The 56135-nt window shown below is 60.4% G+C and carries 56 protein-coding genes (1 of these 56 running past the window's edge); 49 read left to right on the plus strand and 7 right to left on the minus strand.

Annotation, left to right across the window (positions count from 1 at the left end):
• Positions 1 to 100 precede the first annotated feature (100 nt).
• Positions 101 to 616, minus strand: coding sequence for a DUF2062 domain-containing protein (locus PMI28_RS14075; RefSeq protein ID WP_007987130.1), 516 nt, complete (start codon positions 614 to 616; stop codon positions 101 to 103).
• A gap of 135 nt (positions 617 to 751) precedes the next feature.
• Here PMI28_RS14075 and PMI28_RS14070 point away from each other — a divergent pair, with 135 nt between their 5' ends.
• From PMI28_RS14070 to PMI28_RS14015, 12 genes are all read left to right on the plus strand, one after another.
• Positions 752 to 2986 (plus strand): DNA internalization-related competence protein ComEC/Rec2, encoded by a 2235-nt coding sequence (locus PMI28_RS14070; protein ID WP_007987132.1) that lies wholly within the window; start codon positions 752 to 754, stop codon positions 2984 to 2986.
• Between the two features lie 98 nt (positions 2987 to 3084).
• On the plus strand, positions 3085 to 3720 hold the full coding sequence (locus PMI28_RS14065; protein WP_007987134.1) for a MotA/TolQ/ExbB proton channel family protein: 636 nt from the start codon (positions 3085 to 3087) through the stop codon (positions 3718 to 3720).
• Positions 3717 to 4145 carry an ExbD/TolR family protein gene (locus tag PMI28_RS14060; RefSeq protein ID WP_007987136.1) on the plus strand — a complete coding sequence of 143 codons (429 nt, stop codon included), beginning with the start codon at positions 3717 to 3719 and terminating at the stop codon, positions 4143 to 4145. Before PMI28_RS14065 ends, PMI28_RS14060 begins: the two co-directional genes overlap by 4 nt.
• The gene (gene lpxK / locus PMI28_RS14055) at positions 4145 to 5155 is read left to right on the plus strand and encodes a tetraacyldisaccharide 4'-kinase (RefSeq protein WP_007987138.1); all 1011 of its coding nucleotides are present in this window, start codon (positions 4145 to 4147) and stop codon (positions 5153 to 5155) included. Before PMI28_RS14060 ends, lpxK begins: the two co-directional genes overlap by 1 nt.
• Before the next feature lie 24 nt (positions 5156 to 5179).
• Positions 5180 to 5365, plus strand: a complete 186-nt coding sequence (locus PMI28_RS14050; protein WP_003179363.1) for a Trm112 family protein — start codon at positions 5180 to 5182, stop codon at positions 5363 to 5365.
• The gene (gene kdsB, locus PMI28_RS14045; protein ID WP_007987141.1) at positions 5362 to 6126 is read left to right on the plus strand and encodes a 3-deoxy-manno-octulosonate cytidylyltransferase; all 765 of its coding nucleotides are present in this window, start codon (positions 5362 to 5364) and stop codon (positions 6124 to 6126) included. The genes PMI28_RS14050 and kdsB overlap by 4 nt, the downstream gene beginning before the upstream one ends.
• A complete protein-coding gene (locus PMI28_RS14040; protein WP_007987143.1) occupies positions 6126 to 6590 on the plus strand; it encodes a low molecular weight protein-tyrosine-phosphatase in 465 nt (154 codons plus the stop codon). Before kdsB ends, PMI28_RS14040 begins: the two co-directional genes overlap by 1 nt.
• Positions 6587 to 7606 (plus strand): UDP-N-acetylmuramate dehydrogenase, encoded by a 1020-nt coding sequence (murB, locus tag PMI28_RS14035; protein WP_007987145.1) that lies wholly within the window; start codon positions 6587 to 6589, stop codon positions 7604 to 7606. Before PMI28_RS14040 ends, murB begins: the two co-directional genes overlap by 4 nt.
• Before the next feature lie 240 nt (positions 7607 to 7846).
• A complete protein-coding gene (locus PMI28_RS14030) occupies positions 7847 to 8317 on the plus strand; it encodes a (2Fe-2S)-binding protein (RefSeq protein WP_007987148.1) in 471 nt (156 codons plus the stop codon).
• On the plus strand, positions 8314 to 10644 hold the full coding sequence (locus PMI28_RS14025) for a xanthine dehydrogenase family protein molybdopterin-binding subunit (protein WP_007987150.1): 2331 nt from the start codon (positions 8314 to 8316) through the stop codon (positions 10642 to 10644). Before PMI28_RS14030 ends, PMI28_RS14025 begins: the two co-directional genes overlap by 4 nt.
• Positions 10644 to 11627: an XdhC family protein gene (locus tag PMI28_RS14020; protein ID WP_007987152.1), complete on the plus strand. Its 984-nt coding sequence runs from the start codon at positions 10644 to 10646 to the stop codon at positions 11625 to 11627. Before PMI28_RS14025 ends, PMI28_RS14020 begins: the two co-directional genes overlap by 1 nt.
• Positions 11624 to 12214, plus strand: coding sequence for a nucleotidyltransferase family protein (locus PMI28_RS14015; RefSeq protein ID WP_007987154.1), 591 nt, complete (start codon positions 11624 to 11626; stop codon positions 12212 to 12214). Before PMI28_RS14020 ends, PMI28_RS14015 begins: the two co-directional genes overlap by 4 nt.
• Positions 12215 to 12398: 184 nt before the next feature.
• On the opposite strand, the gene rne is transcribed toward PMI28_RS14015, so the two are convergent.
• On the minus strand, positions 12399 to 15602 hold the full coding sequence (gene rne, locus PMI28_RS14010) for a ribonuclease E (RefSeq protein WP_007987155.1): 3204 nt from the start codon (positions 15600 to 15602) through the stop codon (positions 12399 to 12401).
• A gap of 702 nt (positions 15603 to 16304) precedes the next feature.
• Here rne and rluC point away from each other — a divergent pair.
• The 3 genes from rluC to PMI28_RS13995 are packed head-to-tail and all read left to right on the plus strand — an operon-like array spanning position 16305 to position 18930.
• Positions 16305 to 17267, plus strand: coding sequence for a 23S rRNA pseudouridine(955/2504/2580) synthase RluC (gene rluC, locus PMI28_RS14005; protein WP_007987157.1), 963 nt, complete (start codon positions 16305 to 16307; stop codon positions 17265 to 17267).
• Positions 17254 to 17916 (plus strand): HAD-IA family hydrolase, encoded by a 663-nt coding sequence (locus PMI28_RS14000; RefSeq protein WP_007987159.1) that lies wholly within the window; start codon positions 17254 to 17256, stop codon positions 17914 to 17916. The genes rluC and PMI28_RS14000 overlap by 14 nt, the downstream gene beginning before the upstream one ends.
• Positions 17917 to 17940: 24 nt before the next feature.
• On the plus strand, positions 17941 to 18930 hold the full coding sequence (locus PMI28_RS13995) for a S49 family peptidase (RefSeq protein ID WP_007987160.1): 990 nt from the start codon (positions 17941 to 17943) through the stop codon (positions 18928 to 18930).
• A 398-nt stretch (positions 18931 to 19328) separates the two neighbouring features.
• On the opposite strand, the gene PMI28_RS13990 is transcribed toward PMI28_RS13995, so the two are convergent.
• Positions 19329 to 19907 carry a Maf family protein gene (locus tag PMI28_RS13990; protein WP_007987162.1) on the minus strand — a complete coding sequence of 193 codons (579 nt, stop codon included), beginning with the start codon at positions 19905 to 19907 and terminating at the stop codon, positions 19329 to 19331.
• A gap of 105 nt (positions 19908 to 20012) precedes the next feature.
• On the opposite strand from PMI28_RS13990, the gene PMI28_RS13985 reads away from it, so the two are divergent.
• The 22 genes from PMI28_RS13985 (at position 20013) to araH (ending at position 40068) form a co-directional block, all read left to right on the plus strand.
• On the plus strand, positions 20013 to 20540 hold the full coding sequence (locus tag PMI28_RS13985; RefSeq protein WP_007942001.1) for a YceD family protein: 528 nt from the start codon (positions 20013 to 20015) through the stop codon (positions 20538 to 20540).
• A 13-nt stretch (positions 20541 to 20553) separates the two neighbouring features.
• Complete coding sequence (rpmF, locus tag PMI28_RS13980; RefSeq protein ID WP_003179396.1) at positions 20554 to 20736, plus strand: 50S ribosomal protein L32; 183 nt, start codon at positions 20554 to 20556, stop codon at positions 20734 to 20736.
• Positions 20737 to 20740: 4 nt separating this feature from the next.
• The gene (gene plsX, locus PMI28_RS13975; protein ID WP_081501429.1) at positions 20741 to 21751 is read left to right on the plus strand and encodes a phosphate acyltransferase PlsX; all 1011 of its coding nucleotides are present in this window, start codon (positions 20741 to 20743) and stop codon (positions 21749 to 21751) included.
• A gap of 125 nt (positions 21752 to 21876) precedes the next feature.
• The gene (fabD, locus tag PMI28_RS13970; protein WP_007987166.1) at positions 21877 to 22815 is read left to right on the plus strand and encodes an ACP S-malonyltransferase; all 939 of its coding nucleotides are present in this window, start codon (positions 21877 to 21879) and stop codon (positions 22813 to 22815) included.
• A gap of 16 nt (positions 22816 to 22831) precedes the next feature.
• Positions 22832 to 23572 (plus strand): 3-oxoacyl-ACP reductase FabG, encoded by a 741-nt coding sequence (gene fabG / locus PMI28_RS13965; RefSeq protein WP_007987168.1) that lies wholly within the window; start codon positions 22832 to 22834, stop codon positions 23570 to 23572.
• A gap of 196 nt (positions 23573 to 23768) precedes the next feature.
• A complete protein-coding gene (acpP, locus tag PMI28_RS13960) occupies positions 23769 to 24005 on the plus strand; it encodes an acyl carrier protein (protein WP_007987170.1) in 237 nt (78 codons plus the stop codon).
• Between the two features lie 108 nt (positions 24006 to 24113).
• The gene (fabF, locus tag PMI28_RS13955; protein WP_007987172.1) at positions 24114 to 25358 is read left to right on the plus strand and encodes a beta-ketoacyl-ACP synthase II; all 1245 of its coding nucleotides are present in this window, start codon (positions 24114 to 24116) and stop codon (positions 25356 to 25358) included.
• Complete coding sequence (gene pabC / locus PMI28_RS13950; RefSeq protein ID WP_007987174.1) at positions 25358 to 26173, plus strand: aminodeoxychorismate lyase; 816 nt, start codon at positions 25358 to 25360, stop codon at positions 26171 to 26173. Before fabF ends, pabC begins: the two co-directional genes overlap by 1 nt.
• A gap of 3 nt (positions 26174 to 26176) precedes the next feature.
• Positions 26177 to 27409, plus strand: coding sequence for an endolytic transglycosylase MltG (gene mltG, locus PMI28_RS13945; RefSeq protein ID WP_007987175.1), 1233 nt, complete (start codon positions 26177 to 26179; stop codon positions 27407 to 27409).
• A 19-nt stretch (positions 27410 to 27428) separates the two neighbouring features.
• Positions 27429 to 28061 (plus strand): dTMP kinase, encoded by a 633-nt coding sequence (tmk, locus tag PMI28_RS13940; protein ID WP_007987178.1) that lies wholly within the window; start codon positions 27429 to 27431, stop codon positions 28059 to 28061.
• Positions 28054 to 29040 carry a DNA polymerase III subunit delta' gene (locus tag PMI28_RS13935; RefSeq protein WP_007987180.1) on the plus strand — a complete coding sequence of 329 codons (987 nt, stop codon included), beginning with the start codon at positions 28054 to 28056 and terminating at the stop codon, positions 29038 to 29040. The genes tmk and PMI28_RS13935 overlap by 8 nt, the downstream gene beginning before the upstream one ends.
• A gap of 72 nt (positions 29041 to 29112) precedes the next feature.
• The gene (locus PMI28_RS13930; RefSeq protein WP_007987182.1) at positions 29113 to 29898 is read left to right on the plus strand and encodes a TatD family hydrolase; all 786 of its coding nucleotides are present in this window, start codon (positions 29113 to 29115) and stop codon (positions 29896 to 29898) included.
• A 342-nt stretch (positions 29899 to 30240) separates the two neighbouring features.
• Entirely contained in the window at positions 30241 to 30879 is a 639-nt protein-coding gene (locus tag PMI28_RS13925; RefSeq protein ID WP_007987184.1) for a TetR/AcrR family transcriptional regulator, read from the plus strand.
• A gap of 138 nt (positions 30880 to 31017) precedes the next feature.
• Positions 31018 to 31986, plus strand: coding sequence for a GTP 3',8-cyclase MoaA (locus PMI28_RS13920; RefSeq protein WP_007987186.1), 969 nt, complete (start codon positions 31018 to 31020; stop codon positions 31984 to 31986).
• A gap of 165 nt (positions 31987 to 32151) precedes the next feature.
• The gene (locus PMI28_RS13915) at positions 32152 to 32760 is read left to right on the plus strand and encodes a DUF4823 domain-containing protein (protein WP_007987188.1); all 609 of its coding nucleotides are present in this window, start codon (positions 32152 to 32154) and stop codon (positions 32758 to 32760) included.
• A 16-nt stretch (positions 32761 to 32776) separates the two neighbouring features.
• Positions 32777 to 33337, plus strand: coding sequence for a DUF1285 domain-containing protein (locus PMI28_RS13910; protein WP_007987190.1), 561 nt, complete (start codon positions 32777 to 32779; stop codon positions 33335 to 33337).
• 191 nt (positions 33338 to 33528) lie between these two features.
• The gene (locus tag PMI28_RS13905) at positions 33529 to 34245 is read left to right on the plus strand and encodes a FadR/GntR family transcriptional regulator (protein ID WP_007987192.1); all 717 of its coding nucleotides are present in this window, start codon (positions 33529 to 33531) and stop codon (positions 34243 to 34245) included.
• A 127-nt stretch (positions 34246 to 34372) separates the two neighbouring features.
• Positions 34373 to 35248: an SMP-30/gluconolactonase/LRE family protein gene (locus PMI28_RS13900; RefSeq protein WP_007987194.1), complete on the plus strand. Its 876-nt coding sequence runs from the start codon at positions 34373 to 34375 to the stop codon at positions 35246 to 35248.
• Between the two features lie 272 nt (positions 35249 to 35520).
• Positions 35521 to 36339, plus strand: coding sequence for an SDR family oxidoreductase (locus PMI28_RS13895; protein WP_007987197.1), 819 nt, complete (start codon positions 35521 to 35523; stop codon positions 36337 to 36339).
• A gap of 138 nt (positions 36340 to 36477) precedes the next feature.
• Complete coding sequence (locus tag PMI28_RS13890) at positions 36478 to 37482, plus strand: substrate-binding domain-containing protein (protein ID WP_007987199.1); 1005 nt, start codon at positions 36478 to 36480, stop codon at positions 37480 to 37482.
• 66 nt (positions 37483 to 37548) lie between these two features.
• A complete protein-coding gene (gene araG, locus PMI28_RS13885; protein WP_007987201.1) occupies positions 37549 to 39087 on the plus strand; it encodes an L-arabinose ABC transporter ATP-binding protein AraG in 1539 nt (512 codons plus the stop codon).
• Between the two features lie 12 nt (positions 39088 to 39099).
• On the plus strand, positions 39100 to 40068 hold the full coding sequence (araH, locus tag PMI28_RS13880) for an L-arabinose ABC transporter permease AraH (RefSeq protein WP_033063352.1): 969 nt from the start codon (positions 39100 to 39102) through the stop codon (positions 40066 to 40068).
• A 170-nt stretch (positions 40069 to 40238) separates the two neighbouring features.
• Here araH and PMI28_RS13875 read toward each other — a convergent pair whose 3' ends face one another.
• The gene (locus tag PMI28_RS13875; protein WP_007987205.1) at positions 40239 to 40556 is read right to left on the minus strand and encodes a hypothetical protein; all 318 of its coding nucleotides are present in this window, start codon (positions 40554 to 40556) and stop codon (positions 40239 to 40241) included.
• Between the two features lie 81 nt (positions 40557 to 40637).
• Entirely contained in the window at positions 40638 to 41843 is a 1206-nt protein-coding gene (locus PMI28_RS13870) for an MFS transporter (protein ID WP_007987207.1), read from the minus strand.
• 333 nt (positions 41844 to 42176) lie between these two features.
• Here PMI28_RS13870 and PMI28_RS13865 point away from each other — a divergent pair, with 333 nt between their 5' ends.
• From PMI28_RS13865 to PMI28_RS13840, 6 genes are all read left to right on the plus strand, one after another.
• Positions 42177 to 42659, plus strand: coding sequence for a GNAT family N-acetyltransferase (locus tag PMI28_RS13865; RefSeq protein WP_007987209.1), 483 nt, complete (start codon positions 42177 to 42179; stop codon positions 42657 to 42659).
• Between the two features lie 262 nt (positions 42660 to 42921).
• Positions 42922 to 43914 carry a 2-dehydro-3-deoxygalactonokinase gene (locus PMI28_RS13860; protein ID WP_007987211.1) on the plus strand — a complete coding sequence of 331 codons (993 nt, stop codon included), beginning with the start codon at positions 42922 to 42924 and terminating at the stop codon, positions 43912 to 43914.
• A 19-nt stretch (positions 43915 to 43933) separates the two neighbouring features.
• The gene (locus tag PMI28_RS13855; RefSeq protein WP_007987213.1) at positions 43934 to 44554 is read left to right on the plus strand and encodes a 2-dehydro-3-deoxy-6-phosphogalactonate aldolase; all 621 of its coding nucleotides are present in this window, start codon (positions 43934 to 43936) and stop codon (positions 44552 to 44554) included.
• 46 nt (positions 44555 to 44600) lie between these two features.
• Positions 44601 to 45749, plus strand: a complete 1149-nt coding sequence (gene dgoD / locus PMI28_RS13850; RefSeq protein ID WP_007987215.1) for a galactonate dehydratase — start codon at positions 44601 to 44603, stop codon at positions 45747 to 45749.
• 192 nt (positions 45750 to 45941) lie between these two features.
• A complete protein-coding gene (locus PMI28_RS13845; RefSeq protein WP_007987218.1) occupies positions 45942 to 47252 on the plus strand; it encodes an MFS transporter in 1311 nt (436 codons plus the stop codon).
• Positions 47253 to 47312: 60 nt separating this feature from the next.
• Positions 47313 to 48116 (plus strand): IclR family transcriptional regulator, encoded by an 804-nt coding sequence (locus tag PMI28_RS13840; RefSeq protein WP_007987220.1) that lies wholly within the window; start codon positions 47313 to 47315, stop codon positions 48114 to 48116.
• A gap of 11 nt (positions 48117 to 48127) precedes the next feature.
• Here the strand turns inward: PMI28_RS13840 and PMI28_RS13835 are convergent, their stop codons facing one another.
• Positions 48128 to 49180, minus strand: coding sequence for an NAD(P)-dependent alcohol dehydrogenase (locus PMI28_RS13835; protein WP_007987223.1), 1053 nt, complete (start codon positions 49178 to 49180; stop codon positions 48128 to 48130).
• A 190-nt stretch (positions 49181 to 49370) separates the two neighbouring features.
• On the opposite strand from PMI28_RS13835, the gene PMI28_RS13830 reads away from it, so the two are divergent.
• Positions 49371 to 50261 carry an AraC family transcriptional regulator gene (locus PMI28_RS13830; RefSeq protein ID WP_007987225.1) on the plus strand — a complete coding sequence of 297 codons (891 nt, stop codon included), beginning with the start codon at positions 49371 to 49373 and terminating at the stop codon, positions 50259 to 50261.
• A 183-nt stretch (positions 50262 to 50444) separates the two neighbouring features.
• Here the strand turns inward: PMI28_RS13830 and PMI28_RS13825 are convergent, their stop codons facing one another.
• Positions 50445 to 52109 (minus strand): electron transfer flavoprotein-ubiquinone oxidoreductase, encoded by a 1665-nt coding sequence (locus tag PMI28_RS13825; protein ID WP_007987227.1) that lies wholly within the window; start codon positions 52107 to 52109, stop codon positions 50445 to 50447.
• 548 nt (positions 52110 to 52657) lie between these two features.
• On the opposite strand from PMI28_RS13825, the gene PMI28_RS13820 reads away from it, so the two are divergent.
• From PMI28_RS13820 to PMI28_RS13805, 5 genes are all read left to right on the plus strand, one after another.
• On the plus strand, positions 52658 to 53407 hold the full coding sequence (locus PMI28_RS13820; RefSeq protein WP_007987229.1) for an electron transfer flavoprotein subunit beta/FixA family protein: 750 nt from the start codon (positions 52658 to 52660) through the stop codon (positions 53405 to 53407).
• Complete coding sequence (locus PMI28_RS13815) at positions 53408 to 54337, plus strand: electron transfer flavoprotein subunit alpha/FixB family protein (protein ID WP_007987231.1); 930 nt, start codon at positions 53408 to 53410, stop codon at positions 54335 to 54337.
• A 193-nt stretch (positions 54338 to 54530) separates the two neighbouring features.
• Positions 54531 to 55355, plus strand: coding sequence for a substrate-binding periplasmic protein (locus PMI28_RS13810; protein WP_007987232.1), 825 nt, complete (start codon positions 54531 to 54533; stop codon positions 55353 to 55355).
• Positions 55356 to 55364: 9 nt separating this feature from the next.
• A complete protein-coding gene (locus PMI28_RS0128565; protein ID WP_033063351.1) occupies positions 55365 to 55721 on the plus strand; it encodes a DUF4398 domain-containing protein in 357 nt (118 codons plus the stop codon).
• Positions 55718 to 56135: the 5' portion of an OmpA family protein gene (locus PMI28_RS13805; RefSeq protein WP_007987234.1), read on the plus strand. It continues 395 nt past the right edge of the window; 418 of the gene's 813 nt are visible here — the first part of the coding sequence; it begins with the start codon at positions 55718 to 55720; its stop codon lies beyond the right edge, outside the window. Before PMI28_RS0128565 ends, PMI28_RS13805 begins: the two co-directional genes overlap by 4 nt.

The following is a 56135-nucleotide window of genomic DNA, read 5'->3' on the forward strand; positions in this document are numbered from 1 at the left end:
GAACGCAGCCTCGCAGGCTCGGCAGCTGCTACAAAGGGTGTCGCGGCTGAAATTGCTTAACTGACTGGCATTACTCCCAAGTGGAGGCCGTTTTGCATTCTCACATCCGGCTCTTCTTGCGTCGCTTCCATTGCCGGGCCACCCACCAGCGCCAGTACATCATCACCAGGAAGTAGGCCAGCGCCCCGAGTACCACTCCCGTCACGACTGAGCCCAGCAAGAACGGTTGCCACAACGTCGAGATTTCTCCCCTGATCCATTCCCAGGTCAGCGAGTCCGGCAACTGCCGGGCGGGAACGTCCATCAGCCAGGCGCCGGCCTGGTAGGTGCAGAAGAATACGGCGGGCATGGTGATCGGGTTGGTCAGCCAGACCAGGCTCACGGCAATCGGCATGTTGCCGCGCACGATAATGGCGAGGATGGCCGCGAGCAGCATCTGCAACGGGATCGGCAGGAACGCGGCGAACAGACCCACTGCCATTGCACGGGCAACGGAGTGGCGATTGAGGTGCCAGAGGTTCGGGTCATGCAACAGCGTGCCGAGAAAGCGTAAGGACTTGTGTTCCCTGATGCTCATCGGGTCTGGCATGTAACGTTTGAATAAGCGCCGGGGCATAAGGCTTCTCGGTCGGTCAAGGCGGCAAGTATGTCTGGATTCTATAAGCTGCCCATTCAGACTTTGTGACAATTATTGACGACGCCCATGCGACGGGCGGGCTAAGCCTTGAAGGGTACTCTCAAGGACGGGCTTATGCGCACAGGGATGATGGCGCTGGCGTTGGGTCTGCTGACCTTGCGCTTTTTACCGGCATTGCCGCCGGTCTGGTTGTGGTTGGCGATGCCGGTGGCGGGTTTGATGTTGCTGCCGTTCAGGACCTATCCGGTGGCCTTTTACCTGTTTGGTTTGAGTTGGGCCTGCGCGAATGCCCAGTCGGCACTGGATGACCGACTGTCTGCGGGGCTGGACGGCGAAACCCGCTGGGTCGAAGGACGGGTCACGGGGCTGCCCCAGCACGGCGACGCAGTGGTGCGTTTCGAACTGGCCGACACTCAGTCTCGCCGCACTCATCTGCCGAAGCATTTACGCCTGGCCTGGCATGACGGGCCGCCGGTGAACAGTGGCGAGCGCTGGCGTCTGGCAGTCAAATTGAAGCGCCCGGCCGGGCTCCTCAATCCGCAGGCCTTCGACTATCAAGCCTGGTTGCTGGCACAACGCATCGGGGCGACCGGGAGGGTCAAGGAGGGCGAACGCCTTGCACAAGCCCAATGGGCCTGGCGCGATGGAGTCCGTCAGCGTTTGCAAGCGGTGGATGCCCAAGGGCGAAGCGGCGCGTTGACGGCGTTGGTACTCGGGGACGGCGCCGGGCTGAGTCGCGAAGACTGGCAGGTATTGCAGGATACCGGCACGGTGCATCTGTTGGTTATTTCCGGGCAGCACATCGGTTTGCTGGCCGGGGTGGTGTATCTGTTGATCGCAGGACTGGCCCGCCATGGGCTGTGGCCGAACCGTCTGCCGTGGTTGCCATGGGCCTGTGGCCTGGCGTTTGCCGCTGCGCTCGGTTACGGGGTGCTGGCCGGGTTCGAGGTTCCGGTGCAGCGGGCCTGCCTGATGATTGGTCTGGTGTTGTTGTGGCGTCTACGGTTTCGTCATCTCGGCGCCTGGTGGCCGTTGTTGCTGGCGCTCAATGGCGTTTTGTTACTGGATCCGCTAGCGAGTCTGCAACCGGGGTTCTGGTTGTCTTTTGCGGCGGTGGCCATCTTGATTTTCACCTTTGGCGGCCGGTTGGGCCCCTGGCGCTGGTGGCAGACCTGGACCCGTGCGCAATGGCTGATCGCAATCGGTATGTGCCCGTTGTTGCTGGTGCTGGGGTTGCCGATCAGTGTCAGCGGCCCGTTGGCCAATCTGTGGGCGGTGCCGTGGATCAGCCTGCTGGTATTGCCGCCGGCCTTGCTCGGGACAGTGCTGATACCTGTGCCTTACGTGGGGGAGGGCTTGTTGTGGCTGGCGGGCGGTTTGATCGATGGGTTGTTCAGGGGACTGGCGTTGTTGGCGGGAGTGATACCGGCGTGGGTGCCCGGGGCGACTCCTGTGTGGGTATGGGGTCTCGGCGCGTTGGGCGCTTTTCTGCTGTTGTTGCCGCGTGGGGTGCCGCTGCGTCCATTGGGTTGGCCTCTGCTGTTGTTGCTGGTATTTCCACCCCGGTCATTGCTGCCGGAAAGCATCGCTGAAGTCTGGCAGTTGGACGTGGGACAGGGATTGGCCGTTCTGGTGCGCACTCGCCATCACACGCTGTTGTATGACACCGGACCGCGCATCGGTGATTTTGATCTGGGGGAGCGGGTCGTCCTGCCTTCTTTGCGCAAACTGGGTGTGGATGAACTGGATCTGCTGCTGATCAGCCACGCGGACGCCGATCATGCTGGGGGAGCGCGTGCGGTGGCCAATGGCATGCCGATCAAACAGGTGCTCAGTGGCGATCCCCTGGAGTTGCCACAGGAGCTGGGCGCCCAGGCTTGTGAGAGTGAGCGGCAATGGACTTGGGATGGCGTGCAGTTTCGGCTTTGGCAATGGTCTTCCGCCAGTGACCGTAACCAGAAGTCCTGCGTGTTGCAGATCGAAGCCAATGGCGAGCGCTTGCTGTTGACCGGCGATATCGACTCCGCTGCCGAGCGAGCCCTAATCGATAGCCCATTGGCGGTGCCCACCGATTGGCTGACGGCGCCCCATCACGGCAGTCGCAGTTCGTCGTCCATGGCGCTGCTCAATGGCTTGCAACCTAAAGCGGTGCTGATCTCGCGCGGCCAGGGCAATGCCTTCGGCCATCCGCATCCCACGGTTGTAGCGCGATATCAAAAGCGCGGGGTGGCGATCTACGACAGTGCTGAACAGGGTGCCATTCGTCTGCAACTGGGGCGCTTCGAACCGCCGTGGACGATGCGTCAGAAACGGCGTTTCTGGCGCGATCCGCCGCCCTTGAACCAGTAACCGAGTGTTATCAAAGCCCGACCGGATGCGCCATCACGGTCTTCGGTGCGCCCACCCCCTATGTTAGAGTGGCGCACTTTTTCGAGGGGACTGTCACTGTGTGGGAATTGGTCAAATCCGGCGGCTGGATGATGCTGCCGATCATTCTGAGTTCCATCGCGGCCATGGCCATCGTCGCCGAGCGTCTCTGGACACTGCGCGCCAGCCGCGTGACCCCGGAGCACTTGCTTGGGCAGGTCTGGGTCTGGATCAAGGACAAACAGCTCAATAAAGAAAAACTCAAGGAACTGCGCGCCAACTCGCCTCTGGGCGAGATCCTGGCGGCTGGCCTGGCTAACTCGAAACATGGTCGCGAGATCATGAAGGAGTGCATAGAAGAGGCTGCTGCCCGGGTGATCCACGAGCTGGAGCGCTACATCAACGCGCTGGGCACCATCGCCGCCATGGCGCCGTTGCTGGGTCTGCTGGGTACCGTGTTGGGCATGATCGAAATCTTCAGTTCGTTCATGGGCACAGGCATGACGACCAACGCCGCAGTGCTGGCCGGCGGTATTTCCAAAGCCTTGATTACCACGGCTTCGGGCCTGATCGTCGGTATCCCGTCGGTGTTCTTCCACCGGTTTCTGCAACGGCGCATTGATGAGCTCGTCGTGGGCATGGAGCAGGAAGCCATCAAGCTGGTTGAAGTGGTGCAGGGTGACCGTGACGTTGATCTGGCAGAGGGCAAAGCGTGAAATTCCGCCGCAAGCAACGGGAGAACGTGGACATCAACCTCGTGTCGCTGATCGACGTGGTGTTTGTCCTGCTGCTGTTTTTCGTGGTGACCACCACCTTTACCCGTGAAACCCAGTTGCGTGTCGAGCTGCCGGAAGCGGTCAGTGGCGCATCTGCCGACGACCAGACCCGGCAGCTCGATGTTGCCATCAGTGCCGACGGTGTGTTCTCGGTGAACAACCATGTATTGCCGAAAAGCGACCTGACCACGTTGATGGAAGCGCTGCAGAAAGAATCCAATGGCGATACCAACCTGCCGCTGTCCATCAGCGCCGACGGCAAGACTCAGCATCAGTCCGTCATTACCGCCATGGATGCAGCCGGCAAGCTTGGCTTCAGCCATTTGCGCATGACCACCATCGAGGCGGCGCCCCCCGCGCCCTGATGACCATGTCCGATCGATTACTGGCCGCGTGGTACGCAGGTCATCCGGCCCTGAAGCTGTTGCAGCCACTGGAGTGGCTGTACCGGCGTGTGGTCATGAACAAGCGCAAGCGCTTTCTGGCGGGGGAGGGCGAGATCTATCAACCTCCGGTGCCGTTGATCGTCGTGGGCAACATCACCGTTGGCGGTACTGGCAAGACGCCGCTGATTCTGTGGATGATCCAGCATTGTCAGCGCAGCGGCCTGCGGGTCGGCGTGGTCAGCCGTGGATACGGCGCCAAGCCGCCGCAGTTGCCGTGGCGGGTCGAGGCCCGGCAGAGCGCCGATATCGCCGGTGACGAGCCGTTGCTGATCGTTCAGCGCACGGGTGTGCCGTTGATGATCGACCCCAATCGCAGCAACGCTGTCAAAGCGTTGCTGGCCAGTGAGCCGCTGGACCTGATCTTGTCCGACGACGGCATGCAACACTACCGCCTGGCCCGTGACCTGGAACTGGTGTTGATCGACGCCGCCCGCGGCCTGGGCAACCGCCGTTGCCTGCCTGCCGGGCCGTTGCGCGAACCGGTCGAGCGCTTGCAAAGCGTCGACGCGGTTCTCTACAACGGTGCCACGGCTGACCGCGAGGATGGTTTTGCCTTTCAATTGCAACCTGTCGCGCTGTTCAATTTGCGCAGCGGCGAACGGCGTCCCCTCGACCACTTCCCCTCTGGCCAGGCCCTGCACGCGGTGGCTGGTATCGGCAATCCGCAACGTTTCTTCAAGACCCTCGAAACGTTACACTGGCAGCCAGTCCCGCATGCGTTTGCCGACCACGCCGAATACAGCGTGGAGGTTTTGAATTTCACGCCGTCATTGCCGTTGGTGATGACGGAAAAGGACGCGGTGAAATGCCGTGCCTTTGCCGCCGCCGATTGGTGGTACCTGGCGGTCGATGCTGTGCCGTCGCCGGCCTTCGTGGCCTGGTTCGACACACAATTGATGCGCCTGCTGCCGGATCGTTTGTTGCCTTAACTCCGTTTTTTCCAGGGAATGCTCATGGACACCAAATTGCTCGATATCCTCGCTTGCCCGGTCTGCAAAGGCCCGCTCAAGCTCAGCGCCGACAAGACCGAGCTGATCAGCAAGGGCGCCGGCCTGGCCTACCCGATTCGCGACGGCATCCCGGTGATGCTCGAATCCGAAGCACGCACCCTGACCACCGACGAGCGCCTGGATAAATGACTATAGCCTTTACCGTCGTCATTCCATCGCGATATGCCTCCACCCGCCTGCCGGGCAAGCCGTTGCTGCTGATCGCCGGCAAGCCGATGATCCAGCACGTCTGGGAACAGGCAAGCAAAAGCAGCGCCGAGCGGGTGGTGGTTGCCACCGACGACGCGCGCATCATCGAGGCTTGCAAAGGCTTTGGTGCCGAAGTGGTGTTGACCCGCGAAGATCACAATTCCGGCACCGATCGCCTGGCTGAAGTCGCGATGAAGCTGGGCCTGGCGCCCGACGCTATCGTGGTCAACGTCCAGGGCGACGAACCGCTGATCCCGCCGAGCGTGATCGATCAGGTCGCTGCCAACCTGGCCGCCCACACCGAAGCGCGCATGGCTACGCTGGCCGAGCCGATCGAAGACGTGGACACCCTGTTCAATCCCAACGTGGTCAAGGTCGTCAGCGACCTCAATGGCCTGGCGCTGACGTTCAGTCGTTCCACCTTGCCCTGGGCGCGGGATGCGTTCGCGGTGAACCGTGAGCAGTTGCCGGAAGGTGTGCCGTATCGCCGCCATATCGGCATCTATGCCTACCGTGCCGGTTTCCTGCAGGACTTCGTCAGCTGGGGTCCATGCTGGCTGGAAAACACCGAGTGCCTGGAACAGCTGCGAGCCCTGTGGCACGGCGTGCGGATCCATGTGGCCGACGCCCTGGTCGCGCTGCCAGCCGGCGTCGATACCATTGAAGACCTTGAGCGCGTCCGTCGCCTGCTGGAAGCGTGATGCGGGTTCTGTTTGTCTGCCTGGGCAACATCTGTCGCTCTCCCACGGCCGAAGGCGTGCTGCGGCATAAGTTGCGTGAAGCGGGGCTGGTCGACCGGGTCGAAGTCGCTTCCGCCGGCACCGGTGACTGGCATGTTGGCAAGGCGCCGGACAAGCGCAGTCAGGCCGCGGCGAAGTTGCGCGGTTATGACTTGTCCGCCCAGCGCGCCCGGCAAGTCACCCGCGCCGATTTCGCCACCTACGACCTGATCCTGGCGATGGACAACAGCAACCTGCGCAACCTCAAGGCCTTGCAACCGGCCAGGGGCAAGGCTGAGCTGGACTTGTTCCTGCGCCGTTACCAGTCGCAAATCGATGAAGTGCCGGACCCGTACTACGACGGCGAACAAGGCTTCGAGCAGGTGCTGGACCTGATCGAGCGCGCCAGCGATTTGCTGGTGATCGAATTGAAGGGACGGTTATGAGTTTGCAGGTTCAATCGCAGGTTTCGCTCAAGCCGTTCAACAGCTTTGGCGTGGATGTCCAGGCCCGGCTGTTTGCCGAGGCCCATAGCGACGCCGATGTGCGTGAAGCCTTGGCCTATGGGCTGGAATACAAGGTGCCGGTGCTGGTGATCGGCGGTGGCAGCAACCTGCTGCTGACGGCGGATATCGATTCACTGGTGCTGCGCATGGCCACCCGCGGGATTCGCGTGCTGAGCGATGACGGTAGCAAGGTGGTGATTGAAGCCGAGGCGGGTGAGCCTTGGCATCCGTTCGTGCAACACACCTTGGCCCAAGGGTTGTCCGGTCTGGAAAACCTCAGCCTGATTCCCGGCACCGTCGGCGCAGCGCCAATGCAAAACATCGGCGCTTATGGCGTCGAGATCAAAGACGTGTTTGCCGGTCTGACCGCGCTGGATCGCCAGAGCGGCGAATTGCGCGACTTCACACTGCAAGAGTGCAACTTCGCTTACCGTGACAGCTTGTTCAAGCAGGAACCGGGGCGTTGGGTGATCCTGCGCGTGCGTTTCGCTCTCGACCGTGCCGCGCACTTGCACCTCGAATATGGACCGGTACGTCAGCGCCTGACCGAACAAGGCATCGACCATCCGACCGCCACCGATGTCAGCCAGGCCATTTGCAGCATCCGCAATGAAAAGCTCCCGGACCCCGCCGTACTCGGCAATGCCGGCAGTTTCTTCAAGAATCCCTTAGTGTCGGCCGCGTTGGCCGCACGAATCAAGGGTGAGTACCCGGACCTGGTGGCCTATGCGCAACCTGATGGTCAGATGAAATTGGCTGCCGGTTGGCTGATTGAACGGGCAGGCTGGAAAGGTTTTCGCGATGCCGACGCGGGTGTTCATAAGCTGCAGGCGCTGGTGCTGGTCAACTATGGCAGCGCAACGGGCCTGCAATTGCTGAACCTGGCGCAACGCATCCAGAAAGACATTTCAGAACGTTTCCATGTCGACCTGGAAATGGAGCCGAACCGGTATTGAGCTAAGCTTTCAAGACGCATCAAAAAGCCCTGCACAACTTCATTTGTGCAGGGCTTTTTTGTTAATGCTCGGTTAACTTAGTCAGCTAACGATGCACACACTTGTTCCACCAAAGGCCTGGTGCAGATGTCTGTGTCCGCACAAGAGAGCCTATTAGCCTGAGTCGATCTGCGTGCGACCCACCGAGATCCAGCGGCAGATTGCTCGACCCCATAACTCAAGAACTATGCGGGCGTGCCCATGATTACCCTGAAACTCAACGGTCAAGACCATCAACTCGACGTCACCGAGGACATGCCGCTGCTCTGGGCGATCCGCGACGTGGCCGGTTACAACGGCACCAAATTCGGCTGCGGCTTGGGCCTGTGCGGGGCCTGCACCATTCATATCGAAGGGGCTCCGGCACGTAGTTGCATCACGCCCATCGGTTCAGTCGTCGGACAGAATGTCAGCACCATCGACAACCTGCACGCCGATCCGATCGGCAAAGTCGTGCAGCAAGCCTGGCTCGACACGGCGGTCGCCCAATGCGGTTTCTGCCAGGGCGGGCAAATCATGTCGGCGACGGCCCTGCTCAAGACCAATCCGAACCCGAGCGATGAGCAGATCGAAGAGGCGATGGTCGGCAACATCTGCCGTTGCGGTACCTATAACCGCATCAAGACGGCCATCCGCCAGGCCTCCACTCACCTGAAGGAGGCCAAGGCATGAGCCGGTTACCGAATGATTTTGCCTTGAGCAACCTGAGTCATCTCAGTCGCCGGGGCTTCCTTAAAGGGGTTGGTGCTACCAGTGCATTGGTGCTGGCGGCGAGCTGGGGCTGGCAAGACGCATTTGCTGAAGAAAAAGAGAAAAAGTTCGGTGCCGATGGTATGCCCAACGGCTGGGTTGACGATCCCAAGGTTTATGTGAGCATCGCCGCCGATGGCACGGTGACGGTGATTTGCAATCGCTCAGAGATGGGCCAGGGTGTGCGCACCAGTTTGACCATGGTGGTGGCCGATGAACTGGAAGCCGACTGGGCGATGGTCAAGGTGCAGCAGGCACCGGGCGATGAAGTGCGCTTCGGCAACCAGGACACCGACGGCTCGCGCAGCATGCGCCACTGGTACGAACCAATGCGCCGTTGCGGTGCCGCCGCGCGGACCATGCTCGAACAGGCCGCCGCCGCGCAATGGAAAGTGCCGGTCGACGAATGCCATGCGCAATTGCACAAGGTCGTCCATGAGCCTTCTGGCCGCGAGCTCGGATATGGCGCCCTGGCCTCCGCCGCAAGTGCCTTGCCGGTTCCGGCCCGCGACAGCCTGAAGCTCAAGCAACCCGCGCAATTCCGTTACATCGGCAAGGAAGGCACCAAGGCCATCGACGGTGAAGATATCGTCAACGGTCGTGCGGTGTACGGCGCCGACGTGCATTTCGACGGCATGCTCTATGCCACCATTGCGCGGCCCGCGGTGTATGGCGGCAAAGTCAAAAGCTTCGATGGCAGCGCGGCGATGAAAGTCCCTGGCGTGGTCAAAGTGGTGCAGATCGAAAGCCGGCCTTTGCCTTCGGAGTTTCAACCCCTGGGTGGCATCGCCGTGGTGGCGAGCAATACCTGGGCGGCGATCAAGGGCCGCGAGGCGCTGAAAATCGAGTGGGACGACGGCCCCAACGCCAGTTACGACTCGATCGCCTATCGCAAGGAAATTGAAGCAGCCTCGCTCAAGCCCGGCAAGGTGGTGCGCAATACCGGCAACATCGAAAAGGCCATGGCCAGCGCCGACAGCACGCTGGAAGCCTCCTACTACTTGCCGCATTTGTCACAGTCGCCGATGGAACCGATGGTCGCCATTGCGCGATTCAAGGACGGTGCGTGCGAAGCCTGGGGGCCAAGCCAGGCGCCGCAGGTCACGCGGGAACGGATCGGTGAACGCCTGGGTCTGCCGTTCGACAATGTCACTTTCAACGTGACCCTGCTGGGAGGCGGGTTCGGGCGCAAGTCCAAGCCGGACTTCATCATCGAAGCCGCCATCCTCGCCAAGGAGTTCCCCGGCAAAGCGGTGCGGGTGCAATGGACCCGCGAAGACGACATCCACTGTTCCTACTTCCACACCGTGTCGGCCGAATACCTCAAGGCCAGCCTGAACAAGGATGGCCTGCCGTCCGGCTGGTTGCACCGTACGGTGGCGCCGAGCATCACTGCATTGTTTGCGCCGGGCATGAACCATGAGGCAGCGTTCGAACTGGGCATGGGATTCACCAACATGGCGTATGCGATCCCCAACATTCGCCTGGAAAACCCCGAGGCGACAGTGCATACCCGGGTTGGCTGGTATCGCTCGGTGTCGAACATTCCCCATGGCTTCGCGATCCAGAGTTTTATCGATGAACTGGCGCACAAGGCCGGGGAGGATCCGCTGAAGTACCAGATCAGATTGCTCGGTCCGGACCGTCAGATTGATCCGCGAACCTTGAGTGAAGAGTGGAACTACGGCGAATCCCCCGAGCGTTATCCGATCGACACGGCACGCCTGCGCACGGTGCTGGAGACCGCCGCCAAAGCCGCCGGTTGGGGGCGCGAGCTGCCCAAGGGGCACGGTCTGGGCCTGGCGGTGCATTACAGCTTCGTGACGTATGTGGCGGCGGTGATCGAGGTGGAGGTCAAAGACGACGGTACGCTGGTGGTGCACAAGGCCGACATCGCCGTCGATTGCGGGCCGCAGATCAATCCCGAGCGGATTCGTGCGCAGTTCGAGGGCGCCTGCGTCATGGGCCTGGGGAATGCGGTGTTGGGGGAAATCAGCTTCAAGGATGGCAAGGTGCAGCAGGATAACTTCCACATGTACGAAGTGGCACGCATGTCCCTGGCGCCGAAAGAAGTGGCCGTGCATCTGGTGACGCCGCCGGGCGACGTCCCGTTGGGCGGTGTGGGTGAACCGGGCGTGCCACCGATTGCGCCGGCGTTGTGCAATGCGATCTTCGCCGCCACCGGCAAACGCATCCGCAGCCTGCCGGTTCGTTATCAACTGTCGGGTTGGCAGAAGGCTGAAGCCTGATGGACAGCGCCGATCTGAACGTCCTGCGCAGCGTGTTGCAATGGCATCGCGCCGGTCAGCGGGTGGTGCTGTACAGCGTGGTCGAAACCTGGGGCACTGCGCCCCGGGCACCCGGCGCCATGCTGGCCTTGCGTGAAGACGGCATGGTGATTGGTTCGGTCTCGGGCGGGTGTGTCGAGGATGACTTGATCGCCCGGCTGCACGATGGCCGCCTTGCGCTTGACGGGCCGCCGGTGCAACTGATCACGTACGGCGTGACCCGTGAGGAAGCCGCACGTTTCGGCTTGCCCTGCGGCGGTACCTTGCGCTTGACCGAGGAACGCATCGACGATGGGGATTGGGTCGAGCAATTGCTCGTTCGTTGTGAAGCTCATGAAATCGTTGCGCGTGAACTGGACCTGGCCACCGGTGAAGTGCTTTTGCAGCCGGCCAGTAAAGCTGACGTGTTGACGTTCGACGGCCAGATCTTGCGTGCTATCTATGGCCCACGCTGGCGCTTGCTGCTGATCGGCGCGGGGCAACTGTCGCGCTATGTGGCGGAAATGGCCCGGCTGCTGGATTTCGAGGTATTGATTTGCGATCCGCGTACCGAGTTCGTCTATGGCTGGGAAGAGCAGCACGGACGATTCGTTTCGGGCATGCCGGATGAGGCGGTATTGAATATCCAGACGGATGAACGCACGGCCATCGTGGCCTTGACCCATGATCCGCGTCTGGACGACATGGCGCTGCTCACGGCCCTGGACTCCAAAGCCTTTTACGTTGGAGCGCTGGGGTCGCGGGTCAACAGCCAGAAGCGCCGGGAAAACCTGGCTCAACTGGGTTTGGCGCAATCGGCGATTGACCGCTTGCATGGTCCGATCGGTTTGCACATCGGCAGTCATAATCCAGCGGAAATTGCCTTGTCGCTGATGGCGGAAATCGTGGCGGTGAAAAATGGCGTCGAACTGAAACAGAAAAAAATCCTGCAGGAGAGCGTATGAGCGAGTCCATCGGCGTCATCGTGTTGGCGGCGGGGCAGGGCAACCGGTTTCGTCAGGTGGCGGGCGCCGAAAAGGATAAATTACTGGTTGATTGCACCGGGCGTGACGGCGCGGTGCGGTCCGTCATTGAGCACACGTTGGTCAACCTGCCGGCGGCGCTGGGCAAGCGTGTACTGGTGACGACCGCCGATCGCCCACAGGTTGTTCGCATGGCTCAGGCCTATGGTTGCGAGATTGTGCTGATCGAGTCGACGGGAATGGGTGACAGCATCGCCGCCGGAGTCGCTGCCTGCAAGCAACTCGATGGCTGGCTGATGGTGCTGGGGGATATGCCGTTCATCCTGCCCTCCAGTATCGAGCAAGTGTTGGCGGGTATCAGCGATCACAGTATCAGCGTGCCTGTGCAGGACGGTGAGTATGGGCATCCGGTCGGGTTCGGGCGGGACTTCGCTGCAGGGTTGATGGCGCTATCGGGGGATCGCGGCGCCAAACCGCTGTTTGCCCAGGGGCGGGTGGTTGAAGTGACCGTGGATGATCCCGGCGTGTTGTGGGATGTGGATGTACCTGAAGCGTTGGACTTCAAGTAGTTCCGGAGGTGATCCCCCTGTGGGAGCGGGCTTGCTCGCGAAGGCGTCAGGTCAGTCAGTATCAACGTTGAATGACACACCGCTTTCGCGAGCAAGCCCGCTCCTACAAAAAAGCAGAAAGTCATGAGGCATAAAAAAGCCCCGCCCGGGATTACCGGGCGGGGCTTTTCAGTGGCCGATGGAATCAGACGAGAGGTTTAGGCTCGTGCTCTTTTTCCTGGGCTTGCTCGTGTTCCTCTACCGCTTCCTGAACGGAGCGCGGTGCTTCGTGGATCACCGACTCAGCCGGCTCGGCAGCCACTTCAGCGGCTGGGGCAGGAGCTGCCTCAACTACTTCGGCAGCGACAACCGTTTCAGCCGGAGCAGCAGCGGCAGCCAGTTCGGCTTCCTTCTGCAGACGCTCGGCTTCACGCTTGCGACGACGCACTTCACGCGGGTCGTTAGGTGCACGGCCACTTGGCGTCAGGGCGCTGACAGGAGCGGCTTCGACTACCGGAGCAGGCACTTCGGCAACGACCGGAGCTTCAACGACTGGCGCTTCAACCACCGGCGCTGGAGCCGGTTCTGCGGCGGCAACCACCGGCTCGGATACCATGGCTTCAGCGGCTGGAGCAGCTGTTTCAGCGACGGCTGGCTCGGCCACCCAATTGAACGCCGTTTGCTCTTCACGTACTTCGCGAACGGTTTCGGTCACGGTTTCGACGACGGCTTCTGCAACCTCGGCGGGTGCTTCAATCGCTGGAGCCGGTTCGGCAGCTGCTTCAACGGCAGGCTGTGCCTCGGGCGCCGGCGCCACTTCGACTTCTGGCAATGCAGTGACTTCGACCGGCGTGGTCGCTTCCACGACTGGCGCTTCGACTGGAGCAGTTTCCAGGGTGGCGGCAGTGGCGCGTTCGGCTTGCACGTTGGCTTCTGCTTCAGCCGGAGCGCTGATCACGCTGCTGGCAACGGCTGCGGTGACAGCCAGGCCGGCGGCCAGATCGGCAACGCTTGGTGCTTCGGCGTTTTCGCCGGACTCGGACTCATCCGAACCTTCGATCACGTTGCCATTGGCATCACGCTGACGCTCGCGACGGTTGCTGCGACGACGCTGGCCACGGGAGCGGCGGCGTGGACGATCGCCTTCGGCGTTTTCCTGACCGTCTTCCTGCAGTTGCTCTTCGTTGGTGGTCAGTTCTTCTTCGGCTGCGGCTGCGGCTACGACAGCTTGCTCGGCACGTGGCTGACGTTCTTCACGCGGCGGGCGTGGAGCTCGCTCTTCACGTGGCTGGCGAGCCGGACGCTCTTCAGTGGTAGCAGCGGCGGCCGGAGCGGCATCCAGAGGTTCGCGCAGTTCACGAACGCGTTCTTCGCGCTCGCCACGTGGCTTGCGATCTTCACGCGGAGCACGCGGTGCACGTTCTTCACGAGGCGCGCGTGGTGCGCGTTCTTCGCGAGCGACTGCCGGCGTTTCTTCACGGGGCTCGCGAGGTTCGCGCACTTCGCGTAGCTGACGCTCCTCACGTGGTGCGCGTTCTTCACGCGGTGCACGCTCTTCGCGAGGCTTGCGCTCTTCATCGCGGCGACCGTTACGGTTGCGGCTCTGCTGGCGACCGTTGCGACGCTCTTCGTTGCGGGCCGGGCGCTCGGTGGTTGCAGGCTTTTCGACCACGACCGGAGCAACAGGCTCTTCTTTAGTGGCGAACAGGCTGATCAGCGACTTCACCAGGCCTTTGAACAGGCTTGGTTCCGGTACGACGACCGGTGCTGGAGCCGGCGCGGCAACTTCGGTCGGAACCGGAGCGTTGGCGCGGGCCGGAGCGGTCTTGACCGCCGCCTCCTGGCGAACCAGGGTGCGGGTCGCAGCGGCTGGCTGGACTTCTTCCACTTCGGCAGCGGCTGCAGCAATTTCGTAGCTGGACTGGTTGGTGGCCGCTTCCGGACTGTCATCACGCAGACGCTGCACTTCGAAGTGCGGTGTTTCGAGGTGATCGTTCGGCAGGATGATGATACGGGCACGGGTGCGCAGTTCGATCTTGGTGATCGAGTTGCGTTTTTCGTTGAGCAGGAACGCAGCCACCGGGATCGGCACTTGTGCACGAACTTCGGCGGTACGGTCTTTCAGGGCTTCTTCTTCGATCAGGCGCAGGATCGCCAGGGACAGCGATTCAACGTCACGGATGATGCCGGTGCCGTTGCAACGCGGGCAGACGATGCCGCTGCTTTCGCCCAGGGATGGACGCAGGCGCTGACGGGACATTTCCAGCAGGCCGAAGCGCGAGATGCGACCGACTTGCACGCGAGCGCGGTCGGCTTCCAGGCATTCGCGGACTTTCTCTTCCACGGCGCGCTGGTTCTTGGCAGGGGTCATGTCGATGAAGTCGATGACGATCAGGCCGCCGATGTCGCGCAGGCGCAACTGACGGGCGATTTCTTCGGCGGCTTCAAGGTTGGTTTGCAGCGCGGTCTCTTCGATGTCGCTGCCTTTGGTGGCGCGTGCCGAGTTGATGTCGATGGACACCAGGGCTTCGGTCGGGTCGATCACGATGGAACCGCCGGAAGGCAGTTCGACAACGCGCTGGAACGCGGTTTCGATCTGGCTTTCGATCTGGAAACGGTTGAACAGCGGAACGCTGTCTTCGTACAGCTTGATCTTGCTGGCGTACTGCGGCATCACCTGGCGGATGAAGGTCAGGGCTTCGTCCTGGGCTTCAACGCTGTCGATCAGCACTTCGCCGATGTCCTGGCGCAGGTAGTCGCGGATCGCACGGATGATCACGTTGCTTTCCTGGTAGATCAGGAACGGCGCGGCGCGATCCAGCGAGGCTTCTTTGATGGCTGTCCACAGTTGCAGCAGGTAGTCGAGGTCCCACTGCATTTCTTCGCTGCTGCGGCCCAGGCCGGCAGTGCGCACGATCAGGCCCATGTCGGCCGGGGCAACCAGGCCGTTCAGGGCTTCACGCAGTTCATTGCGCTCTTCGCCTTCGATGCGACGGGAGATACCGCCGGCACGCGGGTTGTTCGGCATCAGCACCAGGTAACGGCCGGCCAGGCTGATGAAGGTGGTCAGGGCGGCGCCCTTGTTGCCACGTTCTTCTTTTTCGACCTGGACGATGACTTCCTGGCCTTCGCTCAGGACGTCCTTGATGTTGACGCGACCTTCCGGGGCTTTCTTGAAGTATTCGCGGGAGATTTCTTTGAGGGGCAGGAAGCCGTGGCGCTCAGAGCCGAAATCGACAAAGGCAGCCTCAAGGCTTGGTTCGATGCGAGTAATCCGGCCTTTATAGATGTTGGCCTTCTTCTGCTCGCGTGCACCGGATTCGATGTCCAGGTCGTAGAGGCGCTGGCCATCTACCAGTGCAACACGCAACTCTTCGGGTTGAGTTGCGTTAATCAGCATTCTTTTCATGTAGTACCGTCGGTTTCCGGGCTGCCGGAAACGGCGTTCGGCACACACGACTTCTCACGGTCGGTGTCAGGTGCGTCGGGAGTGGTTGGCCATTTCCCGTGTCCAGCGAAGTCCGGCCAATGTGGGCCTTCATCGCGACGTACGCGTCCTGCTTGCTGTGGCTACTTAAGCACTCAGTCAGGAGGAGGAATCAACCAGCGGCTGTGGACGAGATGAAGCGTCTTGAGAAAGCCTGTTGCTACACAGTCCGGCGGTTGTGCATCTCCACCCTACACGTATCCCTGATAATTCGGGTGCTGCCGCGCGCAGAATCCGCAGCGGGTTGGCATTTACCGTGAGCTCCGAAAGGGGAGGTCACGCATCATGGCTAATTTAGGCGTTGTTTCCGATGTTCTCGCTCGGGGTCATTCGCAAATGACTGCACTTTGTGAACTGGCCGTGAATATGGCTCGCAAAACGAGTGAAAAACTCTGCTTTGTGGCGTGATTCAGGCCTCATGTCACCTGCGCTCGTTACACCTGCAAATTCCACCGTTACGTAGCGAAAGCCCCGTAGGACGGCCTCGCGTCCTGGTGAATTGCGTTGGTCAGGGCCGGTTTTTGACCGTTGGTCCGCTGTCCAGGCCGCTTTTGGCGACGTTCGCGACTATAGCAGCAATGATTAAGTGCTTCAATTCCATAAAAAATTGTTATCATCCGCGCCATGACGACGACTACCCTCCCGACTCCAGGCGTACAACTGCTTGAGGTCTCGCCGGAATATGCCGGCCAACGTATTGATAACTTCCTTCTCGCCCGGCTCAAAGGCGTGCCCAAGACCTTGATTTATCGCATTTTGCGCAAGGGCGAAGTGCGCGTGAACAAAGGTCGGATCAAGCCCGAGTACAAGCTGCAGGCGGGCGATATCGTGCGCGTGCCGCCGGTTCGCGTGCCCGAGCGCGACGAGCCGGTGCCGCTGGCGCAGGGGCTGTTGCAGCGACTCGAAGCGTCGATTGTCTTCGAAGACAAGGCGCTGATCGTGATCAACAAGCCTGCCGGCATTGCGGTTCACGGCGGCAGCGGCCTGACTTTCGGGGTGATCGAAGCCTTTCGTCAGTTGCGCCCCGATTGCAAGGAGCTCGAACTGGTTCACCGCCTCGACCGTGATACGTCCGGCCTGTTGATGATCGCCAAGAAGCGCAGCATGTTGCGCCACTTGCACACCGCGTTGCGCGGTGATGGCGTCGACAAGCGCTACATGGCGCTGGTCCGCGGTAACTGGGCGAGCTCGATCAAGCAAGTCCGTGCATCGCTGGGCAAGAGCAATCTGCGCTCCGGCGAACGCATGGTCGAGGTCGACGAGGAGGAGGGGAAGGAGTCCGTGACCGTGTTCAAGGTCCTGCGCCGCTTCGGCGACTTTGCCACCCTGATCGAAGCCAAACCGATTACTGGCCGGACTCACCAGATCCGCGTCCATACCTTGCACGCCGGGCATTGCATCGCTGGCGACACCAAGTATGGCGACGAAGGATTCAGCAAGGAAATCCGCGATCTGGGCGGCAAGCGCCTGTTCCTGCATGCCTACATGCTGACCGTGCCGTTGCCTGATGGTGGCGAATTGAAGTTGCAGGCGCCGGTTGACGAGATGTGGGCCAAGACTGTGGAGCGATTGAGTGCGCCCATCTGATTACAAGCTGCTGATCTTCGATTGGGACGGCACTCTGGCCGACTCCATCGGTCGGATTGTCGAGGCGATGCACGTTGCCTCGCGGCGCTCCGGATTTGAACAGCGCGATGATTTTGCCGTGAAAGGCATCATCGGCCTGGGCTTGCCGGAAGCGATCCGCACCCTGTATCCCGAGATCGGTGACTCTGAACTGATCGCGTTCCGCGAGCACTATGCCGAACATTACATTGCGTCGGAGGCTGTGCCTTCGCCGCTGTTCGAGGGTGTGGTCGAGTCGCTCGAGGCATTTCGTGCCGAGGGTTATCATCTGGCTGTGGCGACCGGCAAGGCCCGTCGCGGGCTGGATCGGGTGTTGAAATCCCATGGCTGGGAGAATTACTTCGATATCACCCGCGCTGCTGACGAGACCGCCAGCAAGCCCCATCCGCTGATGCTCGAGCAAATTCTCGCGCATTGCGAGGTTCGCCCGGAACAGGCGTTGATGGTCGGTGATTCGTCCTTTGATTTGCAGATGGCGCGCAACGCCGGCATGGGCTCGGTGGCCGTCAGTTATGGCGCTCAATCGATTGAAGCGTTGAAGTTGTATGAGCCGCAACTGGCCATCGACCGCTTTTCTGAATTGCATGCCTGGCTGAGTCAGCGGGCTTAACCGGTTGTTTTTGGGGTGGATGGCATGACCGACGAATGGAAGGCGCCCGCCAAGGCGAATGCAGAGAGCAGTGACGACAGAAGCTGGAAGCTGCTGGAAAAGACACTGCTGGCCGGCGTGCAGGAGCAGCGTCGGTCCCGTCGCTGGGGAATATTCTTCAAGCTTCTGACTTTTGTGTATCTGTTTGGCGCAATTGTTCTGTTTTCGCCGCTGATGGATATGGAGAAAGCTGCTACCCGCAGTGCCCATTACACGGCGCTGATCGATGTGACAGGCATGATTGCCGACAAGGAACCGGCCAGCGCAGACAATATCGTTGGCAGCCTGCGTGCGGCTTTCGAGGACGAGAAGGTCAAGGGTGTCGTCCTGCGCATCAACAGCCCGGGCGGCAGTCCGGTGCAGTCGGGTTATGTCTACGACGAGATCCGTCGTCTGCGCGGCCTGCATCCGGACATCAAGCTGTACGCGGTCATTTCCGACCTGGGGGCTTCCGGTGCTTACTACATCGCCAGCGCGGCGGACCAGATCTACGCTGACAAGGCGAGCCTGGTCGGCTCTATCGGCGTGACGGCGGCAGGCTATGGCTTTGTCGGTACCATGGAGAAGCTGGGTGTCGAGCGTCGCACTTACACCTCTGGCGAGCACAAGTCGTTCCTTGATCCGTTCCAGCCAGAGAAGCCGGAAGAAACCGCTTTCTGGCAGGGCGTGCTCGATACGACCCACAAGCAGTTCATCAATAGCGTCAAGCAAGGGCGTGGCGATCGCTTGAAGGATAAGGAGCATCCGGAGCTGTTTTCCGGTCTGGTCTGGTCGGGCGAGCAGGCGCTGCCACTGGGGTTGATCGATGGGCTGGGTAATGCCAGTTCGGTCGCGCGGGATGTGATCGGCGAGAAAGAACTGGTGGACTTTACCGTTCAGGAGTCGCCATTCGACCGCTTCTCGAAAAAACTCGGTGCCAGCGTGGCTGAGCATTTGGCGATGTGGATGGGTTTTAACGGTCCATCGCTGCGCTGATTTTCAGCGTGTAGAGAAACCGGCCCAAGTGGCCGGTTTTTTTTCGTTTGAATGCAGTCCCTGTAGCAGCTGGCGAAGCCTGCGTCCGAGTGCGCAGCAGTCGTAAAATCAGAGTTCGCGGTACGTCAGGGAGATCGTGCAAGCCGGATTTACGACTGCTGCGCAGTCGGACGCAGCCTTCGGCAGCTGCTACAAGGAAGGCGTGGCGTCTGGGTTCGCCTAACTGATCAGCATTAGCCCAGGTGGCCGGTTTTTTTCGTTTGAACGCAGTCTCTGTAGCAGCTGGCGAAGCCTGCGTTCGAGTGCGCAGCGCTCGCCAAGACATCCGCCGCGACCTTACAGGCAAATCGCGCACCGAAATTGCGAGCGCTGCGCACTCGAACGCATGCTTGTCGTAATCAGGGGATTCGTACGCCTTCGGCGAGCAGCATGTCCACGAGGCGAATCAAGGGCAGGCCGACGAGGCTGGTAGCGTCCGGGCCTTCGGTGCTTTGAAACAGGCTTACCCCCAGGCCCTCGGCCTTGAAGCTGCCAGCGCAATCGTAGGGTTGTTCTGCGCGCAGGTAGCGTTCGATGCGTGCGGCGTCGAGTGTGCGCATGTGTACGGTGAACGGCACGTAATCGACCTGGCAGTGCCCGCTCTGGCTGTTGAGCAGGGCCAGGCCGGTCAGGAAGGTCACGCTGGCACCGCTGGAGGCCAGCAATTGTTCGCGGGCTTTTTCGAACGTGTGGGGCTTGCCGATAATCCGGTCTCCCAGCACGGCGACCTGGTCGGAGCCGATTATCAGATGAGCGGTATGGCTGTCGGCCAGGGCCCGCGCTTTCTCTTCGGCGAGGCGCTTGACCAGCTCGATGGCGGATTCGCCCGGGCGATGGCTTTCATCGATATCCGGCGAGCTGCAAGTGAAAGGCAGCTGCAAGCGGGTCAGCAATTCCCGGCGATAGACCGAGCCGGAAGCGAGTAATAAAGGCAGCATGCGCATCTCCAAAAGGCAGGTGCGAATTCTAGCGAGGCTTCCAAGTGGCGGACAGGGCTGAATTTCCTTTGACATGGGCGGGTGCATCCCTATAATGCTGCGCCTATGTTGAATGACCCGATTCCACCTCACGTTGACCCGCGCAAATTGGCTGATCGTGGCACCACCCTTCAAGGTGAAATGCTGCTGGCCGATTTGGAGAGACTCTGCGACCCGCTTTCCGACAATGTCGGTACGGTGCAGGCTAAATTCGTTTTTGAACGAGATGAACGTAAATCTGTGGTCATCCACAGCTTTATCGACACTGAAGTCAAAATGGTTTGCCAGCGTTGTCTTGAGCTGGTCACCCTGCCGATCCACAGCGAATGCAGTTACGCTGTGGTGAAGGAGGGTGCGAATACCCAGTCGTTGCCGAAAGGTTATGACGTGCTGGAACTGGGCGAAGATCCTTTGGATCTGCAGTCACTGATCGAGGAGGAGCTTCTGCTCGCCTTGCCCATTGTGCCTGCTCATCATCCGGAAGAATGCCAGCAGCCGGCGGGAGCAGATGAGCCCGAACCGAGCGAGGACGAGGTAACGCGGTCCAACCCGTTCAGTGTATTGGCGCAGTTAAAGCGTGACCCAAACGTTTAGGAGTTAATCAATTATGGCTGTTCAGCAGAACAAAAAATCCCGCTCTGCCCGTGACATGCGCCGTTCGCACGACGCTCTCGAGGCTAGCACCCTGTCTGTAGAAAAAACCACCGGTGAAGTTCACCTGCGTCACCACGTATCGCCAGAAGGCGTATACCGTGGCCGTAAAGTGATCGACAAGGGCGCTGACGAGTAATCACTTGTCCGCTCAAGTCATCGCGATTGACGCAATGGGCGGGGACTTCGGTCCCCGCAGCATTGTCCAGGCCAGCCTTGCTTGCCTGTCTGCTACGCCTTCGCTGTACCTGACCCTTGTCGGTCAACCCTCCCTCCTTGAAGAATTGATCGCTGGCCAATCGGCTGTGGATCGCGCGCGCCTGTCGATTGCCCCGGCGAGCGAAGTCATTACCATGGACGAAAAACCCGCCCAGGCCTTGCGTGGCAAGCCTGATTCGTCGATGCGCGTGGCGCTTGAGCTGCTGCGCGACGGTAAAGTCCAGGCCTGTGTCAGTGCCGGCAATACCGGGGCGCTGATGGCGTTGTCGCGGTTCGTGCTCAAAACCCTGCCGGGTATTGACCGTCCGGCCATGGTGGCGGCGATTCCGACACAAAAGGGTTACTGCCAATTACTCGACCTGGGTGCCAACGTCGATTGCAGTGCCGAGCATCTGCTGCAGTTTGCGCTCATGGGCTCGGTTGCGGCGGAAACCCTGGGCATAACGCGTCCACGGGTGGCGTTGCTGAATATCGGTACCGAAGACATCAAGGGCAATCAACAGGTCAAGCTGGCAGCGACGTTGTTGCAAAGCGCCCGGGGCATCAATTACATCGGCTTTATCGAAGGCGACGGTTTGTACCGTGGCGAAGCGGATGTGGTGGTGTGTGACGGTTTTGTCGGCAACATCCTGCTCAAATCCAGCGAAGGCCTGGCGACCATGATTGCCGGGCGCATCGAGGCATTGTTCAGAAAGAACGTGGCCTCTCGCGTGGTTGGCGCGCTGGCGCTGCCCTTGATGAAGCGTCTGCAGGCTGATCTGGCGCCTGCCCGACACAATGGTGCGAGCTTTCTCGGATTGCAGGGAATTGTAGTGAAAAGCCACGGTTCTGCCGGGGTTCAGGGCTTTCAAAGTGCCATTCAGCGAGCCTTGATCGAGATTCAGGAGAATCTTCCCGAGCGCCTGCACGGCCGTCTGGAGGATTTGTTGCCTTAGGCGTTTTCGTCGGACAATGCTTAAATGTGACCGCTTGGTTCGATGGGCCATCCAACTGTCAGTTTCTTGCGTCCCCCAAGCGGGACGCCAACTCTCCGACGACAAGATCATTAGGGGCTTGTTACATGTCTGCTTCCCTCGCATTCGTCTTCCCGGGACAGGGTTCGCAGTCCCTCGGCATGCTGGCCGAGTTGGGCGCACAACATCCGGTTGTCCTTGAAACATTCAAAGAAGCTTCCGATGCACTGGGTTACGACCTGTGGGCATTGACCCAGCAAGGGCCGGAAGAGCAACTCAATCAAACCGATAAAACCCAACCGGCCATTCTGACCGCCTCTATCGCCCTGTGGCGTCTTTGGTTGGCGGAAGGTGGTGCGCGTCCGGCTTACGTTGCCGGGCACAGCCTGGGCGAATACAGCGCGCTGGTTGCTGCCGGTAGCCTGACACTGGCAGACGCGGTGAAGCTCGTTGAGCGTCGCGGCCAACTGATGCAGGAAGCGGTTCCAGCCGGGCAGGGTGGCATGGCTGCCATCCTCGGTCTGGAAGATGCTGATGTGCTGGCTGCCTGTGCCGAAGCGGCACAGGGCGAAGTGGTCAGCGCCGTCAACTTCAACTCCCCGGGCCAGGTGGTGATTGCCGGCGCCAAGGCTGCCGTTGATCGCGCCATCGAAGGCTGCAAGGCCCGTGGCGCCAAGCGTGCCATGCCGCTGCCGGTCAGCGTGCCGTCCCACTGCGAGCTGATGCGTCCGGCTGCCGAGCGTTTCGCCGAATCGATCGCCGCGATCAACTGGCAGGCGCCACAGATTCCCGTGGTCCAGAACGTCAGTGCCGAAGTGCCGGCCGATCTGGAAACCCTCAAGCGTGATCTGCTCGAACAGCTGTACAAGCCAGTACGCTGGGTCGAATCGGTACAGGCGCTGGCAGCCAGGGGCGCGACCAGTCTGGTCGAGTGTGGCCCAGGCAAAGTGCTGGCCGGTCTGAACAAGCGTTGCGCCGAAGGCGTGTCGACATCCAACCTCAATACCCCAGACGCTTTCGCTGCCGCCCGTGCAGCGTTGGCCTGAATCAGGAGAAGCTTGCATGAGTCTGCAAGGTAAAGTTGCACTGGTCACCGGTGCCAGCCGTGGTATCGGCCAGGCTATCGCCCTGGAACTGGGTCGTCAGGGCGCCATCGTTGTGGGTACCGCGACCTCTGCGTCGGGTGCCGAGCGTATTGCCGCGACCCTGAAAGAAAACGGTATTCAAGGCACCGGCCTGGAACTCAATGTCACCAGCGACGAGTCCGTGGCAAGTGTTCTGGCAAGCATTCAGGAGCAGTTCGGTGCGCCGGCGATCCTGGTCAACAATGCCGGTATCACCCGCGATAACCTGATGATGCGCATGAAAGACGACGAGTGGCATGACGTTGTCGATACCAACCTGAACAGTCTGTTCCGCCTGTCCAAAGGCGTTTTGCGCGGCATGACCAAAGCGCGTTGGGGCCGAATTATCAGTATTGGCTCGGTTGTGGGTGCCATGGGCAACGCAGGCCAAGTAAACTACGCTGCCGCCAAGGCCGGCCTGGAAGGTTTCAGTCGTGCTCTGGCGCGTGAAGTCGGTTCGCGTTCGATTACGGTAAACTCGGTGGCCCCAGGGTTCATCGATACCGATATGACCCGTGAATTGCCCGAGGCACAGCGTGAAGCCTTGCAGACGCAGATTCCGCTGGGTCGTCTGGGGCAAGCTCAAGAGATCGCGTCCGTGGTCGCTTTTCTTGCGTCGGACGGTGCGGCTTACGTTACCGGAGCTACAATCCCGGTGAACGGCGGGATGTACATGTAATTCAAATGTGACGGATTGCTTCAAAAAAATGTCATACGAGCTGTCTAAAATCCGTTATAAAGCTGCAATCTATTTATAGGCATAGGGTCACCGGGTTTGAGGAGTGAAGCTTTCAGTTGAAAAGCTGAAAAGCCTTTCTATACACTTACCCACTGGCCAGCTGCCTGAATTTGTCCATTAGGAGTGAAAACAAGGTATGAGCACCATCGAAGAGCGCGTCAAGAAAATCGTTGCTGAGCAACTGGGCGTTAAAGAAGAAGAAGTGGTCAACACTGCTTCCTTCGTTGAAGACCTGGGTGCCGACTCCCTTGACACCGTTGAGCTGGTGATGGCTCTGGAAGAGGAATTCGAGACCGAAATCCCTGACGAAGAAGCTGAGAAGATCACTACAGTACAAGCTGCAATCGACTACGTTACTGCCCACCAGGCGTAATAGTTTGTAATCGTTGCTCGCTGTCATGGAAAAACCGCACTGCTATCACGGCGTGCGGTTTTTTCTTTAGGCCTGATGCAAAGTCGTCATTTGAAAAAGGAGAGTGCTGTGTCGCGTAGACGCGTCGTAGTCACCGGTATGGGTATGTTGTCGCCACTGGGCACGGATGTGCCGAGCAGCTGGCAGGGCATTCTGGCTGGCCGCAGTGGCATTGGTCTGATCGAACACACCGACCTTTCTGCCTATTCCACCCGTTTTGGCGGCTCGGTAAAGGGCTTCAATGTCGAGGAATACCTGTCGGTCAAGGAAGCCCGCAAGCTCGACCTGTTCATTCAGTACGGTCTGGCCGCAGGTTTTCAGGCGGTACGCAACGCCGGCCTGGAAGTCACCGACGCCAACCGTGAACGCATTGGCGTGGCCATGGGCTCGGGTATTGGCGGACTGACCAATATCGAAGAAACCAGCCGCACCCTGCACGAGACCGGCCCACGACGGATTTCTCCGTTTTTCGTGCCAGGTTCGATCATCAATATGATTTCCGGGTTCCTGTCGATCCATTTGGGCGCACAGGGACCTAACTACGCCATCGCCACGGCCTGTACCACCGGTACGCACTGCATTGGCATGGCAGCCCGCAACATCATGTACGACGAAGCCGACGTGATGATTGCCGGTGGCGCCGAAATGGCGGCCTGCGGTCTGGGCATGGGCGGCTTCGGTGCCTCCCGCGCACTGTCGACCCGCAATGACGAGCCGACCCGCGCCAGCCGTCCATGGGACAAGGGCCGCGATGGCTTCGTGCTGTCCGATGGCGCCGGTGCGCTGGTCCTTGAAGAGCTGGAACACGCCAAGGCTCGCGGCGCGACGATCTATGCCGAATTGATCGGCTTCGGCACCAGTGGCGATGCTTACCACATGACGTCGCCACCGGCCGATGGCGCCGGTGCCGCCCGTTGCATCACCAATGCCTTGCGCGATGCGAAGATCAACAGCGATCAAGTCCAGTACATCAACGCCCATGGCACCTCGACGCCAGCCGGTGACCTTGCCGAAGCCTGTGCGATCAAGTCGGTGTTCGGCGATCACGCCTACAAGCTGGCCGTCAGTTCGACCAAGTCCATGACCGGCCACCTGCTGGGTGCGGCGGGTGCGGTCGAGGCGATCTTCAGCGTGCTGGCCATCAACAGCCAGGTAGCGCCGCCGACCATCAACCTCGATGAGCCGGATGAAGGCTGTGACCTCGATTTCGTGCCGCACACCGCGCGCAACATGGATATCGATGTAGTGGTTTCCAACTCCTTCGGTTTTGGCGGCACCAACGGCTCGCTGGTGTTCCGCCGGTTCGCAGGCTGATGGACAGCTGGGTCGACGGTCAGCCGGCTGACGCTTTGTCGCTGAAGGATCGCGGCCTGGCTTATGGCGATGGTCTGTTCGAGACCATCGCCGTGCGCAACGGGCAGCCAGTGTTGCTGGACCGGCATCTGTCGCGTCTGGCGGATGGCTGTTCGCGTCTGGCGCTTGCCGCCGATCAGGCGTTGATCCGCAGCGAATTGCAGGCCTATGCCGCGGCATTGGGTGACGGGGTGCTCAAGCTCATTCTCACCCGCGGCGACGGTCTGCGCGGTTACGCTCCCGATCCTTCGGCCCAGGCCCGACGCATTCTGCAAGGCAATCCACCTGCGGCTTACCCTGCCGCGCATGGCGAGCAGGGTGTTCGTTTGTTTCCTTGCGCCACGCGATTGTCCAGACAGCCATTACTTGCCGGCCTCAAGCACCTGAACCGTCTTGAACAAGTCCTCGCCCGTGCCGAATGGCAGGGCACCGAACATGCCGAAGGCTTGATGCTCGATCAGGCCGGACGCGTGATTGAAGGCGTGTTCAGCAATCTGTTCCTGGTGCGCGATGGTGTGCTCATCACCGCTGACCTCAAGCGCTGCGGCGTGGCCGGCGTGATGCGTGCCGAAATATTGTTTCAGGCCAAGTCGCTTGGAATCCCCCTGCAAATCACCGACATTCCCCTCGAACAGCTGCAATGGGCTGACGAAGTCTTTGTCTGCAACAGCGTGTATGGTATCTGGCCGGTGCGCGCCTGTGCTGCTCTTCACTGGCCGGTTGGGCCGCTCACCCGTAAACTCCAAACCATTGCCCGTGCGCTACTGGATGCTTGATACGTGAGACGTAAATTCTTGCTGCTGCTGGAAACCGGAGTGGTTCTGGCGGGGCTGCTGTTGGGTGCTTCAGCCTGGAAAATTCATTCGGCGCTGGTACAGCCGCTGAACATTGCCCAGGAGCAATTGCTGGATGTGCCCAAGGGCACGACGCCGACCCGCACCTTTTATCGACTTGAAGCCAATGGCGTCATCAAGGACGCGTTCTGGCTGCGTGTGTATTGGCGCTTCAACCTCCCCAAACAGCCTCTGCACAGCGGTGAGTACCGCATGCAACCGGGTATGACCGTCGAAGGCCTGATTGACTTGTGGAAGCGTGGGGAAATGGTTCAGTACAGCCTGACGCTGGTCGAAGGCTGGAATTTTCGTCAGGTCCGCGCAGCGCTGGCCAAGGAAGAGAAGCTCGATCACAGCCTCAACGGTTTGAGCGATAGCCAGGTCATGGACAAGCTCGGCCACACCGGGATTTTTCCGGAAGGGCGATTTTTCCCTGATACCTATCGCTACGTGCGCGGCATGTCCGATATCGAGCTGCTGAAAACCGCTTACGACCGCCTCGACGAAGTACTCGCCAAGGAGTGGGATCAGCGCGCTGCGGATACGCCGTACACCGAACCCTACCAGGCGCTGATCATGGCCTCGCTGGTCGAAAAGGAAACCGGTGTGCCGCAGGAACGCGGGCAAATTGCCGGTGTGTTTGTGCGGCGCATGGCGATGGGCATGTTGTTGCAGACCGATCCGACGGTGATCTACGGCCTCGGCGACCGCTACAGCGGCAAGCTGACCCGGGCTCACCTCAAGGAAGCGACGCCCTATAACACCTACATGAATGCGGGCCTGCCACCGACCCCGATTTCGATGGTCGGTCGCGAAGCCATTCATGCGGCGCTCAATCCGGTGGAGGGCAACAGCCTTTACTTCGTGGCACGCGGTGATGGCACTCACGTGTTCTCCGATGACCTGGATGCCCACAACAATGCTGTGAAGGAGTTCCAGCTCAAGCGTCGCGCCGATTACCGCTCCAGCCCGGCGCCGGCTTCCATGCCTGAGACACCGCCGACCCAGACTGAACAAACCGGGACTGAGGAGGCCAAGGCTTCGCAAGAGTTGGCCCCGATCCCGGCCGCTTCACCCAACACGGCTCCCGAGGCGCTGCCGCAGGTGGCGCCGCAAGATCCTGCGCCGGTTCCTGAAACGCCGGCCCTCGATGCCAACGCGTCGAAAAGCCCGCAATGACTCTGACTAAGGACTGCCTGTGACTGGCTTGTTTATTACTCTGGAAGGCCCGGAAGGCGCCGGCAAGAGCACCAATCGCGAATACCTGGCCGAGCGCTTGCGCGCCGCCGGCATCGAGGTAGTGCTGACCCGCGAGCCGGGTGGCACGCCGCTGGCCGAGCGCATCCGTGAAGTGCTGTTGGCCCCGGTCGACGAAGTCATGAACCCGGATACCGAGTTGCTGCTGGTGTTCGCGGCGCGTGCCCAGCACCTGGCTGAAGTGATTCGCCCGGCGCTGGCCCGCGGTGCCGTAGTCTTGTGTGATCGTTTTACCGATTCGACGTACGCCTATCAGGGCGGTGGCCGCGGCTTGTCGCTGGAGCGCATCGCGACCCTGGAAAATTTCGTTCAGGGCGATCTGCGCCCGGACCTGACGCTGATTTTCGATCTCCCTGTCGAGGTCGGCCTGGCCCGCGCCAGCGCCCGCGGTCGTCTGGATCGTTTCGAGCTCGAAGGCCGGACCTTCTTCGATGCCGTACGCAATGCCTTCCTCAAGCGGGCCAAGGCGGATCCGGCGCGTTATGTGCTGGTCGATGCAGCCCAACCGTTGGCACAGGTTCAGCAATCGCTGGATGCCTTGCTGCCGCGCCTGCTGGAGTTGAGCCGTGGCTGAGGCCTACCCATGGCAGGAAAGTCTCTGGCAGCAACTGGCCGGTCGCGCCCAGCATGCTCATGCCTACCTGCTGCATGGCCCGGCCGGGATCGGCAAGCGGGCACTGGCCGAGCGCTTGATGGCCAGCTTGCTATGCCAGCGCCCGAACGCGCTGGACGCCTGCGGCGAATGCAAATCCTGCCTGCTGCTCAAGGCTGGCAGTCACCCGGATAACTACATCCTGGAACCGGAAGAAGCCGACAAGGCGATCAAGGTCGATCAGGTTCGCGACCTGGTCGGTTTCGTAGTGCAGACCGCGCAGTTGGGCGGGCGCAAGGTGGTGCTGATCGAGCCGGCCGAGTCGATGAACATCAACGCCGCCAACGCCTTGCTCAAAAGCCTTGAAGAGCCGTCCGGCGATACTGTTTTGTTGCTGGTCAGCCATCAGCCGAGCCGTTTGTTGCCAACCATCAAGAGTCGTTGCGTGCAGCAGGCCTGTCCGCTGCCGGGCGATGCCATGAGCTTGAAATGGCTGGCTCAGGCGTTGCCGGAGTGTTCCGAAGAAGAGCGTGTCGAACTGCTGACGCTGGCTGCCGGTTCACCACTGGCGGCGGTCAGCCTTCAGGCCCAGGGCGTGCGTGAACAGCGCACGCAAGTGGTGGAAGGGGTGAAAAAACTTCTCAAGCAACAGCAGTCGCCGACGCAACTGGCCGAAGACTGGAAAAACATTCCGATGCTGCGCCTGTTCGACTGGTTCTGCGATTGGTCGAGCCTGATCCTGCGCTATCAGTTGACCCAGGACGAAGCCGGCCTCGGCCTGACCGATATGCGCAAGGTCGTGCAATACCTGGCGCAGAAAAGTGCCCAGGGCAAAGTCCTCGATATCCAGGACTGGATCCTCGCCCAGCGACAGAAAGTCTTGAGCAAGGCCAACCTCAATCCAGCCTTGCTGCTGGAGGCATTGCTGGTGCAATGGGCGTCGTTGCCTGCCCAAAGATGACTGTCTGCGCCTAGACTCTGAGTATCGGAACATCCGACCGTCCCACCCATTCGATGTAAGTTGCAGCCCTTTATGCTCGTAGATTCCCATTGTCACCTTGATCGTCTCGACCTGGCCGCCCACGACGGCTCCCTGGATGCCGCCCTGGATGCGGCCCGACAGCGCGGGGTAGGGCACTTTCTGTGTATCGGTGTCAGCGCGGACAACGCGGCCGACGTCAAAGCCCTGGCCGAACGTTATGACGACGTCGACTGCTCGGTGGGCGTGCACCCTCTGGATGTGCAGCCGGGCGCCGCGCCAGCGCTGGACTGGCTGTTGCAGGAGCTCAATCATCCGCGTGTGGTCGCCATCGGCGAAACCGGCCTGGACTACCACTACGAACCGCAAGCGGCGCAGTTGCAGCAGGAGTCGTTTCGCCTGCACCTGCAAGCGGCGCAGCAGACCGGCAAACCGGTGATCATCCACACCCGTGGCGCCCGCACCGATACCCTGGACTTGTTGCGTGAAGCGGCGCTGCCCCAGGCGGGCGTATTGCATTGCTTTACCGAAGACTGGGAGATGGCGAAGGCCGCGCTGGACATGGGCTATTACATTTCCCTGTCCGGGATTGTCACTTTTCGCAATGCCGACGCGTTGCGTGATGTGGCGAGCAAGGTGCCAGCCGACCGTTTGCTGGTGGAAACGGACTCGCCGTACCTGGCGCCGATTCCCTATCGCGGCAAGCCGAACCTGCCGCAGTACGTGCGTGAGGTAGCGGAATTTCTGGCAATGTTGCGTGGTGAACCCTACGAGCGATTTGCCGAGCAGACCACGGCGAATTTCAAGCGGCTGTTCCCGCTGGCGCATGTAAAAGGTTAAATCGCAGGCAAAAAAAACCCGGGTTCTGGGGGGTGAATCCGGGTTAAGACCATTAGGAGTAAAACAATGGTACGCGGTCCTTTGGTACCAATATCGGCGTGACACTTGGGGGAGATGCCCCGCCGACAGTTCAAGTATTGATCAGGATTGCGCCTAGTCCAGTTTGCTGGTCAGGGTTTTTAAACAAATTTGGAATACGTGCGCTTCGGAAGGGTTCTCATCAACCTGTAAACGTACACGGAATGACCAGAAAGCGCAGATATGGTCGGATGATCCGTGCATTTTTGTGCAAGTTAGGCATAATACGCGGCTTCGAATTTTGACCCCGACAGACCTTTTCTTATGCATAAAGAACCTCGTAAGGTCCGTGAGTTTCGTCGCCGCGAGCAGGAAATTCTCGATACCGCGCTCAAGCTGTTCCTCGAACAAGGTGAAGACAGTGTCACCGTCGAGATGATTGCTGATGCCGTCGGTATCGGCAAAGGCACGATCTACAAACACTTCAAATCCAAGGCAGAAATCTATCTGCGCCTGATGCTCGACTACGAGCGCGATTTGAACGCGCTGCTGCATTCGGCCGATGTCGACAAGGACAAGGAAGCCCTGTCCCGGGCGTACTTCGAATTCCGCATGCGCGATCCACAACGCTATCGCCTGTTCGACCGCCTTGAAGAAAAAGTGGTCAAGGGCAACCAGGTGCCGGAGATGATCGAGGAACTGCACAACATCCGTGCCTCGAACTTCGAGCGCCTGACCTTGCTGATCAAAGGCCGGATCAGCGAAGGCAAGCTGGAAGACGTGCCACCTTACTTCCATTACTGCGCGTCCTGGGCGCTGGTGCACGGTGCCGTCGCGCTGTATCACTCGCCATTCTGGAGCAATGTGCTGGAGGATCAGGAAGGTTTCTTCCAGTTCCTCATGGACATCGGCGTGCGCATGGGTAACAAGCGCAAGCGCGACACCGACACTTCGAGCAGCTGAGTCATTCAGTTGCCTTATTGCGCCATTATTTCGCTACTTGGCGCAGTACCGCAGGAATATACTCAGGTAGAGGACTTGCTAAAACTTGATTTCTGAGTCAAGTTTTAGCGGCCCGAATATTCTTCCGCCGGAGTGACCATGATCGTTGACCGTCAAGGCAGGCGTTTTCGCAACTTGCGCATCAGCCTGACCTCAGCCTGCAATTACGCCTGTACCTACTGCGTGCCCAACGGCAAGCGGCTGGTGGCTGCGCAGGATGAGTTGTCGGCCGAAGCCATGGCGCGTGGCGTGGCTTATCTGATTGAAGCGGCGGGGATCGAGCGTCTGCGCATTACCGGCGGCGAGCCGCTGGTCAGCCCGAAACTCGAAGCGTTCATGACAGCGGTCGGGCAGATGGGCCTGGAAGACATCAGCCTGACCACCAACGGTCAGTTGCTGGCGAAGAAACTGCCGCTGCTGCTGAACGCCGGCATTCGGCGCCTCAACGTTTCCCTCGATACCCTTGATGCGAGTGCGTTCCGCAGCATTGCCCGGGGCGGCGACCTGGCCACTGTGCTCAACGGCATGAACGAGGCCAGTGCGGCCGGCATGAAGATCAAGGTCAACATGGTGCCGCTGCGCGGGCAGAACCTTGATCAAGTGATGCCGCTGCTCGACTACTGCCTGGAGCGTGGTTATGAACTGCGCTTCATTGAGCTGATGCGCATGGGTCACCTGGCCAACGATTCCAACGCCTTTCTGCAACAGTTCGTCAGCCTCCAGCAGTTGCTGAGCCTGATCGGCGAGCGCTACGAATACCTGCAGGCCGATGCCCCGGTCGATGCGACGGCCGTTCGCTATGAAATTCCCGGCCAGGGTTATTTCGGCGTGATCGCCAATGAAAGCGTGCCTTTCTGCCGGACCTGTTCACGGTTGCGTTTATCTTCCACCGGGTGGCTGCATGGCTGTCTGTCATCGAGCAATCGCCATTACATCGGTGATTTGCTGGACAAACCACGTCATCAGGCGCTGCCGGCCTTGCAGAGACTCCTGGTGAAAGCCTTGGGGGACAAGCAGGAAGTGGCGTTCTCCGGCGGCGCGACTGTCATGAAGATTATCGGCGGCTGATCCGGCCTCATCGCGGGCAAGCCACGCTCCCACAAGAATTTGCGTAAATCCTGTGGGAGCGTGGCTTGCCCGCGATTGCGATTGATCAGGCAACGATGAGCTGGCGCGGAAGCTGCATCCTACGGCCATTCGCCGGTTTTCCGACACCGGCCTCTGGAGGATAGGATGCGTAGCCTGGTTTTGCTGCTGGCCGTTTTGGCACTTGGTGGTTGCATGAACGTCAGCGATATGGCCGAAGGGACTCGTTACCATATGAGCGATGCGGGGCTGCTCGACCACAGCGACAGTCGTCGCGTAAACAACCTGCGCATTCAGCCTGACTCGTTCGTCTACATCGCCCAAGGCGCTTTCATGCCGCCGGGCAGCGCCGTTTATCCACGGCCTAACGTGATTGCCGAAGTCGCGTTCGATGGCTTCGTCGAATACTTCCCGATGGTCCGCCGTGCCCGTACGCCGGAAGGCCTCGACCAGGCCATGGGCGAAGCCCGTGCCGCCGGTGCGCACTATCTGCTCTACACCCGATTTGCCAAGTCTGATGACCGTATCGGCAACTCGGACGAGTGGCTGGATCAGGAAGCCCTGGATCGCCTCGGCATCGACAGCGGTATGATTCAGATCAGTTTGATCGAGACCAGCACCCAGTATTTGATTGATACTGCGACCATCAAGAGTCGTGGCGGTTTACTGACGTTCCACGATAAAAAACCGGAAGACCTGATGGGCCCGCCGCTGGAACAATACGCGCGCAGCCTGCTGGGGCTCAGCGACCAGTAATTCTAAGGAGAACGCCATGAGTGGCCCGCAAAAAGCCAACGACTTGCTGGGGCAAATCCCCAAGACCAAAGGCTTGCCGCCGGTGCACCTGTGGAATCCCGATTTCTGCGGCGACATCGACATGCGCATCGCCCGGGACGGCACCTGGTATTACCTGGGCACCCCGATCGGGCGCAAGCCGATGGTCAAGCTGTTCTCCACCATCATTCGCCGCGATGGCGATGATTACTTCCTGATCACACCCGTCGAAAAGGTTGGCATCAAGGTCGACGATGCGCCGTTCGTGGCGATTGCCGTCGACGTGGAAGGCGAGGGCGAGGCGCAGGTGTTGCGCTTTACCACCAACGTCGAGGAAACCACCGAGGCTGGTGCCGGTCATCCGCTGCGTGTGGTCATCGACCCGGTAACGCAGGAGCCAGCCCCTTACGTACATGTGCGCAGCAATCTTGAGGCGTTGATTCATCGCAATGTGTTCTATCAATTGGTGGAGCTGGCGGTGAGTCGCGAGATCGACGGCCAGCGCTGGCTCGGTGTATGGAGTGGCGGTGAGTTTTTCCCCATCGGTCTCGAACCCTGACGCAAAACCCTGTGGGAGCGGGCTTGCTCGCGAAAGCGCTGGGTCAGCCGACATCTTTGTCGGATGTGACTCCGTCTTCGCGAGCAAGCCCGCTCCCACATTAGATTTCTGATTTCTTCAAAAAATCAAATTGACTCCCAATCGTATGATGATTAGTGTGGGTTGCCATCGCATTCGGCTTCGAGGTGCCCATGTCCAACAGCTTTCATGCTTCGACGGTCGACTGGCTGGGATGCTGGCTCGCCACGGGGCAGGTCAGGCCGGGTGAGTCACTCAAGGTCGAAGCCGACCTCGGCGAACAACTTGGCGTGAGCCGCACGGTCATCCGCGAAGCGATCAAAACCCTGGTTGCCAAAGGCATGCTCGAAGTCGGCCCGAAAGTCGGCACGCGGGTGTTGCCGGTGCGGCGCTGGAACCTCTTTGATCCACAAGTCGTCGGCTGGCTGTCACGCAGCGGTTTGCCGGAAAACTTCGTCGACGATCTACTCGATCTGCGTCGCACCATCGAACCGATGGCTGTGCGCTGGGCTTGCGAACGCGCAACCGGAGAACAGGTGGACGCGATCCTGCTGGCCTGCAACGCACTGGAACGGGCGGTGGACAGCGGCATCGATTACAACCGTGCCGACCAGCTCTTCCACGAGTGCATCCTGGCAGCCAGCCACAATCAATTCATCGAACAGATGGTTCCCGCCCTCGGCGCGTTGCTGGCGGTGGCCTTTGAAGTGTCCGCCGCCGACCCGAATGAACTGCGCCGAACCTTGCCGATTCACCGGGACCTGGCCGAGGCTATCGCGGCCCGTGATACTGCCCGGGGTGTCTGGGCCTGCATGACTCTGATCGATAACGCCGACCTGGCGATCAAGCGTTACTACCCGCAAGTCATGGCCGATAAAAAAGCGTGCTGACAACTCGAACCGCAGTAGGCGCGAGCTTGCTCGCGATGGTGTATCAGCTACCACCAGGTCGACTGGTACGCCTTCGCGAGCAAGCTGGCTCCTACACAATAAAAACAAGAACAATGCAGGAGGCTACATGACGTGGACCGCGGTTACCGGGCATCGGGCGAAACTGGGAGAAGGTCCGTTCTGGGATGCGCCGACCCAGGCACTGTATTGGGTAGATATTGCCGGTAAACAGGCGCTACGGCTGATCGGGGCCAATGTGCAGATCTGGCAGATGCCGGAGCATGTATCGGCCTTCATCCCCTGCGCCAGCGGCGACGCCCTGGTGACACTGAGCAGTGGCGTGTATCGGCTGGACCTGGACTCACCCGGGCTGGACCCGCGCCTGACATTGTTCTGCGTGGCCGATCCACAACCGGGCAACCGCCCCAACGAAGCCCGCTGCGATGCCCAGGGCCGGCTCTGGCTTGGCACCATGCAAAACAACATCGACGAGCGAGGCGAAGACTTGCCCATCGAACGGCGCACCGGCGGGCTGTTCCGCATTGATCGGGACGCTCGGGTCATGCCGCTGCTCCGAGGGCTGGGCGTCCCCAATACGCTGCTGTGGAGCGATGACGGCACTAGCGTTTATTTCGGCGACAGCCTCGCTGGCACCTTGTACCGACATTTCATCCGTACCGACGGAGCCCTCGATGCGCCGCAGGTTTGGTTTGGCCCCAATGAGCGCGGGGTTCCGGACGGTTCGGCGATGGATGCCGAAGGTTTTATCTGGAATGCCCGTTGGGACGGTCGCTGCCTGCTCAGGTTGAGCCCGGACGGCAAAGTCGATCGGATCATCGAATTGCCGATCAGCCGTCCCACCAGTTGCGTGTTCGGCGGTGCGGATCTGAAAACCCTGTACATCACCAGCGCGGCAAGTCCGCTGGGCCATCCGTTAGACGGGGCCGTGTTGTCGATTGCAGTGGATGTGCCTGGAAAGCATTGCACACGCTTTGCTGGGTAAATCCCAAAATATGGGATGCAAATATATATATTGAGATTTTAAGCGGGCCGGGTTTATAGTCGGCCTCACCAGTGACATGCACTCACACTTAAAAAAACAAAACAGGTGAAGTGATGCAGCGAAGCCCCTCGCACTCCCTTGCGCAGACAAGGCCTCAGACCGTCTTCAAGCTGAAACAGTTTCGCTCCCGTCTGTTTCTTACTCAGCGCCTTTTATCCGGACATCGACAGATGCCCGGTTTTCGTCGTGTTTTCGAACAGGAGTCTTGATCCATGGCTGAACCGTTGTCATTGCCGCCGGTACCCGAACCACCGAAGGGCGAACGCCTGAAAAACAAGGTCGTATTGCTGACCGGTGCCGCCCAGGGGATTGGCGAAGCGATTGTGGCGACCTTTGCGTCCCAACAAGCCAGGCTGATCATCAGCGACATTCAGGCCGAGAAAGTCGAGAAGGTCGCGGCGCACTGGCGTGGCCAAGGCGCCGATGTGGTGGCGATCAAGGCTGACGTCTCACAGCAGCGCGATCTGCAGGCAATGGCCAGGCTGGCGGTCGAGCGACACGGCCGGATCGATGTGCTGGTCAACTGCGCCGGGGTCAACGTGTTCCGTGATCCGCTGGAAATGACCGAGGAAGACTGGCGTCGCTGCTTTGCCATTGACCTTGATGGCGCCTGGTACGGTTGCAAGGCGGTGTTGCCGCAGATGATCGAGCAGGGCATCGGCAGCATCATCAATATTGCCTCGACCCATTCCTCCCACATCATTCCGGGCTGCTTCCCCTACCCGGTGGCCAAGCACGGCTTGCTCGGCCTGACCCGCGCGCTGGGCATCGAATATGCGTCCAAGGGCATCCGCGTCAACGCCATCGCACCGGGCTATATCGAAACCCAGATCAATATCGATTACTGGAACGGTTTCGCCGACCCTCACGCTGAGCGCCAGCGTGCGTTTGACCTGCATCCACCCAAGCGCATCGGCCAGCCGATTGAAGTGGCGATGACCGCGGTGTTCCTGGCCAGTGATGAAGCGCCGTTCATCAATGCCTCGTGCATCACCATCGATGGAGGGCGCTCGGTGATGTACCACGACTGAGTGACCGGGCTTTCAGGCGTCTTGGTACGCCTGAAATTCAATCATCATATGATATGACTATTGGTAATAAGGTTTACCGCCCTGGCTTTAAAGAACGCTTTCAAAGAACGCTCAAGAAAAATAACAAGGAGTTAGCTAATGAATCGTCGTCATGTTATCCGTTCCCTATGCTGTGCCGCGTTGGCGGTCTCGGCGGCCGGCCTGAGCAGCACGCTGCTGGCGGCCGAGGAAGTGAAAATCGGTTTCCTGGTCAAGCAAGCGGAAGAACCCTGGTTCCAGACCGAGTGGGCGTTTGCCGAAAAGGCCGGGAAAGAGAAGGGCTTCACCCTGATCAAGATCGCCGTGCCAGACGGTGAGAAAACCCTTTCTGCCATCGACAGCCTCGCGGCCAATGGCGCCAAAGGCTTCGTGATCTGCCCGCCGGACGTGTCCCTGGGACCTGCGATCATGGCCAAGGCCAAGCTCAACGGGTTGAAGGTGATCGCCGTCGATGACCGTTTCGTCGATGCCAGCGGCAAATTCATGGAAGACGTGCCGTACCTCGGCATGGCCGCGTTCGAAGTCGGCCAGAAGCAAGGCAATGCCATGGCCACCGAGGCGAAGAAACGCGGCTGGGACTGGAAAGACACGTACGCGGTGATCAATACCTACAACGAACTCGACACCGGCAAGAAGCGCACTGACGGTTCGGTGAAAGCCCTGGAAGACGCCGGCATGCCGAAGGGCCACATCCTGTTCTCGGCCCTGAAGACCCTCGACGTGCCGGGCAGCATGGACGCCACCAACTCGGCGTTGGTGAAACTGCCGAGTGCGGCGAAGAACCTGATCATCGGCGGCATGAACGACAACACCGTGCTCGGCGGTGTGCGCGCCACCGAGAGCGCCGGGTTCGCTGCGGCCAACGTGATTGGCATCGGCATCAACGGTACCGACGCCATCGGCGAGCTGAAGAAACCCGACAGCGGCTTCTATGGTTCGATGCTGCCGAGCCCGCACATCGAGGGCTACAACACGGCGAGCATGATGTACGAGTGGGTCACCACCGGCACTGAACCGGCGAAACTCACTGCAATGGACGACGTGACGCTGATCACCCGCGACAACTTCAAGCAGGAACTGGAAAAGATCGGCCTGTGGAACTGACGGCCGCTTGATTTCAGCGGCGGCCTCGGCGACGGGGCTGCCTGTCCGGTTTGAAAGGGGTGGGTTATGCACGCGCAAACAAATACACAACAACACAGCGGCAGCTTGCGCTTCAGCGGGATCGGCAAGACTTTTCCCGGGGTGAAGGCGCTGGACAACATCAGCTTCGTCGCCCATCCGGGGCAGGTTCATGCCTTGATGGGCGAAAACGGCGCCGGCAAATCGACGCTGCTGAAAATCCTCGGCGGGGCCTACATCCCCAGCAGCGGGGCCTTGCAGATCGGCGAGCAGACGATGGACTTCAAGTCCACCGCCGACAGCATCGGCAGTGGCGTCGCGGTGATTCACCAGGAGTTGCATCTGGTGCCCGAAATGACCGTGGCGGAGAACCTGTTTCTCGGGCATCTGCCGGCCAGTTTTGGCCTGATCAATCGCGGCACCCTGCGCCAGCAGGCAGTGGCTTGTCTCAAAGGCCTGGCCGATGAAATCGACCCGCAAGAGAAGGTCGGGCGCCTGTCCCTGGGGCAACGGCAACTGGTGGAAATCGCCAAGGCGCTGTCCCGTGGTGCCCATGTGATTGCCTTCGACGAACCCACCAGCAGCCTTTCGGCGCGGGAGATCGACCGCTTGATGGCGATCATCGGCCGGCTGCGGGACGAGGGCAAAGTGGTGCTCTATGTCTCTCATCGCATGGAGGAAGTGTTCCGCATCTGCAATGCGGTGACGGTGTTCAAGGACGGGCGATACGTGCGTACGTTCGACGATATGAGCGAGCTGACCCACGATCAACTGGTCACCTGCATGGTCGGGCGCGATATCCAGGACATCTACGATTACCGCCCGCGCCAGCGTGGCTCGGTGGCACTCAAGGTCGAGGGTTTGTTGGGGCCAGGCTTGCGCGAGCCGGTGAGTTTCGAGGTGCACAAAGGCGAGATCCTCGGGCTGTTCGGGTTGGTAGGCGCCGGTCGCACCGAACTGCTGCGCCTGCTCAGCGGCCTGGCGCGCAATAGCGCCGGACACTTGAAACTGCGCGGCCATGAACTGAATCTGCGCTCACCCCGGGACGCGATTGCCGCCGGGATCCTGTTGTGCCCCGAGGACCGCAAGAAGGAAGGCATCCTGCCGCTGGCCAGCGTCGCCGAGAACATCAACATCAGCGCACGCGGCGCCCATTCCACCTTCGGCTGCCTGTTGCGTGGCCTGTGGGAGAAAGGCAACGCCGACCAGCAGATCAAGGCACTTAAGGTGAAAACGCCACACGCCGGGCAGCCGATCAAGTTTCTATCCGGCGGCAATCAACAGAAGGCCATTCTCGGCCGTTGGCTGTCGATGCCGATGAAAGTGCTGCTCCTCGACGAACCCACCCGCGGTATCGATATCGGTGCCAAGGCCGAGATCTACCAGATCATCCATAACCTGGCAGCCGAAGGGATCGCGGTGATTGTGGTGTCCAGTGACTTGATGGAAGTCATGGGCATTTCCGACCGCATCCTGGTGCTGTGCGAAGGCGCGCTGCGTGGCGAACTGAGGCGTGACCAGGCCAACGAATCCAACCTGCTGCAACTGGCTTTGCCGCGCCAACGCGCCGACGGCGTAGCGAACTGAGAGGTGACTATGATGACAACCCAAGACAACACCCTGCCGACTACACGCAAACCGCTGGATATGCGGCGTTTTCTAGATGATTGGGTAATGCTGCTGGCGGCCGTCGGAATCTTCGTGCTCTGTACCCTGATGATCGACAACTTCCTTTCGCCGCTGAACATGCGTGGCCTGGGCCTGGCGATTTCCACCACCGGGATCGCTGCGTGCACCATGTTGTATTGCCTGGCGTCCGGGCATTTCGACTTGTCGGTGGGCTCGGTGATCGCCTGCGCCGGGGTCGTCGCGGCAGTGGTGATGCGCGACACCAACAGCGTGTTTCTCGGTGTCTGTGCGGCGCTGGTGATGGGGCTGATCGTCGGGCTGATCAACGGCATCGTCATCGCCAAGCTGCGGGTCAATGCGCTGATCACCACGCTGGCGACCATGCAGATCGTGCGTGGCCTGGCCTACATCTTCGCCAACGGCAAAGCAGTGGGGGTGTCCCAGGAGCCGTTCTTCGTCTTCGGTAACGGCCAGGTGCTCGGCGTGCCGGTACCGATCCTGATCACCATCGTCTGCTTCCTGTTCTTCGGCTGGCTGTTGAACTACACGACCTACGGGCGCAACACCATGGCGATTGGCGGCAATCAGGAAGCGGCGCTGCTGGCCGGGGTCAATGTCGACCGGACCAAAATCATCATCTTTGCCGTGCATGGCGTCATCGGCGCGTTGGCCGGGGTGATCCTGGCATCACGCATGACCTCCGGCCAACCGATGATCGGCCAGGGTTTCGAGCTGACCGTGATCTCGGCCTGCGTACTGGGCGGGGTATCGTTGAGTGGCGGGATCGGCATGATCCGGCACGTGATTGCCGGGGTGTTGATTCTGGCGATCATCGAGAACGCGATGAACCTGAAGAACATCGATACGTTTTATCAGTATGTGATTCGCGGTTCGATCTTGTTGTTGGCGGTGGTCATCGACCGCCTCAAGCAACGCTGACATTCATTGCACTTGTGGGCGCGGGCCTGCTCGCTCCCACAAGGTGCGGTCCGACACAGTCCTGTGGGAGCGGGCTTGCCCGCGAAGAGGTCCTGAAACTCAACACATGATCTGGTACTGACTTGTCTTACGCAGCGCCTCGACCAATTGCTTTGTCCTCAAACCGGAAGTTATTGATTGTCGCTGTCGTCGTCTCCCGAGTCACCGCTAGTGGTCGAGCCAAGTCCGCCTGTGCCGGGTGTTTTGCTGCCTGGCAACTGTCGTCCTGCATCTTTGCCTTGAACCCGCGGATCTGTGCCGGTGGGCGGTGGCAGGTTGTGGTCGACCGTGGTGCCATCGGTGTTCATGCCGGGGGCACTCTGGATGGCCGGCGCCCTGGGTTTTTCCACCGGGTTGGTCGGGCCGGTACTGGAGCCGAGGGGCCCGGCGAAAGTGGCAATGGACAAAAAGGCCATGAGAGCGAGAGCGATCAACCTGGACAGGATCATGGTGTTGTCTCCAACGATTAGAGTCCTTACCTGATTAGTCCGTCCTCGATCTGAATGGGTGCATTATCAGCGACGAACGGCTCAGGCTTGCTCCAATACCCTGACCGCCGTGGCTCTTCGCCAGATCAACCGTCCCACGGTGATCAGCCAGTTGAGCGAAGCGACCACCAACACCGTGAGCAACAGCGTGGCCATGCCTTGCTCGACGATGATTTTCCCGGCCAGCAAGGGAAAGCCGAACACGCCGATGAAGTACGACAGGCTGAACAGCAGCAAGGATTGTGCGGTGGTGCCATTCGGCGCTTCATTGGCGGCCAGGCCGTTGATCACCGAGTAGGTCAGGCCGTAACCGATCCCGAGCATCACCGCCGCGAGCACGTAGCTGACGCTGCTGTCGACGACAAAACCGAACATCACGATCGACGCCAGCATCAGCCCCGAAAGCACACACGACGCGCGGAATGGATCGCGCTTGACCACGAAACCGGCAACCAGCATGCGGCCGCTGATCGCCGCACTCATGAAGCCGAGGAAGAACAGCGAATAGTCGAGCGAGCGCGCTGCGGCATAACTGGTTTGAAAGCTCGACAAGCCGCCAAACACACAGCCACCAAGACCGACCATGATGATCGGGAATATGGCCCTGGACGACAGCACTTGACCCGCTGCACGCCAGGAAATCCGCGACACGCCGCTCGATTGCGCGGGCGCCAGTTTCAGTTGTCGATCCAGGCGCCAGAACAGCAATACCCCGATCAGGCTGGCCAGCGCCGCCAGATAAAACGCCGCCGTCACCGGATAACCGAGCGCACTCGCCGCGCGGCCGAGCAACGGGCCACTGCCGATCCCGGTCATCATGCTGCCCGACAGCAGGGCGAAGTACTTGGCACGCTGCGCGGGTGTCACCAGGCTTGCCACGATGATCGGCCCGAGGGTGTAGAACACGCCCCAGCCCAGGCCCAGCAGCAACCCGAAAAACAACAGCAGTTGACCGAAACCCGGAGTCAGGGCGAAGCCCAGGCTGGCCGCTGCCAGCAATACACCGAACAGCGCCACCGATCGGGCGGCACCGAGCAAGTCGGACAAATGACCGGAAACAATCACCGCCGCAAAGGTACTGAGCATCGCTGTCGAAATCACACTGCCGGCGTCGTGCTCGTTGCCACCACGAGAGCTGATCAACAGCGACAGCAAAAAAGTCGAGCCATAGGACAACGACAACAGGTAACTGGCGAGGCAAAACAGGCCGAACAACTTGCTTGAGACAGGGGGTGTTGCGGTAGACATGACGCGGTTCCTTGACCGGATTAGTGAGCAGCGCCGCTATCTAACCATGCAGGGCCCGAATGTCAGGTCCAAGGTTATCGATGCCAGGGTTAGTGGCGACCGGAGTGATCCATTTTTTGGCAAGGGGCTTTTGTGGCGAGGGAGCTTGCTCCCGCTGGCCTGCGAAGCAGGCCCTTTCTCAAAGACTGCGTTCCACCAGAAAGACTCAAGTGTTCTTTTTGGGGTTGCTGCGCAACCCAGCGGGAGCAAGCTCCCTCGCCACAGGCAAGCCCCCTCGCCACAGGCCGCGCGTCGACTTAGTATGGCGTTTTCCTCTTTTGACAAGGCACGTCCATGACGATTGAAATCCGCCCGGCAACCCCCAGTGACGCACCGCAAATTCTTGCGTTCATCACGGAACTGGCCGACTACGAGCGTGCCCGCCATGAAGTCATCGCCAGCGTTGCCGATATCGAGCGCAGCCTGTTCAGCGAAGGCGCCACCGCCCATGGCCTGATCTGCCTGCGCGACGGCGCACCCATCGGTTTCGCGGTGTTCTTCTTCAGCTATTCCACCTGGTTGGGCAGCAATTGCCTGTACCTCGAAGACCTTTACATCACTCCGCAGCAGCGCGGCGGTGGCGCGGGCAAGACCCTGCTGCGGCATCTGGCGAAAATCGCCTGCGCCAACGACTGCGGCCGTTTCGAGTGGAGCGTGCTGGAGTGGAATACGCCGGCCATCGACTTCTACAAATCCCTGGGCGCGCAGCCGCAGGAGGAGTGGGTTCGGTATCGAATGGATGGAAAAGTATTGCGCGAGTTCGCCGAGGGCAGTTGAGCGGTATCCCCTGCAGGAGCGAGCCTGCTCGCGAAGAAATCGAAAGCACCACGGGGTGTCAGGCTTTCCGCATTATCGTTGACGACCATCGCTAGCAAGCTAGCTCCTACAGGGGAATGCATTCCAGGGAGCTACCGTAGGCGGTGGTCTTTTTTTTGTTCGTGTCTCAATATATGGGATTGATATTTATATATTGAGATTGTCCGGCGCCTGGGTTTATAGTCCCGCTCACTCACTGCCAAAAACCAAAACAGGTGAAGCGATGCAGGCGCAATTGATCGCGCTCGACTGGGGGACGACCTCACTCCGTGCTTACAAATTGGCTGAAGGTGGCCAGGTGCTCGAACAGCGCTCGCTGTCCTCGGGAATCATGCAGTTGCCCAAGGCGCCCAGAATCATTGGCGGCCGGGAATGCACCGATGGATTTGATCTGGCCTTCGATGAGGCTTGCGGCGACTGGCTCGATGCGCAGCCGCATTTGCCGGTGATTGCTTGCGGCATGGTCGGCAGCGCCCAGGGCTGGCGCGAAGCGGCCTACCGCGAAACACCGGCGAACGTCGCGACTCTCGGAACTTCCTTACAAACCGTACGCAGTTTTCGCGGGATCGATGTGCACATTGTGCCCGGCGTCATCCAGCGTTCGCGTTTGCCGAACGTGATGCGCGGCGAAGAAACCCAGGTGCTCGGTGTGCTGCAAAACCTGGCGGGCGAGGCGGGTGCTGCTCCGCTGATCGGCCTGCCGGGCAGCCACTCGAAATGGGTGGAAGTGGCCGACGGTTGCATCGTGCATTTCGATACGTTCATGACCGGCGAAATGTTCGCCGTGCTCAGTGAACACAGCATTCTCGGACGCACCCAACAGCGTGGCACGTCTTTCGATGGCGATGCGTTTGATCGCGGTGTGCAGGTCGCGTTGTCGGCGGACGGTGAAATCGGTCCGCTGTCGACGATGTTCAGCGCCCGCAGCCTGGGCCTGACTGGCGAACTGAAGGCCACCGCCCAGGTGGATTATCTGTCCGGCCTGCTGATCGGCCACGAATTGTCAGCCCTGGCTGGCGTGCAACGGCGCCGGCGCAACAGCGTGCACCTGCCTTCGATCATCCTCATCGGTAATACCCAACTCTGTGCCCGCTACAGCCGTGCGCTCGTCGCCTGCGGTTTTGCCCGGGTGACCCAGGCCGAACAGGCCACTGAACGCGGATTGTGGCAACTGGCGCTCGCCGCCGGCCTGGTCACGTCCACCGCATCCCGTTAAACCCGCCTGGAGGCCTGACATGCTCAAACAAGCGCTGGCACAAAATGGCCTGATCGCGATCCTGCGCGGCCTGCGCCCGCAAGAAGCGGCTGCCATCGGCGAAGTCCTGTACACCGCCGGATTTCGCGTCATCGAAGTGCCGCTCAATTCCCCGGAGCCGTACGAAAGTATCCGCATCCTGCGCAGTACCTTGCCCGCTGATTGCCTGATCGGTGCCGGCACGGTGTTGACGCCGGAGCAGGTTGAACAAGTGAAAGCCGCGGGCGGCCAGGTGATCGTCATGCCCCATAGCGATCCGAAGGTGCTGCGTGCGGCGAAAGCGGCGGGTCTGTACCTGTCGCCGGGTGTCGCCACGCCGACCGAAGCCTTTGCGGCACTGGCCGAAGGCGCGGATGTGCTGAAGATGTTCCCGGCCGAGCAGATGGGCCCGGCGGTCGTCAAAGCCTGGCTCGCGGTGCTGCCGGCCGGAACGATTCTGGCGCCGGTCGGTGGCATCACCCCGGACAACATGCAGGTGTTTATCGACGCAGGCGTCAAAGGTTTCGGCCTTGGCTCCGGTCTGTTCAAACCGGGCATGACCCCGGAGCAGGTGGCGGCCAATGCCAAGGCCTATGTCGCTGCCTGGAAAGCCCTTCGCTAAGACTTTTTGGCGCTGCGAGCGCTGCATCCAATAAGAGAGACAACAGATGAAAATCACCAAACTGACCACCTTCATCGTTCCGCCACGCTGGTGCTTCCTCAAAGTCGAAACCGACGAGGGCGTCACCGGTTGGGGGGAGCCCGTGGTGGAAGGTCGCGCCCACACCGTTGCCGCTGCCGTTGAAGAATTGTCCGACTACCTGATCGGTAAAGACCCACGCAACATCGAAGACATCTGGAGCGTGCTCTATCGCGGCGGCTTCTACCGGGGCGGCGCGATCCACATGAGCGCGCTGGCCGGGATCGACCAGGCCTTGTGGGACATCAAGGGCAAGGCGCTGGGTGTATCGGTCAGCGATCTGCTGGGTGGTCAGGTGCGGGACAAGATTCGCGTGTATTCGTGGATCGGCGGCGACCGTCCGGCGGATACCGCACGGGCGGCGAAAGAAGCGGTCGAGCGCGGCTTTACCGCGGTAAAAATGAACGGCACCGAAGAGCTGCAATTCCTCGATACCTTCGACAAGGTCGACCAGGCCCTGGCCAACGTCGCCGCCGTGCGCGATGCCGTCGGCCCGAACGTCGGCATCGGCGTGGACTTCCATGGCCGGGTGCACAAGCCCATGGCCAAGGTGCTGATGAAGGAGCTTGATCCGTACAAACTGATGTTCATCGAAGAGCCGGTGCTCAGCGAAAACTACGAAGCGCTGAAAGAGCTGGCGCCATTGACCAGTACGCCGATTGCCTTGGGGGAGCGGCTGTTCTCGCGCTGGGATTTCAAGCGTGTGCTCAGCGAAGGCTACGTCGACATCATCCAGCCGGATGCCTCCCATGCCGGCGGCATCACCGAAACCCGCAAGATCGCCAACATGGCCGAAGCCTACGACGTGGCGCTGGCGCTGCATTGCCCGCTGGGTCCGATTGCCCTGGCGGCCTGCCTGCAACTGGATGCGGCTTGTTACAACGCGTTCATCCAGGAACAGAGCCTGGGCATCCATTACAACGAGAGCAACGACCTGCTCGACTACGTGAAGGACCCACGGGTGTTCGACTATGACAAAGGCTTCGTGAAGATCCCGAACGGCCCGGGCCTGGGCATCGAGATCAACGAGGAATACGTGATCGAACGCGCCGCCATCGGCCACCGCTGGCGCAACCCGATCTGGCGCCATGCCGATGGCAGTTTTGCCGAGTGGTGAGTGATCTCTGACCCACCACATATCCCTGTGGGAGCGGGCTTGCTCGCGAAGAGGGCGGCACATTCAACATAGATGTTGACTGACACTCCGCTTTCGCGAGCAAGCCCGCTCCCACATTTGATCTCCATAGGTAGTGAGATCTGCGTTAACCCGGTTTTCGACCTCAATAACCACAAGAAGAGGCACCCCCCCATGCAACCGCAAACCCTCACCGGGCAGGCGTCGTTGGTGACGCCCAGTCGCAAGCGTTTTTTCATCATGGTCCTGTTGTTCATCACCGTGGTGATCAACTACCTGGATCGCAGCAACCTGTCGATTGCCGCCCCGGCGCTGACCAGCGACCTGGGTATCGACCCGATTCATGTCGGCCTGATCTTCTCCGCCTTCGGCTGGACTTACGCCGCCATGCAAATCCCCGGCGGCTGGCTGGTGGACCGCGTGCCGCCACGGATCCTTTACAGTGTCGCCTTGCTGCTGTGGTCGGTGGCCACGGTGATGCTCGGTTTCGCCGGCAGCTTCATCGCGCTGTTCGTGCTGCGCATGGCCGTCGGTGCCCTGGAAGCGCCGGCGTATCCGATCAATAGCCGCGTGGTCACCACCTGGTTCCCCGAGCGCGAGCGCGCCACGGCCATCGGTTTCTACACCTCCGGACAGTTTGTCGGCCTGGCTTTCCTGACGCCGGTGCTGGCCTGGCTTCAGCACGAATTCGGTTGGCACATGGTGTTCGTCACCACCGGCGCGGTGGGCATTCTGTGGGCAGTGATCTGGTACGCGGTGTATCGCGAGCCCCGGGATTTCAAAGGCGCCAATGACGCGGAAATCGACCTGATCCGCGAGGGCGGTGGCCTGGTGGACATCCAGGCCGAGCAGGCCAGGGTCAAAGCCAAATTCAGCTGGACCGACCTGGGGATTGTCCTGACCAAGCGCAAACTCTGGGGCATTTACCTCGGCCAGTTCTGCCTCAACTCGACGCTGTGGTTCTTCCTGACCTGGTTCCCGACCTACCTGGTGAAATACCGCGGCATGGATTTCATCAAGTCCGGCCTGTTGGCGTCACTGCCGTTTCTTGCGGCCTTTGTCGGTGTGCTGTGTTCCGGGTTCTTCTCGGACTTTTTGATCCGTCGCGGTTACACGGTGGGTTTCGCCCGCAAGTTGCCAATCATCAGCGGCTTGCTGATTTCGACTTCGATCATCGGCGCCAACTTTGTCGAGTCGACGCCGCTGGTGATTGCCTTTCTGGCGCTGGCGTTCTTCGGCAATGGCCTGGCGTCCATCACCTGGTCGCTGGTGTCGACACTCGCCCCGGCGCGATTGCTCGGGCTGACCGGTGGGGTGTTCAACTTCATCGGCAACCTGTCGGCGATTGCCACGCCTATCGTGATCGGCTTCCTCGCGACGGGTGATTCTTTCGCCCCGGCGATCACCTACATCTCGGTGCTGGCGTTGATCGGTGCACTTTCCTACATCTTGCTGGTGGGCAAGGTCGAGCGTATCAAGTTGTAGTCGTGGCATCCGGGCGACCATAATGCCGCCCGTTCACTCGCTTAACGGTAAAGGCTGGATATGCAGGAAGACGCCCCAAAAATCGCCAAGGATGCCGCTCCGACCGGCACCCAGACCCTGCTTCGCGGTCTGGGTGTGGTTCAGGCCGTGGCCAACGGCGCCCGCGATCTCAAGGAAATCGCCCGGCTGATCGGCACCACGCGCAGCACCACCCATCGCCTGGCCAGTTGCCTGGTGGACGAACGTTATCTACGGGTGGTGCCGCAAGTCGGTTATCTGCTGGGACCGAAACTGATCGAACTGGGGTTTCAGGCCCGTGAAGAGTTGCCATTGGTGACCCTGGCCGGGCCGTATCTGGATGAGTTGTCGGCGTTGACCGGCGACACCATTCACCTGGCCATTCGTGAAGGCGATGAAGTGCTGTACCTGCACAAGAATCCGGGGCGCAATGGCCCGGAAATGCGTTCGCGGGTCGGCCATCGCATGCCGCTGGCGCGGACCGGGATCGGCAAGGCGCTGATGCTCGATGATTCGCCGCAAGAGTGGCAGCGCCTGTACGAAGTCAGCCTGCCGGTGGGTGGGAAAAATCAATTCTGGCCGCAGCACCCGGAGCAATCCTGGGAGCAGTTCGAGCAGCGTATGGTCGAGTACGTGGCCGGTGGCTACGCCTTCGATCTGGAAGATAACGAGCCGTCGATCCGTTGCGTGGCGGCGCCGGTGCGCGATGCCAGCAAACGCATCGTTGCCGGCATCAGCATCGCCAGCACCGTGCCGTACATGCCGCTGGAAAAGATGGCCGAGCTGATTCCCCTGATCAAAGGGGTCACGGCCCGGCTGTCGGCGGAGCTTGGTTTGAAGGTTTAAGCCTTGAAGGTTTAGAGCTTCAATGTCGCCATGTCGATGACGAAGCGGTACTTCACGTCACCGGCAATCATGCGGGCGTAAGCCTCGTTGATCTGGCGGATATCGAGCATTTCGATGTCGCAGGTGATGTTGTGCTCGGCGCAGAAATCCAGCACTTCCTGTGTTTCGGCGATGCCGCCAATCAGGGAGCCGGCTAGCACCCGGCGACCCAATACCAGTTTGGCCGCATGCACCGGCGGCTCCACCGGTTCGATCAGACCCACCAGAATATGCACGCCATCGAAACGCAGCGTATCGAGGTAAGGGTTGAGGTCGTGCTGTACCGGAATGGTGTCGAGCAGGAAATCGAAGTAACCGGCGGCCGCCTGCATCTGGGCGTCATCGGTGGACACGATCACATGGTCCGCGCCCTGGCGGCGAGCCTCTTCGGCCTTGCTCGCCGAACGGGTGAACAGCGTCACTTCGGCCCCCATCGCCTTGGCGAACTTGATGCCCATGTGGCCGAGGCCGCCCATGCCGAGAATCCCGACTTTGTCGCCGGCCTTCACGCCGTAGTGCTTGAGCGGCGAGTAGGTGGTGATGCCGGCGCACAGGATCGGCGCGGCGCTGGCCAGCGCCAGTTTCTCGGGGATGCGCACCACGAAGTGCTCGCTGACCACGATGCTGTCGGAGTAGCCGCCCATGGTGTTGCTGCCGTCGACCCGGTCCGGGGTGGCGTAGGTCATGGTCGGGCCTTCGAGGCAGTATTGCTCCAGGTTGGCCTGGCAAGCTTCACAGCTGCGGCACGAGTCGACCATGCAGCCGACACCGACCAGATCGCCGACTTTGTGCTTGGTGACATTCGCACCGACGGCAGTAACTTTGCCTACGATTTCGTGGCCAGGCATCAGCGGGTAAACGGCAATGCCCCACTCGTTGCGGGCCTGATGGATGTCGGAATGGCAGACGCCGCAGTAGAGAATTTCGATGGCAACGTCGTCGGCCCGTGGACTGCGGCGTTCGAATTTGACCGGGGCGAGGGGAGTGGTGGCCGACTGGGCGGCATATCCGATGGCGGTGTACATGGTGAACCTCGCTAAAGCGCTGACGGGTGAGGTGGCGCATTCTGGGCGCCGGACCCAGTCGCGGCCATGGCGATTCCTCCGGGTGTCATGCCTATTCCTCCGGCATCCTGCTTTGATCGATCGCATTGGCGATCAGACCTGCGATGATGCTTGCATCCCTTTTTCCATGACTTTTTTGTGAAGAGCTCCGATGCTGTTGACCCGTCATCTTGATGCCAATGCCACCCTGGTTTCGCTGATCGCGCCGCTGTCCACCCGCGATGGTTTCGTCCAGACCGCGTTGCCGGGCGTGCAGGTTCTGCGGGCCAGTTGCGATGTGGCCCGTGGGCCGCAGATCTACGAACCGAGCCTGGTGATCATCGCCCAGGGCAGCAAACTGGCGTACCTGGGGCCGCGCACCCTTGAATACGGGGCAGGGCACTATCTGATTCAGGCGCTGCCGGTGCCGTTCGAATGTGAAACCTTTGCCGCGCCGGACGGGCCGATGCTCGGTGTGTCAGTCGCGATCGACCGGGTGATGCTGGGCGAGTTGGTGTTGGCGATGGGCTTGGCTCCGGGGCGCCATATTCCGGCGCAAACACCGGAGTCGATGACCTCGGCAGTGCTCGATGACGCCATGCGCGGTTGTGTCGAGCGGCTGCTGCGGTGCCTGCACGATCCGCTGGAATGCCAGATCATGGGGCAAGCGCGCTTGCGCGAGTTGTTGTTCGTCGCATTGCGCGGTCCGCAAGCCGACGTATTGCGCGCACTGGTTGAGCAGCAGGGGCAATTTGCCCGGATCGCGGCATCGCTCAGCCATCTGCATGCGCATTACACCGAACCGCTGAACGTCGAGACCCTGGCCAGTTGCGCGAACATGAGTGCGTCGACGTTTCATGAGCATTTCAAGCGCAGTACCTTGTTGTCACCGGTGCAGTATCTGAAGCGATTGCGTCTGCTCAGGGCGCAGCAGTTGTTGCTGGGCGAGGGTCTTGGCGTGGCGCAGGTGGCGCACCGGGTGGGGTATCAGAGCACGTCGCAGTTCAGTCGCGAGTACAAGCGGTATTTTGAGCGCAGTCCCGGCGACGAACGCGCAGCCTGACTCACCGCCAATCCCCTGTGGGAGCGGGCTTGCTCGCGAAAGCGGTGTGTCAGTCAATATAAATGGTGAAGGGTCAATCGCATTCGCGAGCAAGCCCGCTCCCACACTGGTTTTGTTGTGCGGCTCAAATCGTGGGCAACAAAAAGGCCCCCATTTAGGGAGCCTTGTTGTTCGCGGTTCGGCTTACATGTTCGGGTAAGTCGGGCCGCCAGCGCCTTCCGGTGCCACCCAGGTGATGTTCTGTGCAGGGTCCTTGATGTCGCAGGTCTTGCAGTGAACGCAGTTCTGGGCGTTGATCTGGAAGCGCTTCTCGCCGTCTTCCTTGGTGATCACTTCGTACACGCCAGCCGGGCAGTAACGCTGTGCCGGCTCATCGTACAGCGGCAGGTTCTTGCTGATCGGGATGCTTGGATCGGCCAGCTTCAGGTGGCACGGCTGCTCTTCTTCATGGTTGGTACCGGAGATGAACACCGAGCTGAGTTTGTCGAAGCTGATCTTGCCGTCCGGTTTCGGGTAGTCGATCTTCTTGCAGTCGGCCGCCAGTTTCAGGCAAGCGTAATCCGGCTTGGTGTCGTGCAGGGTGAACGGCAGTTTGCCGCCGAAGATGTTCTGGTCGAGCCAGTTGAAACCGCCACCAACGATGGCGCCGAACTTGTGAATCGCCGGGCCGAAGTTGCGGCTGGCGAACAGTTCGTCGTAGAGCCAGCTGTTCTTGAATGCGTAGACGTAAGTGGCCAGTTCTTCGCTGCTGTCCTTCTCTGCGAACAGCGCGTCAGCCACCGACTCAGCGGCGAGCATGCCGGACTTCATCGCGGTGTGGCTGCCCTTGATCTTGGCGAAGTTCAGGGTGCCGAGGTCGCAACCGATCAGCGCGCCGCCCTTGAACACCATTTTCGGCAGCGAGTTCAGGCCGCCCTTGCAGATGGCGCGGGCGCCGTAGCTGATGCGCTTGCCGCCTTCCAGGTGCTGCTTGAGCACCGGGTGATGCTTGAGGCGCTGGAACTCGTCGAACGGCGACAGGTAGGTGTTGCTGTAGGAAAGGTCGACGATCAGACCAACCACTACCTGGTTGTTTTCCAGGTGATAGAGGAACGAGCCACCGGTGTTCTCGGTGCCCATGATGTCCATCGGCCAACCGGCGGTGTGGACCACCAGGCCAGGCTGGTGCTTGGCCGGGTCGACTTCCCAGATTTCTTTCAGGCCGATGCCGTAGTGCTGGGCATCAGCGTCAGTGTCCAGGTTGAAGCGTTTGATCAACTGCTTGCCAATGTGGCCACGGCAGCCTTCGGCGAACAGCGTGTACTTGCCGCGCAGCTCCATGCCCGGAGTGTACAGGCCTTCCTTCGGGTTACCTTCGCGGTCGACGCCCAGATCACCGGTGATGATCCCGCGAACCACGCCGTTCTCGTCGATCAGCGCTTCCTGAGCGGCGAAGCCCGGGTAGATTTCCACGCCCAGGTTCTCGGCCTGCTGGGCCAGCCAGCGGCACAGGTTGCCCAGGGAGATGATGTAGTTGCCTTCGTTGTGCATGGTCTTGGGCACAAAGAAGTCTGGAACTTTCTGCGCGCTTTCAGCGTTCTTCAGCACGAAGATGTCGTCGCGGGTGACGGGGGTGTTCAGCGGCGCGCCGAGTTCTTTCCAGTCCGGGAACAGTTCGTTCAGGGCGCGTGGTTCGAACACGGCACCGGACAGAATGTGAGCACCGACTTCGGAGCCTTTTTCGACCACGCAGACGCTGATTTCCTTACCGGCTTCGGCGGCCTTCTGCTTCAAGCGGCAGGCGGCGGAAAGACCAGCGGGGCCGGCACCGACGATGACAACGTCGAATTCCATGTATTCGCGTTCCACAGGTTATCTCCTACTCAAGGCTCAACAGTTTTTTTTCTAATTTGGAGGTTGGGTGTCGCATCCATGAATTCCGGCGCAACGCCGGAAGCGGACAATCGATTGACCACCTTTCTCTTTGGGTGGCGCATTATATCTACACCACTCTCAGCGTCCAATACAAACGTTTGTTTGAAATGGCTCAAAGCCAGAGAAATCAAAGTCACGCGCCTTATGAACGGCTATTTTGGCGTATTGACCGGAATAGGCGTTCCGGTCAAGATACGGGCGGTTTTGCGCTCGCCGTAGGCTGACTGTTGGTTTCAAGAGCACCTCTAAAGACAGGGCGATGGCAGTAGAGAGTGATGCGCCGCGCGGGTTTGACGCGCAGTTTACACGCCGCGATGCTGAATGACTCGTCAGTCACCACTGACGAACGGTCATCCACATCATGAGCGTTGGTCACTTGACACGTTTGCCGGCGTTTTTAGAGGTGCCCTTGCGCCCGATGAGCATCAACCGCCAGGTTCGCCTAGGCGACTTTCTTTTCACCGGAGAGTAACGAGGAATCCATGAAGGTTCTTGTAGCTGTCAAACGCGTTGTGGATTACAACGTCAAGGTCCGCGTCAAGGCGGACAATTCCGGCGTCGATCTTGCCAACGTCAAGATGTCGATGAACCCGTTCTGCGAGATCGCCGTTGAAGAAGCCGTACGCCTGAAAGAGAAAGGTGTTGCGACTGAAATCGTCGTCGTCTCCGTCGGCCCGTCCACCGCTCAAGAGCAACTGCGCACCGCGCTGGCTCTGGGTGCCGACCGCGCCATCCTCGTCGAGTCCGCCGAAGACCTGACTTCCCTGGCCGTTGCCAAGCTGTTGAAGGCCGTTGTCGACAAGGAACAGCCTCAGCTGGTGATCCTTGGCAAACAGGCCATCGACAGCGACAACAACCAGACTGGCCAGATGCTCGCTGCCTTGAGCGGCTATGGTCAGGGCACCTTCGCCTCGAAAGTCGAAATCAGCGGTGACAGCGTGGCTGTGACTCGCGAAATCGACGGCGGCGCGCAGACCGTTTCCCTGAAACTGCCGGCCATCGTTACCACCGACCTGCGTTTGAACGAGCCGCGCTACGCGTCTCTGCCAAACATCATGAAAGCCAAGAAGAAGCCTCTCGAAGTGCTGACTCCGGACGCTTTGGGCGTTTCCACCGCCTCCACCAACAAGACCGTGAAAGTCGAAGCGCCGGCTGCACGCAGCGCGGGTATCAAGGTCAAGTCGGTGGCTGAACTGGTCGAGAAACTGAAAAACGAAGCGAAGGTAATCTAAATGACTATCTTGGTTATTGCTGAACACGACAACAAAGTGCTGGCCCCGGCCACGCTGAACACCGTTGCTGCTGCCGCCAAAATCGGTGGCGACATCCACGTTCTGGTTGCAGGTCAGGGCGCTGGCGCCGTGGCTGAAGCCGCTGCGAAAGTCGCTGGCGTGGCTAAAGTGCTGGTAGCCGATAACGCTGCCTACGCTCACCAGTTGCCGGAAAACGTTGCGCCGCTGGTTACCGAGCTGGGCAAGGGCTACAGCCACATTCTGGCAGCCGCCACTTCCAACGGCAAAAACATCCTGCCGCGCGTTGCCGCTGCACTGGACGTTGACCAGATCTCCGAGATCATCTCGGTAGAAAGCGCTGACACCTTCAAGCGTCCGATCTACGCCGGTAACGCCATCGCTACCGTGCAATCGAACGCTGCGGTCAAGGTGATCACCGTGCGTGCCACCGGTTTCGACCCGGTTGCAGCTGTTGGTGGTTCCGCTGCCGTTGAAGCCGTTGGCGCTGCTCACGACGCTGGTATCTCCAGCTTCGTCGGCGAAGAACTGGCCAAGTCCGATCGTCCGGAACTGACCGCTGCCAAGATCGTCGTTTCGGGCGGGCGCGGCATGCAGAACGGCGACAACTTCAAACACCTGTACGCCCTGGCCGACAAGCTGGGCGCTGCCGTCGGTGCTTCCCGCGCCGCGGTCGACGCAGGTTTCGTACCCAACGACATGCAGGTCGGTCAGACCGGCAAGATCGTTGCTCCACAGCTGTACATCGCGGTCGGTATCTCCGGCGCGATCCAGCACCTGGCCGGCATGAAAGACTCCAAAGTGATCGTTGCGATCAACAAGGACGAAGAAGCGCCGATCTTCCAGGTGGCCGATTACGGCCTGGTGGCAGACCTGTTCGAAGCCATCCCTGAGTTCGAGAAGCTGGTCTAACCCGGCGGCTTGACTTATAAAGAGCCCGGCCTTTTGGTCGGGCTTTTTTTTGCCTTTCTGTAGGAGCGAGCTTGCTCGCGATGGACGTTAACGATGACGCGTTCATTCTGGAAAAACGCGGCGCATTGACGTCCATCGCGAGCAAGCTCGCTCCTACAGGGGGCATAACCGGGTATGAGTGGAGTGTGAAGCCATGGATCTGCGCTGTGTGTGGAGCTTGCTGGGATTGACGCTATTGCCAGCGCTGTCTTTCGCCGCAGGCAAATGCGAACGCCTGGTGGTGACCGGCAGCCCGGACGCGCCACCGTACCTGTGGCAAGACCCGCAGAATCCCAAACACCTGATCGGTGCCAGTGCCGATTTGTTGCAGCAAGTGGCGGGGGAGTTGGGGCTCAAGGTCGAACTGCTTTATGCCGGCAAACGTTCCCAGGCCCTGGACGAAGTGCGCAGCGGGCGCATGGACATGCTGGCGGACGCACCGTTGACGGTCAGCGAGCTGGAAACCCTGGATTACATCCATCCACCCTTGCTGGAAAACGACTATCTGGTCTGGACTCGCAAGGACTCGACGCTGGTCTACAACGAAGCGCAAGACCTGCACGGCCATCCCGGTGCCGTGTCGGAAAAGGCCCGAATGACCGCGCAATTCAGCACCTTTGCCGGACAGCAATTAACCCTCACGCGCACGTCCAACCTGACCCAGGCCTTTCAGAAACTGCTGTTGGGCGAGGTCGAATTTGTCCTGGCAGGACGTTACTCGGGCATGGCGACCGCACAGACACTGGGCATGGCCGGTGATCTGGTCGCGCGCTCGCAACCGGTCGACAAGCCTGGCCTGTACCTGGCGATTTCCCATGACTCGGCCTGCAACGATCCGTGGTTGCGCGGACAGTTGGCCAAAAAGATGACAGAATTGCCCGCGTCCGGACTGACGGAGGCCGTGCTGATGCGCAATATCGAGCGTTGGAAGGCGCAACGCTCACAGCCGCAACAACCCGTCAGTACCCCAAAACAGTAGGGATATTTAGTGAGTATTCGACCTCTTTTCGCTGGCGTGGCCTTTGCGGTCCTGGCGGGTTGTGCAACCGATCCTGCGCCGAGTGAACAAATGCGCCTGACCGAACAGGCACTCGAACAGGCCAGGGCCGTGGGCGCCACAGCAGATGATGTGCCGGAAATGAAACTGGCCGAAGACAAGTTCAACCGTGCCAAGGGCAACATGAACGACCAATCCTTCAAGAATGCGCGCATGCGGGCCGAACAGGCCGAGCTGGATGCGCGTCTGGCCGAAGCGCGTGTGCTGACCCTCAAGAGCGAGGAGCAGTTGAACGTGCTCAACACCCGCATCGCCCGCCTGCGCAAGCAACTGGGAGATGCCGAATGAGTCTCAAGACTAAAGCCCTCGGCGGTTTGATCCTGGCAGGCTGCGCAACTCTCTTTGGCTGCGCCAGTCAGCACAGTGAAACGGCGTTACAGCAGGCCGGTGCCGACTTTCAGAAGGTCAAGGAAGACTCCAATGTGCTGCGAATCGCCCCCAAGGACGTGATTCGCGCCGGAGAGTCCCTGGCCCGTGCCGATCGCCTGTCCAGTTATTGGGGCAGCGGTTCGGACGTGGTGCATTACGCCTACCTGAGCCAGCGCTATAGCGCGATTGCCCGGGAACATACCAATCAGGCGCTCAACGAAGAGCAAGCGGCGAAACTCGAACTGGAGCGGCAGCGCCTGCAACTGGAACTGCGTGAGTCCAAACTGTTCAGCGTTCAGCAGCAAGGCAAATGGCTCGAAGAGCAGATCCTGG

The organism is Pseudomonas sp. GM48 (genome assembly GCF_000282335.1).
GTDB lineage: Bacteria > Pseudomonadota > Gammaproteobacteria > Pseudomonadales > Pseudomonadaceae > Aquipseudomonas.

Excerpts from the sequence above, each read along its gene's own strand:
- PMI28_RS14015 (WP_007987154.1), top strand. The coding sequence starts at position 11,624 with ATGAGCGAGTCCATCGGCGTCATCGTGTTGGCGGCGGGGCAGGGCAAC.
- murB (WP_007987145.1), top strand. The coding sequence starts at position 6,587 with ATGAGTTTGCAGGTTCAATCGCAGGTTTCGCTCAAGCCGTTCAACAGC.
- PMI28_RS13925 (WP_007987184.1), top strand. The coding sequence starts at position 30,241 with ATGCATAAAGAACCTCGTAAGGTCCGTGAGTTTCGTCGCCGCGAGCAG.
- rpmF (WP_003179396.1), top strand. The coding sequence starts at position 20,554 with ATGGCTGTTCAGCAGAACAAAAAATCCCGCTCTGCCCGTGACATGCGC.
- PMI28_RS13905 (WP_007987192.1), top strand. The coding sequence starts at position 33,529 with ATGTCCAACAGCTTTCATGCTTCGACGGTCGACTGGCTGGGATGCTGG.
- PMI28_RS13920 (WP_007987186.1), top strand. The coding sequence starts at position 31,018 with ATGATCGTTGACCGTCAAGGCAGGCGTTTTCGCAACTTGCGCATCAGC.
- PMI28_RS13985 (WP_007942001.1), top strand. The coding sequence starts at position 20,013 with ATGTTGAATGACCCGATTCCACCTCACGTTGACCCGCGCAAATTGGCT.
- PMI28_RS14070 (WP_007987132.1), top strand. The coding sequence starts at position 752 with ATGCGCACAGGGATGATGGCGCTGGCGTTGGGTCTGCTGACCTTGCGC.
- PMI28_RS14025 (WP_007987150.1), top strand. The coding sequence starts at position 8,314 with ATGAGCCGGTTACCGAATGATTTTGCCTTGAGCAACCTGAGTCATCTC.
- PMI28_RS13915 (WP_007987188.1), top strand. The coding sequence starts at position 32,152 with ATGCGTAGCCTGGTTTTGCTGCTGGCCGTTTTGGCACTTGGTGGTTGC.
- PMI28_RS13845 (WP_007987218.1), top strand. The coding sequence starts at position 45,942 with ATGCAACCGCAAACCCTCACCGGGCAGGCGTCGTTGGTGACGCCCAGT.
- PMI28_RS13930 (WP_007987182.1), top strand. The coding sequence starts at position 29,113 with ATGCTCGTAGATTCCCATTGTCACCTTGATCGTCTCGACCTGGCCGCC.
- rluC (WP_007987157.1), top strand. The coding sequence starts at position 16,305 with ATGACGACGACTACCCTCCCGACTCCAGGCGTACAACTGCTTGAGGTC.
- PMI28_RS13820 (WP_007987229.1), top strand. The coding sequence starts at position 52,658 with ATGAAGGTTCTTGTAGCTGTCAAACGCGTTGTGGATTACAACGTCAAG.
- PMI28_RS13895 (WP_007987197.1), top strand. The coding sequence starts at position 35,521 with ATGGCTGAACCGTTGTCATTGCCGCCGGTACCCGAACCACCGAAGGGC.
- rne (WP_007987155.1), bottom strand. The coding sequence starts at position 15,602 with ATGAAAAGAATGCTGATTAACGCAACTCAACCCGAAGAGTTGCGTGTT.
- PMI28_RS13900 (WP_007987194.1), top strand. The coding sequence starts at position 34,373 with ATGACGTGGACCGCGGTTACCGGGCATCGGGCGAAACTGGGAGAAGGT.
- PMI28_RS13910 (WP_007987190.1), top strand. The coding sequence starts at position 32,777 with ATGAGTGGCCCGCAAAAAGCCAACGACTTGCTGGGGCAAATCCCCAAG.
- PMI28_RS13830 (WP_007987225.1), top strand. The coding sequence starts at position 49,371 with ATGCTGTTGACCCGTCATCTTGATGCCAATGCCACCCTGGTTTCGCTG.
- lpxK (WP_007987138.1), top strand. The coding sequence starts at position 4,145 with ATGACCATGTCCGATCGATTACTGGCCGCGTGGTACGCAGGTCATCCG.
- PMI28_RS13810 (WP_007987232.1), top strand. The coding sequence starts at position 54,531 with ATGGATCTGCGCTGTGTGTGGAGCTTGCTGGGATTGACGCTATTGCCA.
- PMI28_RS14040 (WP_007987143.1), top strand. The coding sequence starts at position 6,126 with ATGCGGGTTCTGTTTGTCTGCCTGGGCAACATCTGTCGCTCTCCCACG.
- PMI28_RS14050 (WP_003179363.1), top strand. The coding sequence starts at position 5,180 with ATGGACACCAAATTGCTCGATATCCTCGCTTGCCCGGTCTGCAAAGGC.
- PMI28_RS13990 (WP_007987162.1), bottom strand. The coding sequence starts at position 19,907 with ATGCTGCCTTTATTACTCGCTTCCGGCTCGGTCTATCGCCGGGAATTG.
- PMI28_RS13890 (WP_007987199.1), top strand. The coding sequence starts at position 36,478 with ATGAATCGTCGTCATGTTATCCGTTCCCTATGCTGTGCCGCGTTGGCG.
- PMI28_RS14075 (WP_007987130.1), bottom strand. The coding sequence starts at position 616 with ATGCCCCGGCGCTTATTCAAACGTTACATGCCAGACCCGATGAGCATC.
- PMI28_RS13860 (WP_007987211.1), top strand. The coding sequence starts at position 42,922 with ATGCAGGCGCAATTGATCGCGCTCGACTGGGGGACGACCTCACTCCGT.
- PMI28_RS13870 (WP_007987207.1), bottom strand. The coding sequence starts at position 41,843 with ATGTCTACCGCAACACCCCCTGTCTCAAGCAAGTTGTTCGGCCTGTTT.
- pabC (WP_007987174.1), top strand. The coding sequence starts at position 25,358 with ATGGACAGCTGGGTCGACGGTCAGCCGGCTGACGCTTTGTCGCTGAAG.
- PMI28_RS13995 (WP_007987160.1), top strand. The coding sequence starts at position 17,941 with ATGACCGACGAATGGAAGGCGCCCGCCAAGGCGAATGCAGAGAGCAGT.
- fabD (WP_007987166.1), top strand. The coding sequence starts at position 21,877 with ATGTCTGCTTCCCTCGCATTCGTCTTCCCGGGACAGGGTTCGCAGTCC.
- PMI28_RS14030 (WP_007987148.1), top strand. The coding sequence starts at position 7,847 with ATGATTACCCTGAAACTCAACGGTCAAGACCATCAACTCGACGTCACC.
- fabG (WP_007987168.1), top strand. The coding sequence starts at position 22,832 with ATGAGTCTGCAAGGTAAAGTTGCACTGGTCACCGGTGCCAGCCGTGGT.
- acpP (WP_007987170.1), top strand. The coding sequence starts at position 23,769 with ATGAGCACCATCGAAGAGCGCGTCAAGAAAATCGTTGCTGAGCAACTG.
- araG (WP_007987201.1), top strand. The coding sequence starts at position 37,549 with ATGCACGCGCAAACAAATACACAACAACACAGCGGCAGCTTGCGCTTC.
- PMI28_RS13835 (WP_007987223.1), bottom strand. The coding sequence starts at position 49,180 with ATGTACACCGCCATCGGATATGCCGCCCAGTCGGCCACCACTCCCCTC.
- PMI28_RS13865 (WP_007987209.1), top strand. The coding sequence starts at position 42,177 with ATGACGATTGAAATCCGCCCGGCAACCCCCAGTGACGCACCGCAAATT.
- araH (WP_033063352.1), top strand. The coding sequence starts at position 39,100 with ATGACAACCCAAGACAACACCCTGCCGACTACACGCAAACCGCTGGAT.
- dgoD (WP_007987215.1), top strand. The coding sequence starts at position 44,601 with ATGAAAATCACCAAACTGACCACCTTCATCGTTCCGCCACGCTGGTGC.
- PMI28_RS14020 (WP_007987152.1), top strand. The coding sequence starts at position 10,644 with ATGGACAGCGCCGATCTGAACGTCCTGCGCAGCGTGTTGCAATGGCAT.
- PMI28_RS13875 (WP_007987205.1), bottom strand. The coding sequence starts at position 40,556 with ATGATCCTGTCCAGGTTGATCGCTCTCGCTCTCATGGCCTTTTTGTCC.
- PMI28_RS13815 (WP_007987231.1), top strand. The coding sequence starts at position 53,408 with ATGACTATCTTGGTTATTGCTGAACACGACAACAAAGTGCTGGCCCCG.
- PMI28_RS13840 (WP_007987220.1), top strand. The coding sequence starts at position 47,313 with ATGCAGGAAGACGCCCCAAAAATCGCCAAGGATGCCGCTCCGACCGGC.
- kdsB (WP_007987141.1), top strand. The coding sequence starts at position 5,362 with ATGACTATAGCCTTTACCGTCGTCATTCCATCGCGATATGCCTCCACC.
- PMI28_RS13855 (WP_007987213.1), top strand. The coding sequence starts at position 43,934 with ATGCTCAAACAAGCGCTGGCACAAAATGGCCTGATCGCGATCCTGCGC.